General features: G+C 70.5%; 34 protein-coding genes (1 of these 34 only partly in view). 11 read left to right on the forward strand and 23 right to left on the reverse strand.

Translation table 11 applies throughout. The features are described from left to right. Both B0I32_RS14855 and B0I32_RS14860 read right to left on the reverse strand, forming a co-directional pair. Positions 1–4,147, reverse strand: the 5' portion of a protein-coding gene (locus B0I32_RS14855; protein WP_106239072.1) for a non-ribosomal peptide synthetase. It extends 2,201 nt beyond the left edge of the window; the window shows 4,147 of its 6,348 coding nt (coding positions 1–4,147); it begins with the start codon at positions 4,145–4,147; its stop codon lies beyond the left edge, outside the window. Positions 4,148–4,181: 34 nt separating this feature from the next. Beyond that, positions 4,182–5,672, reverse strand: a complete 1,491-nt coding sequence (locus tag B0I32_RS14860; protein WP_245955830.1) for a class I adenylate-forming enzyme family protein — start codon at positions 5,670–5,672, stop codon at positions 4,182–4,184. A gap of 321 nt (positions 5,673–5,993) precedes the next feature. Between B0I32_RS14860 and B0I32_RS14865 the strand changes: the two genes are divergently transcribed. Beyond that, the gene (locus B0I32_RS14865) at positions 5,994–6,572 is read left to right on the forward strand and encodes a hypothetical protein (RefSeq protein WP_106239076.1); all 579 of its coding nucleotides are present in this window, start codon (positions 5,994–5,996) and stop codon (positions 6,570–6,572) included. Positions 6,573–6,626: 54 nt separating this feature from the next. Here B0I32_RS14865 and B0I32_RS14870 read toward each other — a convergent pair whose 3' ends face one another. After that, positions 6,627–7,307 carry an NADPH-dependent F420 reductase gene (locus B0I32_RS14870; protein ID WP_106239078.1) on the reverse strand — a complete coding sequence of 227 codons (681 nt, stop codon included), beginning with the start codon at positions 7,305–7,307 and terminating at the stop codon, positions 6,627–6,629. Positions 7,308–7,418: 111 nt separating this feature from the next. Between B0I32_RS14870 and B0I32_RS14875 the strand changes: the two genes are divergently transcribed. Further along, entirely contained in the window at positions 7,419–8,384 is a 966-nt protein-coding gene (locus B0I32_RS14875) for an AraC family transcriptional regulator (protein ID WP_106239080.1), read from the forward strand. On the opposite strand, the gene B0I32_RS14880 is transcribed toward B0I32_RS14875, so the two are convergent. Beyond that, positions 8,385–8,855 (reverse strand): SDR family NAD(P)-dependent oxidoreductase, encoded by a 471-nt coding sequence (locus B0I32_RS14880; protein WP_245955831.1) that lies wholly within the window; start codon positions 8,853–8,855, stop codon positions 8,385–8,387. On the opposite strand from B0I32_RS14880, the gene B0I32_RS14885 reads away from it, so the two are divergent. The 6 genes from B0I32_RS14885 (at position 8,783) to B0I32_RS14910 (ending at position 13,385) form a co-directional block, all read left to right on the forward strand. Next, complete coding sequence (locus B0I32_RS14885) at positions 8,783–9,229, forward strand: MerR family transcriptional regulator (RefSeq protein ID WP_106239086.1); 447 nt, start codon at positions 8,783–8,785, stop codon at positions 9,227–9,229. The genes B0I32_RS14880 and B0I32_RS14885 overlap by 73 nt on opposite strands. 95 nt (positions 9,230–9,324) lie before the next feature. Then, positions 9,325–10,230, forward strand: a complete 906-nt coding sequence (locus B0I32_RS14890) for a helix-turn-helix domain-containing protein (RefSeq protein ID WP_106239088.1) — start codon at positions 9,325–9,327, stop codon at positions 10,228–10,230. 124 nt (positions 10,231–10,354) lie between these two features. Next, a complete protein-coding gene (locus tag B0I32_RS14895; protein ID WP_106239090.1) occupies positions 10,355–11,251 on the forward strand; it encodes an MBL fold metallo-hydrolase in 897 nt (298 codons plus the stop codon). 53 nt (positions 11,252–11,304) lie between these two features. After that, positions 11,305–11,535: a hypothetical protein gene (locus B0I32_RS14900; RefSeq protein WP_106239093.1), complete on the forward strand. Its 231-nt coding sequence runs from the start codon at positions 11,305–11,307 to the stop codon at positions 11,533–11,535. 501 nt (positions 11,536–12,036) lie between these two features. Continuing rightward, positions 12,037–12,684 carry a hypothetical protein gene (locus B0I32_RS14905; protein ID WP_106239095.1) on the forward strand — a complete coding sequence of 216 codons (648 nt, stop codon included), beginning with the start codon at positions 12,037–12,039 and terminating at the stop codon, positions 12,682–12,684. 38 nt (positions 12,685–12,722) lie between these two features. Continuing rightward, entirely contained in the window at positions 12,723–13,385 is a 663-nt protein-coding gene (locus B0I32_RS14910; RefSeq protein ID WP_181307388.1) for an RES family NAD+ phosphorylase, read from the forward strand. Here B0I32_RS14910 and B0I32_RS14915 read toward each other — a convergent pair. The 13 genes from B0I32_RS14915 to B0I32_RS14975 all read right to left on the reverse strand — a co-directional run bounded on the left by B0I32_RS14915 (position 13,366) and on the right by B0I32_RS14975 (position 37,089). After that, entirely contained in the window at positions 13,366–17,112 is a 3,747-nt protein-coding gene (locus B0I32_RS14915; protein WP_146178163.1) for a CHAT domain-containing protein, read from the reverse strand. The genes B0I32_RS14910 and B0I32_RS14915 overlap by 20 nt on opposite strands. A gap of 145 nt (positions 17,113–17,257) precedes the next feature. After that, positions 17,258–21,055, reverse strand: a complete 3,798-nt coding sequence (locus tag B0I32_RS14925; protein WP_106239104.1) for a CHAT domain-containing tetratricopeptide repeat protein — start codon at positions 21,053–21,055, stop codon at positions 17,258–17,260. 23 nt (positions 21,056–21,078) lie between these two features. Next, a complete protein-coding gene (locus tag B0I32_RS14930; RefSeq protein ID WP_106239106.1) occupies positions 21,079–21,975 on the reverse strand; it encodes a hypothetical protein in 897 nt (298 codons plus the stop codon). Continuing rightward, positions 21,972–23,072: a hypothetical protein gene (locus B0I32_RS14935; protein WP_106239108.1), complete on the reverse strand. Its 1,101-nt coding sequence runs from the start codon at positions 23,070–23,072 to the stop codon at positions 21,972–21,974. The genes B0I32_RS14930 and B0I32_RS14935 overlap by 4 nt, the downstream gene beginning before the upstream one ends. Continuing rightward, complete coding sequence (locus tag B0I32_RS14940) at positions 23,060–25,546, reverse strand: hypothetical protein (protein ID WP_106239110.1); 2,487 nt, start codon at positions 25,544–25,546, stop codon at positions 23,060–23,062. The genes B0I32_RS14935 and B0I32_RS14940 overlap by 13 nt, the downstream gene beginning before the upstream one ends. 1 nt (position 25,547) lies before the next feature. Further along, the gene (locus tag B0I32_RS14945) at positions 25,548–26,591 is read right to left on the reverse strand and encodes a hypothetical protein (protein WP_106239111.1); all 1,044 of its coding nucleotides are present in this window, start codon (positions 26,589–26,591) and stop codon (positions 25,548–25,550) included. Between the two features lie 2 nt (positions 26,592–26,593). After that, positions 26,594–28,336, reverse strand: a complete 1,743-nt coding sequence (locus tag B0I32_RS14950; RefSeq protein ID WP_106239114.1) for a hypothetical protein — start codon at positions 28,334–28,336, stop codon at positions 26,594–26,596. Then, the gene (locus B0I32_RS14955) at positions 28,323–30,728 is read right to left on the reverse strand and encodes an AAA family ATPase (protein ID WP_181307390.1); all 2,406 of its coding nucleotides are present in this window, start codon (positions 30,726–30,728) and stop codon (positions 28,323–28,325) included. The genes B0I32_RS14950 and B0I32_RS14955 overlap by 14 nt, the downstream gene beginning before the upstream one ends. Positions 30,729–30,801: 73 nt before the next feature. Continuing rightward, positions 30,802–32,103 (reverse strand): hypothetical protein, encoded by a 1,302-nt coding sequence (locus B0I32_RS59810; protein WP_181307392.1) that lies wholly within the window; start codon positions 32,101–32,103, stop codon positions 30,802–30,804. Next, a complete protein-coding gene (locus tag B0I32_RS14960) occupies positions 32,100–32,687 on the reverse strand; it encodes a 4Fe-4S single cluster domain-containing protein (RefSeq protein ID WP_106239118.1) in 588 nt (195 codons plus the stop codon). Before B0I32_RS14960 ends, B0I32_RS59810 begins: the two co-directional genes overlap by 4 nt. A gap of 4 nt (positions 32,688–32,691) precedes the next feature. Next, complete coding sequence (locus tag B0I32_RS14965) at positions 32,692–34,221, reverse strand: DUF4407 domain-containing protein (RefSeq protein ID WP_106239122.1); 1,530 nt, start codon at positions 34,219–34,221, stop codon at positions 32,692–32,694. Positions 34,222–35,287: 1,066 nt separating this feature from the next. Then, positions 35,288–36,388, reverse strand: coding sequence for a hypothetical protein (locus B0I32_RS14970; RefSeq protein ID WP_146178165.1), 1,101 nt, complete (start codon positions 36,386–36,388; stop codon positions 35,288–35,290). Further along, entirely contained in the window at positions 36,385–37,089 is a 705-nt protein-coding gene (locus B0I32_RS14975) for a TauD/TfdA family dioxygenase (RefSeq protein ID WP_106239236.1), read from the reverse strand. Before B0I32_RS14975 ends, B0I32_RS14970 begins: the two co-directional genes overlap by 4 nt. Positions 37,090–37,264: 175 nt before the next feature. Between B0I32_RS14975 and B0I32_RS14980 the strand changes: the two genes are divergently transcribed. Together B0I32_RS14980 and B0I32_RS14985 are read left to right on the forward strand one after the other, a co-directional pair. Beyond that, positions 37,265–39,406: a hypothetical protein gene (locus B0I32_RS14980; protein ID WP_106239127.1), complete on the forward strand. Its 2,142-nt coding sequence runs from the start codon at positions 37,265–37,267 to the stop codon at positions 39,404–39,406. A 117-nt stretch (positions 39,407–39,523) separates the two neighbouring features. Beyond that, complete coding sequence (locus B0I32_RS14985; RefSeq protein ID WP_146178166.1) at positions 39,524–40,603, forward strand: macro domain-containing protein; 1,080 nt, start codon at positions 39,524–39,526, stop codon at positions 40,601–40,603. A gap of 107 nt (positions 40,604–40,710) precedes the next feature. Here B0I32_RS14985 and B0I32_RS14990 read toward each other — a convergent pair whose 3' ends face one another. The 4 genes from B0I32_RS14990 to B0I32_RS58810 all read right to left on the reverse strand — a co-directional run bounded on the left by B0I32_RS14990 (position 40,711) and on the right by B0I32_RS58810 (position 43,233). Next, positions 40,711–41,514 carry a hypothetical protein gene (locus B0I32_RS14990; protein WP_106239133.1) on the reverse strand — a complete coding sequence of 268 codons (804 nt, stop codon included), beginning with the start codon at positions 41,512–41,514 and terminating at the stop codon, positions 40,711–40,713. A gap of 2 nt (positions 41,515–41,516) precedes the next feature. Continuing rightward, positions 41,517–42,416 (reverse strand): DNA-processing protein DprA, encoded by a 900-nt coding sequence (locus tag B0I32_RS14995; RefSeq protein ID WP_181307395.1) that lies wholly within the window; start codon positions 42,414–42,416, stop codon positions 41,517–41,519. Between the two features lie 157 nt (positions 42,417–42,573). Then, a complete protein-coding gene (locus B0I32_RS58805) occupies positions 42,574–42,774 on the reverse strand; it encodes a hypothetical protein (protein WP_219911797.1) in 201 nt (66 codons plus the stop codon). Positions 42,775–42,873: 99 nt separating this feature from the next. Next, on the reverse strand, positions 42,874–43,233 hold the full coding sequence (locus tag B0I32_RS58810; protein WP_219911798.1) for a hypothetical protein: 360 nt from the start codon (positions 43,231–43,233) through the stop codon (positions 42,874–42,876). A 190-nt stretch (positions 43,234–43,423) separates the two neighbouring features. On the opposite strand from B0I32_RS58810, the gene B0I32_RS58815 reads away from it, so the two are divergent. After that, on the forward strand, positions 43,424–43,801 hold the full coding sequence (locus B0I32_RS58815) for a hypothetical protein (RefSeq protein WP_219911799.1): 378 nt from the start codon (positions 43,424–43,426) through the stop codon (positions 43,799–43,801). A 266-nt stretch (positions 43,802–44,067) separates the two neighbouring features. On the opposite strand, the gene B0I32_RS57640 is transcribed toward B0I32_RS58815, so the two are convergent. Both B0I32_RS57640 and B0I32_RS15005 read right to left on the reverse strand, forming a co-directional pair. Further along, the gene (locus tag B0I32_RS57640; RefSeq protein ID WP_181307396.1) at positions 44,068–44,238 is read right to left on the reverse strand and encodes a hypothetical protein; all 171 of its coding nucleotides are present in this window, start codon (positions 44,236–44,238) and stop codon (positions 44,068–44,070) included. Between the two features lie 284 nt (positions 44,239–44,522). Further along, on the reverse strand, positions 44,523–49,408 hold a 4,886-nt coding region (locus tag B0I32_RS15005), incomplete at its 5' end, for an RHS repeat-associated core domain-containing protein (RefSeq protein WP_219911800.1).

A 49,408-nucleotide genomic window follows, 5' to 3' on the forward strand; every position in this document is an offset into this window, starting at 1 on the left:
CCAGCTCGCCGATGAGCCGTTCGAACGGCACGGTCCGGTGCGCGTGCGCGTCGAGCACGGTGCGGCGGGTCGCGTCGAGCAGGTCGGAGAAGACCGGATCCCCCGTGAGGTCGCCGCGCAGGACCAGCGTGTCGGTGAGGTACCCGATGACCGGCTCCAGCTCCGTCCGGTCCCTGGTCGCCCACGGCGTGCCGACCAGGATGTCGTCCTGCCCCGTGTGCCGGGCCAGCAGCACCTGGTAGGCGGCGACCAGCACCATGAACAGCGACGCGTTGTGCTCCTGCGCCAGCCGCTCCAGCCGGGACACCAGCTCGGCGGGCACCTGGAAGGAGTGGAACGCGCCCTCGGGCCGCTCACCGCCGGGCAGGTCGGCGGGCAGGTCGAGCACGGGCGGGCCGGCGAGCTGTTCGCGCCAGTAGGCCAGCGACTCCGCGGCGGCCTCGCCCGAGTCCCGTTCCCGCTGCCACAGCGCGATGTCGCCGTACTGGACCCGGAGCGGCACGAGATCCGCCTCCTCGCCCCGCGTCCGCGCCTGGTAGAGGGCGAACAGGTCGTCGAACAGGACCCCGAGCGAGGACCCGTCCGCGATGATGTGGTGCAGCACGAAGCACAGCACGTGGTCGAGCGGCCCGAGCCGGAGCAGGCTGATCCGCAGCGGCGGCGTCCCGGCCAGGTCGAACGGCTGGTTCGTCCGGTCGGCGACGAGCCGCAGCGCCCGCTCCTCCGGGTCGGGCGAGCCCGACAGGTCGAGGCGTTCGCAGGCCACGGGACCGGGCGGATGGACGACCGTGATCGGCTCGCCGTCCACGTCGGCGAACGACGTGCGCAGGCTCTCGTGCCTGGCCACCACCGCGTGCAGCGCCGCATCCAGCGCATCGGTGTCCAGCTCGCCGCGCAGCCGCAACACCAGGTACATGTTGTACGAGGCGTCGTCCGGGTCGAACCGCTGCAGGAACCACAGCCGTTCCTGGACGAACGACAGCGGCGGATCGACCCCGTCCGGGCGAGGCAGGATCTCCGCCGGCCGAGTGTCCCCTTCGTCGGTCGCGGCCCCGCGGAGCCGGACGATCTCCTCGACCACCCCCGTGATGGTCGGATCGTCGAAGAAGGCGTCCAGCGACACGTCCACGCCGATGCCGTCCCTGATCCTGGCCGAGATCTGCGTGATGGTGAGCGAGTGCCCGCCGAGGTCGAACAGGTCGTCGTCGGGGCCGACGTCGTCCAGCTCCAGCACCTCGCACCAGATCCGCCGCACCTCCTCGACCAGCGTCGCCCCACGGTCCAGGCCCGGGTCCTGGTCCGGGTCCGGGTCCTGGCTTCGGCCCGTGGCGGCGGAGGGGTCGGGGAGGGCGGCGCGGTCCAGCTTGCCGATCGGGTTCAGCGGCAGGGCGTCCAGCACCACGTAGGCGCTCGGCACCGTGGCGGCGGGCAGGGTCCTGGCCAGGTGGGCGGCCAGGGCGCCGGCGTCGGGGGCGGCCCGGCCCGGCGCGGGGACGACGTACGCGATCAGGCGGTGGTCGTCCGTGTCCCCACCACGGACGACCACCGCCGTCTCGCCGACCTGGGGGTGCTCCCGCAGCCGGGTCTCGATCTCGCCGAGCTCGACCCGATGGCCGAGCAGCTTGACCTGCCCGTCCTGGCGGCCGAGGAACTCGATCTCGCCGTCGGGCCGGTAGCGGGCCAGATCGCCGGTACGGTACAGCCGTCCCCCGGGAGGACCGAAGGGATCGGGGACGAATCGCTCGGCCGTCCGCGCGGGCCTGCCCAGGTAGCCCCGCGCCACTCCGGCCCCGCCGATGCACAGCTCGCCCGGCACCCCGATCGGCACCGGCCGCATGGCCTCGTCGAGCAGGTAGATCCGGGTGTTGGCGAGGGGCCGGCCGATGGTGATCGGCGCATCACCTTCGCCCGGCTCGCCGTACGTGCTCCAGATGGTGGTCTCGGTCGGGCCGTACACGTTGACGACGCGGTCGCAGCGGGCGCGTAACTCCCGCGCGAGCTGAGGCGGCAGCGCCTCTCCCCCGGCCAGCGCGGTCACCCCGGCCAGGCCGCCGGGCAGCAGCAGTCGCCACACCGACGGCGTGGCCTGCACGTGCGTGACGCCCTGCGCGGCGACCAGCCGGGCCAGCGCCTCCGGCCGCCGCACCGCGTCGTGGGGCGCGACGACGACCCGGCCGGCCACGATCAGCGGCAGGTACAGCTCAAGGGCGCTGATGTCGAACGCGGGCGAGGTGAGCGCGAGCCAGGTGTCACCGGGCGCGGACCCGAGCCGGTCACGCATGGCGAGCAGCAGGTTGGCCAGGTTGCCGTGATCGATTTCGACCCCCTTGGGCCGTCCCGTCGATCCCGAGGTGTAGATGACGTAAGCCGTCTCTTCTGGCGACGCCGGCCGTACCGGCTGCTCCGGCGCCAGACCCGCGACCGGCTCCTCCGGCGCCGGGCTCGCGGCCGGTGCCCCGTCCGCCGGGAGCGCGGGATCCACCAGCAGCACGGGCCCCGGCAGCCCGTCCGGCACGGCGGTCTCGGACAGCAGCAGCGCGGGCCGGGCATCGTCGACGATCATGGCCAGCCGTTCCGCGGGATGGTCGGGATCGAGCGGCAGATACGCGGCCCCCGCCTTGTGCGCGGCGAGCAGGCAGACCAGCAGCAGGTCGGACCGCCGCAGGTGCACGGCGACCAGGTCCCCGCGCCCGACCCCGGCGCGCCGGATCCTGGCGGCCAACCGTGCGGCCGCCGCGTCCAGCTCCGCGTAGGTGAGCGACCGCTCCCCGAACGTGACGGCGCACGCGTCAGGACGGGCCCGCACCTGCTCGGCGAACAGAGCCGGCAGGGTCGCCCCGGCGGGATGGGCGACCTCGGTGTCGTTCCACTCGACGAGCATCCGCCGCGACTCCGCCGCGGGCATGACGTCGAGCTCGCCCAGGCGGGCGTCGGGATCGTCGGCGGCGTGGCGCAGCAGGGCGCGCAGACCGTCGGCGAACCGGGCCGCGACGTCCCGGTCCACCGCCGCCGGGTCGTACCGGACGCACAGGGCCAGCCCGTCGGGACCGTCCAGGATCTGCAGGTGCAGCGGGTTGCGCGCGCCTCCGCCGAACATCATGCGGTCCACGGTGACGTTCACGCCGGGAAAGACGGGGTCGGCCTCCCGCCTGCGGTAACTGATCGACACGGGTACGGCGGCGCCCCGGGCCCCCTGGCCCAGCACCCGCGCGGGCGGCACCTCACGGAACCTGTACACCGCACGCAGCTCGTCGCGCATCTCCCGGACGAACGCGCGGAACGCCTGACCGGCCTCGGGCCGCGACAGCACGGGCAGCTCGCCGACGAACGGGCCGATGTGGTCACGGGTCACGGGGCCGCGCGTGGTCACGTCGATCGCGACCGCCACGTCCTCCGTGCCGTGCCTGAACAGCAGCGCGTGCACCCCGGCCAGCAGCACCTCGAAGACCGACGCGCCGGTCGCCGCCGCGGCCTTCGCGGCGGAGCGGCTCAGCTCGTGGTCGAGCCCGGCGTCGATCTGCGCACCGGGCCCGTACCGTCTGCCGGTACGCCGCTGCCCCGGCAGCACGATCTCGGCCGGCTCCGTCCAGCGCCCGGCCCAGAACTCCCGCGCCGCCTCCAGCACCTCCGGTTCCGGCTCCCGCCAGGCGAACGGCAACGGCTCCACCGCCCCGTCCGAGCCGGTCGCGTAGAACTGGGCGAGGTCACGTACCAGGATGTCCTTGGACATGCCGTCGAAGACCAGATGGTGGGCGACGAACAGCAGCAGGTGCCGCCCGGATCCGGCCGGCACGAGCGTGAACCTGGCCAGCGGCCCCTTCTCCAGGTCGAACTCCCGCGCGCTCTCCTGCCCGATCAACCGCTGGAGAGCGTCGGGCGCGGGATCGGGCAGGTGGGCGATCGTCACGGCCGGCTCGGCCGCGGGGACCAGCCGGAGCCCCTCGCCGCTCTCCGCGACGGCGGTGGCGAGCACCGGATGCCGGGCGACCACCCCGGCGCACGCGCCGAGCAGCGCGGACACGTCGAGAGCGCCGTCGAACCACAGGGCGAGCGGCATGTGGTACGTCAGCCCCGCCCCCATACGTTCGCCGACCCACATGTCCTGCTGAACGAACGAGGCCGGAATGCTCTCCTGGCAGTGCGTCATGTGCGTTCTTTCTGTGTTCACAAGCGTCGTGTGGTCACGTGGAGCCGTCCGCCGGCGGCCCGAGCAAATCCCGCAGCCGCGACTTCACCACCTTGCCGAGGTGGTTCTTCGGCAGCTCGGGCACGAACAGCAACCGGCTCGGCAACTCGTGCCTGGCGAGCCGGTCCATCAGGAACGTCCGCAGGTCGGCGGTGGTGACCGGGGACCGGGTCACGACGGCGGCCGCGGTGACCCGGCCGAGCACCGGATGCGGCACCCCGACCACGGCGGCCTCGGCGACCGATGGGTGCTCGTACAGCGCGGCCTCCACCTGCAGGGTGGACACCTTGTGCGCGCCGGACTTGATGACGTCGCTCTCGCGGTCGACGAGGTAGAGGTATCCGTCCTCGTCGAGGTAGCCGACGTCGCCCATGCGCACCCAGCCGTCACGGAAGATGTCGTCGCTCAACCGCCGGTCGCGGTAGTAGGAGCGGGTGCCGGCGGGCGAGCGCAGCCAGACCTCCCCCCGCTCCCCGGCTTTCGCGCGCCGCCCGTCCGCGGCGACGATCTTGAGGTCGCCGCCCGAGGAGGGCCGTCCGACCGACGCGGGCCGCGCGGGGTCCACGATCATCACGGTCTGCGCCGGAGCCGCCTCGGTCGAGGTGTAGTAGTTGACGATCGTCGCCTTCGGGAACGCCTTGGCCATCCCGGCCGCCACGGCGGGCGGCAGGCTGGCCGCGGTGGAGCCGAGCAGCCGTACGCTCCACAGGTCGTGGCGTTCCTGGACGCGGGCGTTGAGCAGCTCGATGGCCATGGCGGGCACCACGAAGACCGTCCCCGCCCCGTACGACTCGATCAGCCGGGCGAAGCGGGCGGGCGTGAAGCGCGGCAGGGTCAGCGCGGCCGGGCGGGCGCCCAGGGAGTTGACCAGCATGGTCTGTCCGGCGTTGCTGCCGATGGGGAAGGCGTGCAGGAAATGCCGGGAGTGCAGGAGCGTGCGGCGCCGAGGCTCGGCGGAGACGCCGTAGGCGAGGTTGGCATGGGTGGCGCCGACCCCCTTGGCCCGGCCCGTGGTGCCGGACGTGTAGATGATCTGCGCCAGCCCGCCGGGGAAGACGTCCCGCCGCACCGGGCCCTCGTCCCCCTGATCCAGTTCCGCCGGTGTCGCCCGCCAGGCGTTCACGTCCGGCGGATCGACGCCGGCCCCGTGCAGCACGGCGCTCACGGAGCAGTCGGTCAGCGCGTGGCGTACCTCGGCGGGGGCCAGCCGGCCGGACAGCGGCACGGCGACGCAACCGGCCCGCATGACCGCGCACCAGGCGACGGCGAGGTCGATCCAGTCCCGCTCGTCGAACAGCAGCCCGACCCGGTGGCCGGACGGCAGGCCGTGATCGATCAGCGCGCGGGCGACCGCGTTGGAGCGCCGGTCCCAGGCGTCGAACGAGAGCGTCCCGACCTCGGCCACCACGAGGGCCGGGCTGTCCGGTTGTTCCTGTGCGCGACGGGCGAGCAGGTCGGGAAGCGTCAGCCGATCGTCACCGTTCACCACGGCCGGATACCGAAATGTTTCGTGGGCATGACCTACTCCCAGACTCGCAGCAGCATCAGATGGGCCTAATACGGCCGCCCCGTAACGCGTCTGTTCGAAACAATAGGCAATCCGGGCCGTCTGCGACAGAGAAACATTTAAGTATTTTCCCGAAAGTTTCGGAGCCGAGGGCGCGCGGCATGGTCCGCAGCGGGCGGGCCATCGGGTGGTCCGATGGGGACCGCGTGCCGGTTACCGGAACTTTCGGGGTTCAGCCAGGAGTTGACAGGGTGATCGGTTCAGCACTGTGTCCGCGGCGGTTTCACAACAGGAGCCAGCATGGACTCACAGACGGTCATAGCCCTGAGCGCCGTCGTCATCGCCATCGCCTCGCTCGTGGTGTCCGTCTACCAGGTGCGAGCCACCCGCCTGCACAACCGGCACACGCTCCGCCCCCTCCTCCAGCTGCGGCTGAAGATCTCGGCGGGGCAGCGAGCGGGCATCTGGATGGTGAACACCGGCCTCGGCCCCGCCATCATCACCGGCACCCGCGTCTGGCTGGACGGCGAAGAACTGGGGTCGTGGAACAGGGAGACGTCGAAGCAGGTACGCAGGGACATCGCTCCTTATCCACGCGCGTCAGCCCTCTCCGACGGCATGGGAGTCCCGCCCGGATACACCGAGTACCTGCTGACCGTGGACGACTACAACCCGGCCGCGAACAACGCGTTCCTGGAACTCATCACGCGGCGGATGGACCTGGAGGTCCGCTACGAATCTCTGTACGGCGGAGAGGGCTACACGGTGAGCACCCGCAGGAACTCCTGGTGGCAGTCCGAGACTCCCCCCGCCTACGACCCCGCGTCGGCGCCTTCGCACGATGACCTCTCCGGTTCTGACGAAGCCAAGCTCAACTAGCGCCCGTCCGCCATCCAGCGCGTGCTTTCGCCGGCTCCGCTCCGTCGCGTGCTTCTATGCCTGCGCCAGCGCTTGTCTCACCTCGCCAGCCGTCCTGATCGCCGGGCCGTGGATCCCGTTCTCGTCCGGCTCGGTCGTGTCGTCGGTGAAGACCGCGTAGGCGGGGCGGCCGACCTCGAACCGCCATCCCTCCGCGAGCGGCCCGGCGTCGATGACGCCGTAGCCGATGCTGTCGACGAACGCGGCCGCCGCCGTCTTGGCCTCCGTGTCGTCCCCCGCGATCGTGAGGTGGGTACGGTCCGGGGCACCCGAAGGACGGGCCAGGAGCGGCATGTGGCGGTAGTACAGATTGTTGAAGCACTTGACAACCTTCGACTTCTCCAGATGTCTCTGGACGAGCCCGCTCACGGTCACCTCCCCGCTCTCCAGTTCGGGGGCCGCGCCGTCCCGCCCGGGAAAGTAGTTGCTCGTGTCGATGACCACCTTGCCCGCCAGTTCCGCGGCCGGGACATCGCGCAGGGCGTACAGGGGCACGCTCACCACGACCAGATCACCCGCCAGCGCGGCCGCCGCCGGGGTCGCCGCGCTCGCCCGCTCGCCCAGTCCGGCGACCAGCTCCGCCAAGGAATCGGGACCCCGCGAGTTGCTCAGGACCACACGGTGCCCGGCGGCGACCGCCGATCGCGCGAGAGCGGCGCCGATCTTGCCCGCGCCGATCAGGCCAATGGTCGACATGGTTCTCCTCAGTGTCGTGTCGTTTCACCGATCTCGATCCTGCCGGACCAGGCCGGTACGCTGCATCATGTGAAGTCCGGTTCTCTTTACGGATCGTCCAGGCAGAGATCGATGCTCGGCTCCAGCGATCCGATCGCCGACGCCGTCGGCCTGCTGCGACCACGGACCGTGGTCGAACCCCGTCTGCACGCCGCGGGACCGTGGGCGGTGCGGTTCGAGCCGTTCCCGCACGTGAAACTCGGCGTCGTGGTGCGTGGCGCATGCTGGCTGGCCCTCGACGGGCACGAACCTGTGCGTCTCAGCGAGGGTGACTTCTACCTCCTGGGCAACCCTCCGCCCTACGTGCTCGGCGGCGAGCTCACCGCGACACCGCGCCCCGCCAAGTCGTTGTGGGACGGCGCCGCGAACGGTGCGGTACGCATCGGAGCCGAGGCGGACGAAGACGCGTACCTCTGCGGTGGGCACTTCATGTTCGACGACTCGAACGCCCCGCTCCTGCTCGACGTCCTGCCGCCGCTCGTGCACGTCCGGGCCGCGGATCCGCGGGGCAGGCTGCTCGCATACCTGAGTGAACTGCTGGTCGCCGAGGTCGAGACCGCCGCCGCCGTCGGCGGTTCCCTGGTCCTGGACCATCTGGCCCAGATTCTCTTCGTCCACCTGCTGCGAGCCCACGCCGAGCAGGCGGGCCGGCCGGTCGGCTGGCTCGCGGCGCTCAACGACGACGGCATCGGCGCCGCGCTGCGCGCCATGCACGCGGACGTGGCGCACCGCTGGACGCTCAAGGAGCTCGCCGGTGTCAGCCGCATGTCGCGCTCGGCGTTCGCGGCCGCCTTCAAGGACCGGGTCGGAACCGCACCACTGGACTACCTGATCAAGTGGCGGATGAGCCTGGCCCGTGATGCCCTGATTCGTGACACTCGATCGATCTCCGAGCTCGCCTTCGCGACCGGCTACGAATCCGAGAGCGCCTTCAGCACCGCGTTCCGCCGCGTGGTCGGCTCCTCACCCAGGCAGTTCCGCGACGCGGCGACAGCTCGGACGCAGCGGGCCGGCACCCGGCCGGAGGAAGCGTCCTGATCAGACGAAGCCGGCGCGGATCTCGTCACTCAGCCGGGTGGGGTGGCCGGCCAGCGCCTGCTTGACGTGGGCTCTCCACGCGTCGGCGATCACCTCGACCTCGCCCGCCTCGATCCCGTCCAGGCCGGCCCGTACGGTGACGCCCGGGTCGCTCTTGGGCCCGTCGTAACCCGCGCTGAAGTCGGTGTCGACGGCTCCCAGGTGCAGCCCGGTCACGAGCGTGCCCTGCTCGGCGAGCTCCAGCCGCACGCCCTTCGTCAACGCCCAGTGGGCCGCCTTGGAGGCGTGGTAGCCGTTCGTCCCGGGATAGGCGTGCCAGGACTGCGCGGAGAGCACGTTGAGGATCGCCCCGCCCCCGTTGGCCGAGAGCACCGGGGCGAACGCCCGCACGACGGCCAGTGTGCCCCAGAAGTTGCGTTCCAGAAGCCGGCGGGCGAAATGGCGGCCCAGCCCCCGGTTGGCGCCGGTCACGAGCGCGACCGCGCCCTCGATCCGGAGACCGTACGCGGGGCGGGTGTCAGCGCTCCGGGGTGAGCGTCCGCGCCCTGCGCCACTACGAGGAACAGGGGCTCCTCACGCCCGGCCGCGGCCCCGGCGGCCAGCGCGAGTACACCGAGGACGCGGTCACCCGGGTGCACATCCTCCAGCAGCTCTACGCCGCGGGCCCGTCCAGCCGCCGCATCGCCGAACTGCTCCCCTGCATCGAGGCCGACACCACCACCGAGCACCAGCGGGCCATGCTGGCCGCCGAGCACGCCCGCATCAAGCGGCAGATCGACCATCTCACCACGGCGCTCGGCCGCATCGAGAAGATCGTCGAGGCCGCCGCAGACCGGCCAGCCTGAGCACGACTCGTCCACCACCTCTTCGACCCGCCCGCACCCTGCCTGACACTGGCAGGGTGCGGCCGGGGACGCGGTGAAGGCGAATACTGGAGGTCATGGACGGACGACGGCAGCTCGGCGAGTTCCTGCGGACCCGGCGCGCGCAGGTGAGTCCCGAGGAACTCGGTGTGCGGACGTACGGTGACCAGCGCCGGGTGCCGGGGCTGCGGCGCGAGGAGCTGGCCCTGCTGGCCGGGGTGAGCGCGTCGTACTACGCGCGGCTGGAGCAGGGCCTGTCGGTCAACGCCTCGCCGCAGGTCCTGGAGGCGATCGCGACGGCGCTGCGGCTGAACGAGGCCGAACGCCGTCACCTGCACCGGCTGGCCGCCGGCTCCCAAGGCCGGCCGGCCGGGCGGCGGGCCGCCCCGGAACGGGCGGGCGAGGCGGCACGGCAACTGATGCGGACCCTCGCGGACGTACCGGCCGTGATGCTGGGCCGAAGCAGCGACGTACTCGCGTGGAGCCCGGCCGGGCACGCGTTGTTCGCCGGGCACCTGGACCCGGACGGCCCCGATCGTCCGGGGCGGCGGCCGAACATGGCGCGCCTGGTGTTCCTGGACGAGCACACCCGCGAGCTGTACGAGGACTGGCCGGCCAAGGCCCGCACCGTGGTGGGCACGCTACGGGCCGCCTCCGGGCGGTTCCCGCACGATCCGGCGATCGCGGCGCTGGTCGGCGAGCTCTCGGTGCACAGTCCCGAGTTCGCCAGGCTGTGGGCCGGCCACCGGGTCAAGTCCGGCGACTCCGAGGTCTACCGCATGCGTCACCCGCTGGTGGGGGCGATGACCGTCACCCAGCAGGCGCTGCGCACCGGGAGCGGCCAGGTGGTCGTCATCGCGACCACGGAGGCAGGCTCGCCGTCGCAGGCCGCGATGACGCTGCTGGCGCACACCGCGGCCACCCAACGGCACGGCGCTCAGGCACCGGCTGAGCAACCGCGGCTGCCGGCGCTGCCCGAGTAGCCGTTCCGCGCTCCCGTCCCCGCCGTCCACCTCTTCTCTCTCCACCACACGACACACGCGCCTTCGGCATGCCCGAAAACAGGGCGTATCCGAAAAGGCTGCACACAACAAGAAGGAACCGCTCATGAACGAGCTCAAGCTCGGCGACGTCACCACCGTCCGGATCGAGGAGATGCACGGTCCGGTGATGTCCACCGACCAGTTCTTCCCCGACCTGCCCGCCGAGGCCTGGCAGGAGCACCGCGCGGACCTGGTGCCCGACCATCTGGACGCCGGGAGCGCCATGGTCAACAGCGCCTTCCAGACCTGGCTGCTGCGCAGCGAGGGCCGGGTCATCCTGATCGACACCGGCATCGGCAACGACAAGACCCTCCCGGGCGCCGCGTACTGGAGCAATCTGAAACTCGGCTACCTCGGCCACCTGGCCGGCGCCGGCGTCCGGCCCGAGGACGTCGACCTGGTGATCAACACCCACCTGCACGTCGACCATGTCGGCTGGAACACCCGCCTGGCCGACGGCGCATGGGTGCCCACCTTCCCCAACGCCACCTACCTGATGCCCAAGGCGGACTTCGAGTTCTTCGACCCCGCGAACAACCCGTCGATAGCCGGCGGCGTCAACGAGAACGTCTTCGAAGCCAGCATCGCCCCCGTGCACGCCGCCGGCCAGGTACGGCTGTGGGAGCACAGCCACACCATCGACGCGAATCTGCGCCTGGAGGCGGCCCCCGGCCACACTCCCGGGTCCAGCGTGGTCAAGCTGGCGTCCGGCGACGACCGGGCCCTGTTCGCCGGCGACATCCTGCACACCCCGCTGCAGCTGACGTACCCGGAGCACAACAGTTGCTTCTGCGAGGACCCTGCGCAGGCCCGCGCCACTCGCCGCAGGCTGCTCGGCTGGGCCGCGGACGAACGCGCCCTGCTGCTGCCCGCCCACTTCAGCGGCCACAGCGCCCTGGAGATCGAGCAGCGCGGCGCCGCCTTCGCGGTGAAGGGCTGGGCGCCGATCACCCGGTACTGAACCCCGGCGCGAAATGCCCCCGCCCGGGCGCGGCGAGGTGACCCTGACCACCGGTGACGGCCACCGGCACCGCCACGCTCCCCCGCCGGCCGGTGCTCGCCGAGACGGACCTCGCCACGTGCGAGGTGTTGCGCCCGGAGCGCTGCGAACTCCGCGCCGACGTGCCGACAGGCCACGTCTCAACCCCGGCTGGCCCCGGCTTCGTCTCCTTGCGCGCCGTCGCAACCGGCACCGAGGGCACCGGCGTGACGCAGACGATCACCCGGGCGTACGCCGTCGGCTGAGCGCCAGGCGCGCCGCTCGCGAGCGGCCACTCAAGCCTTGGTGCTCATGGGACGAGTACGGCCTACCTACGTGAGCACAGTTTCGCCAACGACGTTGACGGATAGGTCGGCCGCGACGGCGGTGCCGGCGAGAAGCAAACAGAGAGTGGCCCGTTCGCCGCCGTTCAATCTCCTCGGCTGCGTCCTTCCGAGCACTAAAATGCTGCTTGACCTGCACCGATGCAACCGGTGTGCCTATGGAAAACGCCGGCCCGTTCGCTGAGCCGGACCCCCGGCCTGTCCCTGGGCAGGTCGATCGCTCGGGTGGTATGCCGCACGGCGACGTCGTCATAGCGACGTGAGCGGAACAGACCGGCGGATGTCCAGCCGCCGACGCTGATCAACCACACTCCAGGCCCGTAACGTTCCATCCTGAAACGCCGATCCATCATCCGCGATCGCCCACGCCCGGCGACAATAGGGAGACGCGAGAACGCCGGGGAGCTCCCCAAAGGAGGGACCATGGACGGGCCGGCATTCATCACTGCGCTCATCAACGATCTCCAGGAGGTCCGGCGGTATCTGGGCGACGAGCTCTCGGCGGAACTCGACCGGCTGCTCGAACAGCTGAGACAGGCTGGCGACAACCGGGACGAGCTCGAAGAGCGCACCCTTGACATCGTCGAACTGGTGGAACCGGAACTCCCCCCGGGGCACCCGGTGCGCGAGGCGATAAGCAGCGCGATGCGCTTCGACAGCTCCAGGCCCCGGGAGTGGGAGGCAGCCCTCTCTCGGATCCGCACTGTCGACCTGGCCGCGCCGTACCCCAGTCCGGAGCATCTGCTCACGGAGATTCACACTTCCCTGCTGGCGGCGCCCGCCTACCGGCCGGACGACGTCCTCGACGGTTACGATCCTCATCTGGTCCGGCTCAGCGCCGGGGACGGGACGACTCGCGTCCCTGCCTTCCAGTTCGACGCGGACGGCCTGGCCCTACCTGTGGTGCTACTGATCAATCGGCTGCTGGACGTGGACGACGATCCGTGGGGGGTGGCCGGTTGGTGGTTGTACGGAAACGCCTGGCTCGGCACGGCCCCGGCCGAGCTGCTAGGCACCGATCGCGACGACGATCTCGTCGCTGCCGCCCAGGCCGAGCTGGAGGGGTTCTGACGATGACGGCGAGCCTTCCCCCCGACATGTGCCCCGGCGTGGCGACGACGGACACCCTGCCCCAGGGCACACGGCTGTGGCGGGTCCACTCAGCGGCTCGGGAGGCGCACGAGTTCAACCCTCTTCCGGCCAATCACAAGATTGGCGGAGGCCGGTTCGACAGCACCTCACTGCGCTACTACCCATACCTCTACGCGGCGGCGGAGAAGTCGACGGCGCTGATGGAGACGATCGTCCGCAGCCTCCTGTTCGACAGGACCGGCGCCCGTGCCGTCGTCCGGGCGGTGATCAAGAAACTACGCATGTCCGCCATTGAGCTGACCAGGGACGTGCGCGTCCTCATGCTCGCCGACCAGCGGAATTTGAGCGGCATCTGCGCCACGGAATGGCTCGTGCATGCCGAGGCCATCGACTACGACCTGACCCGGCGATGGGCGATGTGGGTGCACGGCCGTGACTGGCGCGAACAGGGAAGCGACTGGCCGGGGGCACCACAGGGCATGGTGTGGCAGGCCAAGAGGGATTCCCCAAGGCACGCCATGATGTTCTTCGGCGACCGATGCGCCGACGCGTTCAAGACCGTCCCCGGGGAGGGCTTCCTGCTCAGCGACGACGCTTGTCATGCCGAACTCTCGAGGCTGCTGCTGCCGTACGGGGTCGCTGTCAACCCGCCTAACGGGCTCACCGACCCTGTGCCGTGAACGCGGCCCAGATGGTGGGGTCGGCGAGGTTCTTCTGAGTCGCCAGCCGCCGCAGCCCGGGGGAAATCGTGTCCGGGATCTCCCGCAGCGGATCGAGCATCCACGCCTGGGTCCGCCGCAGCGCCTCACCAGGCGCACCGGGCGCCGCGCCGAGGAAGTGATGAAACATGATCATCATCAGGGCCGTCCGGGGATCGTCGTCGATCGCCCAGCGCGAGGCGACAACGCCCGCCGCTCCGGCCGCGAGCAGGGCGGAGGCCAGCGTCAGCGACTCGTCGTGGTCGTTCTCGGTCAGATCGCCGGTGCAAGCGGTGAGGACGATCAGCGGGCCGGTCCCGCCCGGCTCCTCGCGCGCGGCGCGCTCCAGGATCCGGTCGACGCTGAGCCGACCGCCTTCGCCGTGCAGCAGGATGGCCGAGTCCGCCGCGGACGGAGCGGACACCGCGTGGCAACCGAGATGCAGCAACGACGCGGGCGCGGCGCCGCCGGGAAGGCGGGCCAGCACGGCTTCCGCGGTGGCCTCGCCACTCGCGGTCAGGGAGCTGCGGCCTCGCCAACGTCCCAGCCGTTCGGCTGCCGGATAGTGCAGCCGGGCGATCTCATCGCATTCCGTGCGGCACCACCGCAGCCGGGTCTCCCCTGTGGGATCGCTGACCAGAAGCGGTGCGGCGGCGGGAACGGCCGGGGCGCGGGAGAGCACGGAGCAGAGCTGCCGGGCCGAAGCGGCGTAGGTGATGGCGACCTGCTGGCAGGCGTACCTGCCTGCGACGGGCAGTCCGGCCGCGTGCCAGGGCACAAGGCCGAGCTCGCCCCAGGGGATCAGCACGACACGCGGGATCCGGCCCGGCCGCCGCACCTGCTCCAGCACCCGCTCCATGCCCACCCGCCAGGCCCATTCGCACAGATCTAGCAGGGCGATCCGCCAGCGTCTCCTGAGTCTGCGCAGGTCAGTGCCGTTCCCGCGCAGGCAGTCGAGAATCGCCATCAGCGCCAGCCGGTAGGCATCGACCCGGCTTCGCGGCCCCGGGTCCAGGCCGGGCAGCTCAAAGCCGTCCACCCGGCCGTCCCCGCGGATCAGCACGGCCCGCCCCGGACCCTCGGCCGTGCCGGGCAACAAGTGGATCAGCGCGTCGAAGCCGCCGTCACGAAGGGCCGCCGCGATCGTGTCGACGCCGGGCGGGGCGAGCAGACCGTTCTCATCCGCCCTGGCCAGAGCCAGGACCACCCGGTGGCGGAGGTCGTCAGGGATGCCGATCACCGGCTGCGCGTCCCGCCGGCCGCCAGTTGTACGCTCGGCCCATTCGCGCGCGAGCGCCCGCTCTCCGGCCGCGTCGAGGAGCCGGCCCAGGCCGGATGCGGTGGCCGCGTGCAGGGCCGTCCCCCGGCCGAGCTCGAGTGCCTCCACGGTCTCGGCGGGCATGCCCGCTCGGATGGCGAGCTTCGCGTTCTTCAGCGCGTAGTCGCCCGCCTCCCGGGAGGCGACGAGCCCGCGCCCCACCGCGGACTGCACCATGACCTCCGTCAGGCGAGCACGCTGCGCCCGCAGCCCGGCCCGTACGGCCCCGGCCAGGTCGCCCCGGGCCGACAACTGCTCGGCGTGCACCTCGTGGCTGAACTTCTGGGCATAGTGCCCGGGAAACTCCTCCATTCTGTCGGTGACCGTTTCAGCGCTTTCGGGAACGCCACCGCGGGCGAGCCGGTGCAGGCTGTCCGCGAGCTTCATGATTACCTCCTTGCCCGGGATCAGTTCCGTACTCGTCTCGTTTGCGACTTCGATCATCCTGTCCAAAATGGCTAAGTCCACCGTCCCGGCGGCGAGGTGCCGGGCCGCCGCGATGGTCACCTCCATGGCGTCGCGGCCGGGGTAGTCGCCCGGCACGGTCGCGAGCGCGCTTTCCAGATCGGCGATCCCGCGTTCCAGCCGGTCTTTGCCGCGATCGTGCATCGCCCGGAGCAGGAGGGCCATCCCGCGGGCCAGGCGGAATGCCGGCCCGTCCATGACGGCGAGGGACTCCTTCTCGATCGTGGCGTACAGATCGAGGGCGGCGTCGAGATACTGCAGGTCACCGTCCAGGCTGAAGCGGTCGGTCAGCACCGACGCCGCGAGCAGCAGAAGCCAGCCGCGATGCCGGTGGCCTGGCGAGATGAGCTCGACGGCCCTGTTGAGGAGGCGGAGTGCATCCTCGAAATCGTCCCGGGAGGACGAGTAGACCGCGCGCATGCCGCGGGCGGCGCCCGATGCGGCGCAGAGCTCAGCGTCCTCCGCGAGGGAGTTCGCCGGATCGAGCGCGTCGGCGGCCGGCAGGCACTCGACGAGGCTATCGAGCTCGGCCCGGTTCGGGACCCGCCACCTGGTGTTCAGGACCGCGCGGGCGAGAGCGAGAGCCGTGGCGCCGCGGAGCGGATGCCCTCTGAGCATCCCGCGGAACGCCTCCGTCAGTACCTCGCACGACTCCATACAGGCGTCCGCGCCGTCGGGCAGCTCTCCCCGCTGCGTCAGCACCTCGCCGAGGCGGGCCAGCGCGGCGGGCCGGAGCGGGTGCCCACGGAGCAGCGCGGTTGCCTCCCGCAGTTTCCCGGCCCGCGCGTCGAGCTGCTCCGCGGTGGCCGGGAGCGCAGCGGTCTCGGCCTCGGCTTCGAGCAAGGCGGCCATGGGTGCCGCCGCTGCGCGGTCCTTCTCGGGCATGGCCTCGACCGCGATACGGAGCGCCTCCGCCGCCTCCTGGACCTCTTTGACCGAACGGGCCGAGAGCATGGTGGCGAGCGCCCCCAGGCCACGGATGCGCGGATCGCCGGTCAGCGCGGCAGCGCGGCCCAGATGCTGTCCGGCCTCGGCCAGTGTGCCCCCCGCGCCTTGATCCCGCGCCTTGGCCCCTAGCGCGGCGGCCTCAGCGAACCCCAGCTTCGTCAGATCCTCTGGGGTGTCTTCCGGCAGGCATTGCCGCAGCAGCAGAAGGCCCAGGTCGGCGTGGCACTGTGCGGCTCCCTCCGGCGGCTGTTCGGCCAGGGCCCGGCGCAGCCATCCGGCGGCGACGCCCCGGTCCGGCGCGGGACCGCATGGACGGCCCGCCCGGCGGTCGTAAAGGCCGGCGATGGTCCTGGCCGTGTTCCGCCGGGCAAGCGATTCCTCAAGGGTGTCGTAGCCGGCCTCCAGGAGGCCGATCGCCCGGTCCACGGCTGCGGCGTCCCCGCCGTGGTGGATGATGCGGTACGCCAGAACGTCGCCGAGCCGGCCCTCGACCTCGGCGCGCCCCGCGCCGTCCAGCGAGTCCAGACCGAGCGCCTCTTCCAGGTGGCCGATCGCCCGATCCAGGTCCGGATGATCCTGGGCCCGCTCCGCCACGAACACGGCCAGCCAGTGAAGGACCACGGCCCGGACGGGCTCCTTGGGTCCGCAAATTGCCTCGGCACGCTCCAGGCAACCGATCGCCTCCTCCCGATCGGCGATCCCGGGCGGCCGCGCGTCGGCGCGGATGGCGAGGGCCAGGGCCAGGTCGAGCAGTTGTTGGAGCTGTTCCTCGCCACAACGCGCGAGCACGCTACGGAGCCGTTCCACAGCCTGGTCGAGATCGTCCGGATCGGCGCGGCCGGTCCCGTGCCGACGCAGCAGCAGGTCGGCGAGCGCCGACTCTTCCTCCCACGTCGGCTCGGAGGCTTCGGCCAGCAACTGGATCGCCTCGTCGGCGCCATCCGGATCGTCCGGATCGCCGATGAGCAGGGCGACCATCTCGGCCCGCCAATCGTCCTCCCAGCCCTCGGCGCGGGCGTCCTCCCGCCGGCGCCGCCAGGCGATGATCTGCCCGGCCTGGTCATCGCTCATCGAAACCGCCTCTCAGCGCGCGGAGTCGCCGGGCACGGCCCGGACAGCCAGGTCACTTGCCCTGATGGGTGAACGCCGCCCAGATGCGGATGTCGGTGAAATCGAGCTCCGCCGACAGCCTGCGCAGCGGCTCACCGATCCCGGCGGGCAGCTCACGGGCGGGATCGAGCATCCACAGCCGCGCCTCGTGCAGGGCGAGGGCGGGGTCCTCGGGAGTCCGGAGGAGATGATGGTGGAACACCGCCATCATCACCGCGGTCCGCGGGTCGTCCGCCACCAGCCAGCGCGAGCCGACGACGCCTGCCGCGACCGTCGCGAGCAGGGCGGTCGACAGTGTGAGCGCCTCGTCGAAGCTCTCGCGGGCGATGTCCGACAGGCAGGCGGTCAGGACCACTACCGCGCCCGGCCGTGCCGTCGTGCCGGTGGAACGGAGGATGTCGTTGATCGTCAGCTTCTCTTCGGCGCCCGAGCCGTCCCTCCCCGCGAGATACAGGTGGGAGTCCGCGGCCCAGGTAGCGGAGGACGCGTGCCCGCTGTAATGGAGCATGGACACCTCGGGCAACACTGCCATCAGCTCGGGAACCGTCGCGGGGCGCGCCTCCTCGTGCCGCCACCTTCCTAACCGCGCCGCGTCCGGATACCACAGGCGGCCGATCTCCGCGCACTCCCGCCGGCTGTTATGCATGAGTTCCCCGACCGGATCGGCCACGATGACGGGGCGCGAGAGAAGCGGCCGATACGTCCGGCCGATGGCCTCGATCAGCTGGCGCCCGGAGGCGGCGTACGAGATGATCGCCCGCTGACACGCGTGCCCGTCTCCGAGCCGCGCCGCGTGCCACGGGACGAGGCTCCCGAGCTCCCAGGGCACCAGGACAAGCCGTGGCGAGCCGGGCCCGGTGCCGAGCCCGGCCAGCACCGGCCCCATGGCGGCGGGTCCCGCCCAATCGCACACCTCCGTGAGCGCCAGGGTCCAGGCCTGCTTCGCCTCCTTCTCCGCGGGCGTGCCATGTGCGGCGATGAACTCGTCGTGCGCCGTCGCATAGCGCTTGATCGGACCGTCGGCGCGGAGCTCCGGCAACGGGATCACGGCGACCGTCTCGTCGGAGCGTACGAGCACCGCCGCGCCCCCGGCGTCCTTGCCGCCCGGCAGCAGATGGACGAGCGCGTCCGCGCGAACGGACCGGAGCCCGGCGGCGATCTCGCCCACCGTCGCAGGGTGCTGCAGCGGAGAGTCGCTCAACACCGCGAACGCCCGGGCCCGTACCTCGGGCCTGAGCTCGTCCGCCGACTCCCAGGCGGTGGCGAGGTCGTGCCGGCCCGCGTCACGCAGCAGCTCGGGCACGCTCCGGACCGAGATCGCGGCCTGCAGGACCAGCCCGCGGCCCAGCTCCAGCGCTTCGATCAGAGCGTCCGTACGGCCGTCCGCGATGCACCATCCGGCCGCCCGCATGGCCTCGCCTCTGCCCGCCTTCGACATCGCGAGCATACGCTCGGTGCCGCTCTGCAGTTGCACCTCACGCAGCCGGGCCCGCAGCGATTCTAGTGCGCGATCGACGGCGGGACCGTCGCCGCCGCTCTTGTGCCGGTGCGCCTCGGACAGATCCGCGAAGATCTGCGCCGCCAGGGCCGCGCCCGGGTTCGAGCGCCGCTCGGTGGCGGCCTCCTCCAGCTTGGCGATCGCCTCGTCCAGATCCTCCGCAGCACCGCCCAGCCCGTGCCGGAACGTCAGCGCCTTGCCCAGGATCGCCGCGGTGGAGGTGAGGCCGCCGATGTGGGACTCGGGACCGGCCAGGACGCGGCGCACCAGGTCGATGCCGCGGGACAGCTCGCCGTCGTCGCGGCTCCAGATGCCCTTCATGATGGCCGTCGCGGCGCGCTGCCCGTCGTCCAGCTGCTCCCGCGGAGGCCCGGGCTCACGGTCCGCACCGGCAGCGACCGCCAGGGCCGCGTCCACCCCGGCGGCGTCCTCGGCGACCGCGGTCGCGAGCGCTGCGAAGAAGCCGGCCTCACGCGAGTAGCCCTCCGCGGCCAGCACCTTCAGCCGCTCCGCCGCCTCGACCGCGGCCACCCCGTCGCGTCGGGCCACCGCCTGCATGATGTCCACGAGGGCCGACATGCCTTCCACCGGATCGTCGCCCGATCGGGCCCATCCGGGCAGGGATCGCAACTCCTGGACGCAGCGCTGTGCCAGGTCCAGGTATTCGAGATTCTGCGTGGCGAGGTACCGCTCGACGAGTAGCGGCAGCGCGGTCATCAGGAGCAGGATCTGAGCGGGGTCCTCCGTCACGGTGGCCATCGCGTCGGTGACGCGCTCCACGGTCCTGCTCAGAACGGCGTGCGTGCTGTCCCGCCATCCGAGAGCGAGCTCCAGGGCGACCAGTTCGAGAGGGTCTGAGTGGTCCTTCATGAGCGCGGCGACCCGGTCGAGGTCCACCGCCCCCTGATCGAAGATCCGCATGGCGATCATGGCGTTGATCAACCGGACGACGGTCCGCCTCCAGAGAGGGTGCCCTGGCTCCAGCCTCTCCAAGGCGTCGTGGAAGGCGGCGACGCCCCTGCGGCACATGTCCTCGTCACCGACGTCCACGCCCCGCGAGATCAGGGTGGCGCCGAGGAAGGTCTGGCCGGCCGAACGCATCGGATGCCGCGTCGTCGGCGAACTCAGAAAAGCCTCCAGGCGCAGGATGAACCGGTCCTCGCCCGGCTGCGTGTCGGGAGCCGGTTCGGCGCGTAGCAGCTCGACGAGCCCGGTCAGCCGCGACCTGAGCGGGTGATCCGGCGGCAGCACGGCCAGGCGCCGCTCCAGCGCATCGATCGCCGGATGATTCGGGCCTGCCGCGGTCGCGAGCAACAAGACACCAAGCACGATCGCCGACTCGACGTCACCCTGGTCCAGGGAGACAGCGAGGACGAGTTGCCGGACAGCCTCGTCGATATCCGCGTTCCGGATACCAGTCCGCCCCGTTTCGAGCGCGAGGACGATGTCGTGTTCGTCGGGGGCTTCCGGCAGCCCGATTCCGCTGCGCCACATCAGCAGCACACCGAGCACGGCATGGCATTCCGCCTCGGTAGGCGACGACTGCCGGCCCGTGAGCCGGGACTCGGCGATCAGGCGGTAGGCCGTCTCGATGGCGGCGTCGAGGTCCGCCGGTGATCCGTCCGGCCCCTGGTAGCGGTTGCCCAGAGCGAGCACCAGCTCCCAACCGGCCTCAGCGGCGACCGTGCCCTCCGACGCCGACCACACTTCGGCGAGGATCTTCATGCCCTTCATCTCCTCGCCGAGCCGGAGATGAACGTGACCCGCCTGGACGGCGACCTCCGGCGCGGTGGTGACCTGCTCAGCCAACGTGCCGAGCAGGCCGACCACTTCGTCGTGATCGTCGTTTCGGCCGAGCACGGCGAAACGGGTCGCCAGCACGTCGGCGAGCCGGAGCCGCATCCACCGCAGGTTGTCGGCGAGGATGCCCTCTGCCATGCGCAGCCGCTCCACGGCCGGGTCGAGATCGCCGGTGGTCTGCCGGTGCTCGAACCGCGCCATCAGCAACTCGGCGAGCGAGAAGTGCTCGTTCCAGCCGAATCCGGTCCCTTCATGAGCGGGGTCGTCCGCCTGGGAGAGCAGCGCGATCGCACCGTCCAGGTCTTCCGCGTCGCGCAACAGCTCCCAGCGGGCCTGTCGGACCTGGCCGAGCAGCAGCCACGTATCGGCCCCTGGCGCCCGGTCCACCAGCCACCGTGCGTCGTCGAGCGCCTCATCGAGCCGGGTTCGGGCCTCATCGTCCGGCTCGCCGGCGGCGTACTGCCGGAGCGCCTCGTCCAGGCGCCGCTCGCGCCGTCGCTGCTCGTCGCTCATAACATCCTCGTGTTCTCTGCACGTCATTGCACGGGGAGCAGGGCCCGCGCCTGCTCATAGGTCTCGTCATGAGCGACGAGGGCGATCTTCAGGGCGGCCTTGACGTCGGCCAGCCGCTGGTCGAGCTCGTCAAGCGCGGTGTTCGCGTGGTCCACTCCCGATCCGTTGTGCGACGGGTCGCTCCCGATGCCCTCCAGCAGCCGCCGCTGGGCCAGCCGGTAGGCCTCGATAGAGGGCAGCCGCCGCTCGCTCTGCTCCCGGAGAGTGGCGAATCCCTCGACGGCCTCGCTGAGTTCCGCACCGAGCCGATCGAGCCGGGTTCGTTCGGCCGCAAGGACCTTCTTGGCCTCAGTGAGGCTACGGCCGGTCCGCTCCGCCTCCGCGAGCGTCTCCGCGATCCCTTCACCGACCTTCGTGAGCTGTGCCTTGGTCAGAGTGACCACGGCCGCGGCTGATGTGGCGAGTTCCCGCTCGGTGGTGCCCACCGCGGTCAGCTCCTCGTACTGGTCGGTCATCCGCGCTCGCTGGGCCTTCAGGTCGTGCAGCTCCCCAGCGAGTTCCCGCAGCCTCAGCAGATCGGTCAGCTCGGCGGTCAGTCGCCCGTGTTCCGTCTCGGCGGCCCGCAACTCCTCGAGGATGGGCCGGAGTCGTTCCAGCTCCTCGCGGTCGGCCTCGATGCGCTGTCGCAACCGGCGCAGGTCGTCGAGGCGGGAGAGCACGCGCTCGCGGGTGGGCGGTCCTGGCGCCGCGATCTCGACCAGGTCGAGGACCCGGTTCAGTAGAGCGGGCACGCCGTCCAGCGAGGCCGCCAGGTCCGTGACGAAGGCGAAGGCGACGGCGTCGTCCGCCGGGCCGATCTCCACAGCCTGCCGGGAGATGTTCGCCACTGTCGCCTTCAGCTCGGCAAGGGGATCGTTCACGTCTGTCTCTCCACCGGGATCAGGATCGGGTCGGCCGCTTCGCGGTCGAGCAGCAGGCCGATCGGCGCACCTCGTACGCCGACTCTGTAGTCGCCTGGCGGGAGCCCGGCAAGGCCGGCTCGGCACCGCTCGTCTCCTACGAGGAGCGGCAGGCGCTCCGGCAGCGTCGGCCCCGCTACAAGCGTCCCTCGGTTACTCAGGACGAGGGGACGATCGTCCAGCTGGGCGAACTGCCCCAGGCCGGCGGGCACAGGCACCGCGACCTCCTCCAGCAACCCGGCTCTCGTCCGGTGCAGCGGAAGCGCGACCTGCTCATGCGTCGCCGCCACGCTGATGCGGCCCTCCGCAACGTCGCAGGCGCCGCGTGCGATCGCCGCCACGTCCAGCGTTCGGGGTTCGCGGCAGGCACCGTCCGCGATGGCCTGCCGGACCGGCGGAAAGTCCGCGAACCCGCCGATGAGGATGATCTCGGCACCGGGGCAGGAGGGCAGCAGCGCCTTGATCCGCTCGGCGAAGGCCGTGAACGTGTCGAGCACCAGACCCGCGGTGGCCCCTGCCACCACCGCCTCGTCACGCACATAGTCGTGCCGCATCGCCTGCCGGATCACGGCTGCGAGCCGGACGCCGCCCTCTCGCAGCGCTCTGCCCATCTCGGCACCCGTTTCCGCGCCCGTGGCGGCGGTCACCGCCTCGACGAAAGCCCACCGGCCCAGCCTCGGCTCGGTCACGACGCTGACGGGCCGGATCAGCCCGTCGTGGGCGTCGGCGAGCGCGACGGTGAAGGCGTTCTCCCCCGCGTCGCAGACCAGCCATGTACTCTCCGCCCCGCCCGGCCGGATGACCGCCGCGATCGCGGCCGCCATCCTGGGCACCGCGTGCACGGGCCCCAGCGGCACCAGTGCTCGATGGAGCAGTTCCTCCTCGATCACTCCCATCCCGCCCGTAAGCAGGACGATCCGTTCGTGCGCGGGCGACCCTGGCGCGTCAGGCAGGGCGCGGGCGCCGGTCGCCTCCGAGGCGGGCCGCACCGTGATCGACTCCCCGTCCGCCTCGGTGCGGCCGCCGTCAGTGTCGAGCACCATGGTCATCGGCGCCACAGCCGCCATCCTCCCTCTGCAGCCAGGTTCTTGATGCGTTGCGCGGCCTCCTTCAGTCCTTCCCTGGCCTCCTCGCCGAGCGAATGGCCGCCCGGCACCACGCAGTCGAGGAGACCGAGATGGAAGTCCATCTCACGGAGCAGCAGAAGGGTGACCTCCGCACGCGGTCCTGCCTTTGAGACGTCATCGGCTATGTACACCCTCAGCAGGTCACGGAGCCACTCGTCCATCCGTTCGGAATGGACGGGCGCGGACGGGTGCAGCATGCGGGTCTGCCTGAGCAGCCACAGCAGCTCCTCGCCGGTCGGATGCCACTCGGATACGCGGAGCGCTTCGCAGATCTGGCCGGCCGTGGTGCCGGCGAGATATCCCTCGGCGCACAACATCGCCACCTGCTTCGGGTCGGCACTCCGGCGCAGCGCCCGGAGTGCGATCAGCGGTGCTTCGGATCGCAGCGGCGGGTCCTCTCGAAGGGCGGTCGCCCACCAGCCCGCATATTCCGGGTTCGCGCTGAGGCGGGGATCCAGGGCGCGCCCAGCGGCGACGACGCGCGCGAGAGTTACGCCGCCGGCCTCTCCGTCCCCGCCGACAGCCGCGGAAAGGCTCAGGACCAGCGCGGCCGAGTCCGGCTCGGCGGGCCAGGTCCAGGTCTCCAAGTGCCGGGCCAGACCATCGAGGACACGGGCACGCAAGGGCGACGACGACAGCCGCAGGACCTCCAGGAATCCGGCTCGGTAGGCTGCCTGCTCCGCCTGCCCGACGAAGCGGAGATGCCGCGGCCCGCTCCTCAGCCCGAGCAGCAGCGCGTCGATCACGCCCTGCTCGGTGGCTCCCGCCCGCTCAAGGCCCGCCAGCCGGCTGCCCCAGAACGCGGCGTCGATCCGAGCCTGGCCGACCAGCCAGCCGACGAAAGCGGGCAGCACCAGGCCGAGCCGCTCGTACGCGGCGGCGACGCGCAGGTAGTCATACAGACAGTTCGCCCCGTAGGCCGCCAGCTGCTCGATCTCGCACTCGCTGATCCGCACGCCGGGACCGGTGAGGACCGCATCGAAGGAGCCCATGGGGACGGGCAGACGCGTCTTCAGCTGCTCCACGAGCGCGGACAGGTCCTCCGGCCGGTCCAGCAACTCCGTGATCAGCGCGAACGCCAGGGGGATGTCGCGCACGACCGCCTCGAAGGTCTCGGCGTGATCGGTGTCGAGCCTCCGCTTGACCTGCGCCGCGGCGACGGCCAGGCTGCGCGCGTGCACCGTGGTGCCACCGCCTTCGAGCACCGCTGCCAGGTACCGGTCGCCGATACCCAAGGTCTCGGCCGCAGCCACGTATGCCGACGTGTCGCGGTCGGGATCCGGTCCACAGAGCGCGGCCGCGCCCGCGTGCACCAGACGGTCGAACGGCGTGCGGTGATCGGCGGCCACCTCGTTCCAGACACGCGTGATCAAGGGGATGTCCTCGCGGTCGGCGGCGTCGATCAGCTCGCCGAACACGAGCACCCGGTCCTCCTGTGACTCCAGCAGCCGCCACTCCTCGGAGTTGAACATGCGCCGCAGGTCCGCGCGGGTCGCGTGCCCCTGCCGGGCCGCCTTCAGCACCCGGAGGTGCCAGTCGAACTCGTTCAGAGATCGGATCGCGTCCTCGGGCCCGTTGACCGGGCCGGTCATCAGGCGCAGGTGGCCGATGACCCGGGCAACCGCTTCCTCGCCCGAGCCCCCGCCGGTCAGCTCGCGCAGCCGCTGCAGATAGGTCCCGGCGATGTCGGCGCGTGCGGGAGGCCCTGCCGGGGCGAGCCAGTCGAGCTCAAAGGAGTTCGCCCGGTTGTGCCGGGCGAAGGCGAGCCTGACATGCTTGCTCCCGCCCTCATGCCAGGTGCCGGCGCTGTACTCGGTCCGCCACCCGTACGGCAGCAACGCGGCGACCGCGTCCAGGAATGTCAGCCGCTCCTCCAGCCGCAGCTCCGGGCAGCGCGTGACGGTGACCGGCCCCTCCAGTGACATCGCGGCGGCCGTCGCCACCCGGGCGAAACCGAGTGCCGCGATCGACCGGGCCTGCTCGGTCGCCTTCGTAGCGGACAGCTCGATCCGCATCGGCGCCCCGGCCGACGGTAGTGGCGCCCGGCGGAGGGTGTGGTAAAGGTCCTGGTAGGAGATCGCCTCCGCGCACAGCGCCTGGTACGGCACGGCGAAGTACCGGCTGTGCGCGATGGGGCGCCCCGCGCCGTCGGGGTCGTTCGACCACTCCTGCACGGTCAGACCCACGTAGGTGATTTCGCCGTCTCTCGCCTCGTTGATCGCCACCCACGGCAACGATCCGGGGGAATCGCGGTCCGCCGGCGGATTGCCCAGCGAGTACCGCGAGAGGATCAGCATGAGGTCGCCGTCGGTGAATCCGAATCCGCCCGACGCCATGATGGTGTAGTCCTCGTGGCTGTCGCGGGGCTTTCCGTGCAATGCCCAGCCGGCCCGTACCTCTGTCATGTCAGCTCCTCGGGAGCGTGGCCGTGGCGAGCCAGACCAGCGGCTCGATGACGTTGATCGGGTGGACGCCGCCGAGGATGCGTGTGGTGTCCCCTTCAGGGCCGGTCTCCTCGACGACGTTCCAGGGCTGGGCGGGCTGGAACCGCCGCACTTTGGGGTCGAGGTAGAAGCCGACGGCCGAGGTCATGAAATAGCGCGTGCGGTCCGGGCTGAAGGACGTTCTGATGCCCTTGTCCAGCAGAACGGCACTGTTCTGCACGTCGGACGCGCACAGGACGGAGAACAGCTCCGCGGCCAGCGCATCCGGCACCGTCGGGAACCCCTCGTCCTTGGTGGTGTTGTCGGCGTAGCCGAGCCGGTGCGCGGGCTCGTAGACGTAGGGGTGGTCGAACTTGGTGATGCAGACGGCGAGGTGGTGCGGCAGGAACCGGTCGCGGCTGCGGCCCGCGGCCCGCTGGGCCAGCTGCATCACGGTCCGTTGGAAGTAGTCGTAGGAGTCCCGCCGGCTTCGCTCACGGGTCGGGTCGAAGAGGTAGATGAGCCCGTCACAGGACACGAGGTGATCGATCAGGCGCTCCTCTTCGGACAGGTCCTTCCGGCCGTCACCCGCGTCGGCTCCGTCGTCGTCGTGGAACTGGACCCGGCCCGACGGCGCCGCGTTCGACCTGCGGCTGTCGCCCCGGTACATGCCTCCTGGAGCGTCGAGAAGGTCGAGCATGATGGCCGTGACCTCTCGTTCGGTCCGGGTCAGCCCGAACCTGGTCCTGCGGCGTACCTCCCGCTCACCGCGGAACACCCACTGGAGGTTCGGCGGCAGATTCAGCGTCGCGGCCGGGAACTGCCGCAGCGTGATCAACTGATGGGTCATGTCGGTAAGGAAGTCCGTCGAGGCGTCGTTGCTGCCGTGCAGCCACCAGTCGGATTCCCCTTGGTCGACGGCCACGCGCAGCGCGGCGAGAAAGGTCGTCTTGCCGCTCTGCGGAGCGCCCCAGAGGCCGATGCGTCCCTGGAACGGGGCCCGCGGTTCCGGGCCGGGAAAGGTCATGATCACTCCTGTGATGAGTCGGCCAGCGGGAAGGGAAGGCGGACGGGGTTCGGCGAAACCAGTGCCATGGCCTCGCCGAGCTTGCTGGCGGTCGCCGCGCCGAGCGGTGCCACCACCCGCAGGCCAAGCGTCCGCCACGGGTTTTCCTGCGGTCCTGGTGGCTCGTCCAGCACCGCCAGCCGGACCCCGATGCCGACGGTGTCGAGCCGGCGCGCGTACATCGTCCAGTCCCAGCCAAGTGGGCACCGCTGTGCCGGCCGCGGCACGTCGGCTACCGCGGCGGGATGCGGTGGCCGACCGGCTACCACCACCAGGATGCGGGACCCCCTCGCCGGACGTTGGGTGCAGCGCCGGGCCACCTCCTGCAGGGCGTCCTCCAGCGGCGCGGCGTTCCGATTCCAGCGCGACGCGGCGTCCGGCAGGGCGTCGAGCGCCTCCTGCGCCTCCGCGGGCGAGCCGAGCCAGCGTCCATGCACGACGTGCTCGTCCGCCGCTCCGGCCGCGTAGTGGTCGGCGTAGCCGAGAAGCGCGATGCCGGCCGGCACGGTGAGCTCTGCCGCGAGCAGGTCGAACAGCTCCGCGAGCAGCTTCCTGCGCCGCCGCGCCGCGTCCTGCGGCCCGTTCAGCTCGACCAGACAGATGATCTCCACCGGACTGCTCCGGACATCGATTCGTTCGGGCGCGAGCGCCTCCAGCTGAGCGAGGCTCCGCCGGTCGGGCCGGGCGCCTGCGGGCGAGATCAGCCGCACCAGCCCCGGTGCCGCCAGCTCGGCCTGCACCGGAACGGGCACGCCTGGGCGCAACCTCACGGACCAGGCCCCAACGAGGCGGCGGGTGCCCGTCACTACGGCCAGCACGGAGTCATTGTGGGTCCCGCCCGGCGGGCAGCGGACCGTGACCGTGGCGGTCTTCCGCGCGCGGTCCCCTTGAGCGAATAGGGGCCGAGGGGCCAGCCGGATCGTTCCATCCCTTCCGACTTCGGCGGTGAGCAGGCCGTACGAGGTGTGCAGCGGCTGCTCGGCCAGGACGCGGGTCAACACGGGCGCGACCTCTCCGGCGTCGGCGGCGGCCCGCAACCGCGGATGACACCGCCGGAGATGGTCGATCAGCTCGACGGGCAACGTCCAGCCGGGGCGGCGGTTGACGGCGACCAGCACGGAGTCGCCCGGCAACTCGAACGCGGCGAGCAGGCCTTCGGCCCAGCCGGCCAGCCGCACGCTGATCTCAGCCCGATCCACTCCGACCAGGCCGCCCGCGAGCTGGTAGCGCAGATGTTCCGCGTCAGCCGCCAGCATGGGCAGCACCTCGCGCCACGGCTGGGACCGCCGCTCGGCCGGCGGGCCGCCGGGGTCGGGGTCCGCGGCAGCGGCCCGGGTGATCGTGATGTCCTGCGGCCCGATCTCCACCAGGGCGAGGACCTGCCCGGCGGCCAGGGACGCGAAGGCAGTTGTCAGCACGGGCTGGAGTGGCTCCGTCCGCGCGGCGACGTGCTCCTCCGCCTGATCCCAGTCCGCCCGGGTGGGCTCGCCGCGCAGCAGCGGAGCGATCGTGTCCCGGTCGCAGCCGGCCCGTACCGCGGCCCGCACGTCATGGGAAAGTTGCGCCGAGGCCAGTTCCGCCGCGAAGGCGGAGCGGTTCCCCTCCCCCACGGTCCAGCTCGTACGCAGCGTCCAGCCGCACGCGCAGCGCTCGTGCCGCCCGATCGGCAGCCGGCAGACCGGGCAGGCGGGACTACCGGTGCGCATCGGGAACGTCCTCCCCGTGGAACGCGTTCGGGTCGGCGCCGGGTTCTTCGGCGCATCGTGCGGCCAATCGCGCGACCATCTCCTCGAGCAGGCCGCGCACGGTCCTGGCGTTGCCGAAGCCGGGTGCGTGCCGGGCGACCTCCAGCCAGGCGGAACTCTTCGTCCGGGCCTGCGGCGACAGCGTGTAACCCTCCGCGGCGGCCATCGAGGCGAGGATCTCTACAAGTTCCGCCACCTCATACCCGGAGAACTCGATGCGTTCGCCGAACCTGGAGGCGAGACCGCTGTTGGCGGCCAGGAATCTGGCCATCTCCGCCGGATAACCGGCGGCGATGACGCTGAACTGGCCGCGTCTGTTCTCCATCTCCCGGGTCAGCGTGTCGATCGCCTCCCGCCCGAAGTCGTGTCCGACCGCCTCCCCGCCGGGCGACAGGCTGTAAGCCTCGTCGATGAAGAGCACCCCGTCCCGGGCCTCCTCGATGCGCTTCCTCACCTGCGGTGCCGTCTGGCCGACGAAGCCGGCGACCAGGTCCGCCCGGTCGACCTCGATCACGTGCCCACGAGAGAGCAGCCCCAGCTCCCGGAAGATCCGTCCGATCTGCCTGGCCACCGTGGTCTTGCCGGTGCCCGGCGGGCCGACGAACAGCAGATGTGGCGCCGGCACCTCGCCGCGCCCGCGTCGCTGGTTGTGCTGGATGCGCAGGACGGTCCTGCGTACGCTCTCCTTGAGCGTCCGCATCCCGATCAGCGAGTCCAGCGGCCCGAGCAGCTCAGCGACCGGCGGCGGCACGGGATCGGCAGTCCAGCGCTCGGGCAGATCGCGCGGGTCGAGCGGCGAGCGGCGGTCGTCACGGACCCGCAGGGCCCAGCGCTGTGCTGTCTCATCGGCCAGTTCCCGCATCGCCCTGGCGTTGCCGAACCGCTCGGTCCGCTGCCGGTACAGCCGATCGACCACCTTGTCCAGCGCGGCGTCGAACGCGTCTGTCCGTACCAGCTTGCGGTCGTCCAGGAACGTGCGGCAGATGCTTGCCAGCATCGGCGGTTCGTAGTCGGGAAAGTCCAGGCAATTCGCCTTCGGGAACCGGCTCTCTAATCCGGGGTTGCTCGCCAGGAACTCGCGGATGGGGTCGCCGTAGCCGGCTACGATCACCACCAGCCGCTGCCGGTCGTTCTCCATCCTGGCCAGCAGGACGTCGATCGCCTCCTGACCGAATCCACCGGCTCCCTCGCCGTCCTTGAGCGTGTATGCCTCGTCGATGAACAACACGCCATCCAGCGCCCGGTCGATCACCGCCTCGGTCTTGATCGCGGTCTCGCCCACGTACTGGCCGACCAGGTCGGCCCGACTCGCCTCGACGAGATGGCCCCGCCGCAGCAGGCCGAGCTCCAGGAAGATCTCTCCGACCAGCCGCGCCACCGTGGTCTTCCCGGTCCCCGGGTTCCCCGTGAACACCATGTGCCGGGCCACCGGCTCCGAGCCCTCGGGCGGCTGCCAGCGCAGATTCTCCAGGTGACGGCGAACGGGCTCGAGTCCCTTGAGGTCGGCGAGCCGCGCCCACACATCGCCCTGTGCGGACATGGAGCCGTCCACCCATTTGCGCTCCCGGAGGGTTTCCGCCTCGAAAGGCTGCCCCCGGTCACACAGTCCGCGTAGTCTTCCCTCCCAGTCCCTGAGCGTTCGCCCCGCGGCCGCCATCTGCCTGACGATCAAGGGCAGCGCGGCCCAGTCCGCGATGGCGAGACCTTGTTTCACGTGCAGCCGGTGCACCAGCCTGGTCAGCTCGGCCTCCTGCGGCGGCTCGATCCGCCCGGGGGTGCCGCGGCGGCGCCGCTCCGCGCGGACGGCCGCCCGCAGACCCGGCAGATTACGGCTGTCCTGGGCGTACCGCTCGATCTGGGAGAGCTCTTCGTTGTCGAAAAGCAACAGGCAGAGGTTGCCGGCTCCCATGCGCCCGTCCAGCCAGCTCTCGAGGGCGGTGGCCAGGTCGCGGTGGCCGTCCAGCCAGGCGTCGATCACCTCGATCCGTTCCAGGATCATCGCGGTACGGGCGTCGCCCTTGTTCATCAGCGACCGCATGAGCCGGATGGCGGAGACGTCTGTCATGACGCTGCGAACTTCCGCTCGCTCGGGCCGGGGCGGCTCCCGCAGGAGCGTGGTGCCCAGGGGTCCTGCCACGGCGTGCCGCCGCCGGCGTACGGCCTGCGCCTCCTCCCCATGTCCCAGCCGGGACCCCGCATCGCGGACGGTCAGCATGTTCTCGATCGAGAAGAACACGATGCGCTGGAAACCGGTCGCGTGCAGCATGTCGTGTAACGCCTGGCTCAGATCGACGCGGTGGTAGTCCTCGGTCACGAAGGCGTCGCGGGCGCCTTCTCTGTACAGGAGCAGCATCGGGACACCTTCACCGGCGGCCTCGTACAGGGGCCGCAACCGCTCAGGGACGGCCAGGCTTCGCTCCTTCACTTCAGCGCGCCCCCTGGCTCCGCGCGCGAATCCGCTCGAAGTCGCGCTGCTCGGGAGCCGGCTCGATCCCCGCGTCGGTGGCCTCCCCGACCGGGACGCCGTTTCGCCGCAGCACCTGCGACAGGTCCTGTGCGCGCTGGGAGCGGCGGTTCTGGGAACGCTCGTCGTCGTACGAAAGGACTCGGATGGCCATCCCCGTGTCCCCGTGCGGTGCCACCTCAACCACGACCTCGCTACTGTCGTGATGCCGCAGCTTGCTGTAGTGCGCCGCCCGGAAGTCCCCTTCCTCATAGGTCTCCTCCACGAAGGCGAACCCCTGATCAGCCAGCGCGTCGATGACCTGTTCCGCGGTGTTGGCCCGGAACTGGGCTGCGACGACTCGGCGGCCCGCCCGTTCGACCAAGGAATCCAGCCGTGCCTCGTAGCCGGGCGCGACCTGGGTGATGATCGCCCGGAGCTCCTCCACGGTCAGCGGGCTCTGCTCCCCGGTCGCGACACGCGTCCGCTCCTGGATCTCGGCCAGCAGTTCGCTCAGGCCTCCATCGGTCCAGTGGTCCACGTCCACCGTGGCGCCGGGCAGGTCGGGGACCGGCACTTCGGCGTTGAGGCGTCCCGTCTCGGCCACCCGGTGCAGCGCGGTCAGCGCCTCCGCCTGCGTCCGTAACCAGTCGGTCTCGAGCAGTTGGACGTCGGCGCGCAGCTCGCTGAGATCGTGATAGAGCTGCCGGACGGTGCCGAGCGAGTACGCGGCTTCCTGCTCCTGGAGCATCCGCCCGGCGTCGGCGAGCCGCTGGTGAAGCCGGTCGAGCCGCCCGGGGGCGAAGCGCTCGTGCGGCAGGCAGTCGACGACGTCGTGCATGACCCGGGCGTCCTGGTAGAAGGCGCGCGCCATCTCGGACGCCCGCTCGCGGCCCGCCTTGAGGTCGTCCACGCGATCGGACAGCTTCTGAAACTGCGCCTGCCGCTCGGAACGTTCCCGGCTGAGGTCCCTGCGCAGTTGCTCGGCCGTCTTCCTCGTCTCGTTGCGCAGGTCCGTGAGGCCGGCCGCCTGCTCGCGCAGTTCGACATCGACCCACGCCTCCAGTTGCCGGGTGTTCGCGCTCAGCGCGGACAGGCCCTTCTCCACCTGGTCCTGCCGGCGGGAGAGCGTCGTCTGGACCCGGTTGAGGTCGGCCAGATTCTGCCGCCGGATGTTCTCCAGCATCCCGGGCAGCTCGCGCTGGACCTGTGCCAGCCTCCCGGCTGCTTGCTGCGCCGAGTTCCAGGCGCTCTCGTCGACCATGATGTGCTTGGTGCCGCTCACATCCCACCCCTTCCGATCGTGCTCCAAGCAGCGGTGAGGCCGCTGGGCGGGACTCCCACCAGCAGGACGTCCCGGTCGTTGACATGAAGCTCGGCGCGGCGCGGCGCGCCGGTGAAATCGAAGCCGCGCAGCCGGTCCGTCAGGTGATGCACCCGCTGGTTGGCACTGCCGCGCAGCCCGCGGTCATCGTTGCGGGCAGCGACGTAGCGCCCGTCGATGAGAACGTCGACCTCCGCGAGCAGTTCGGCGGCGGCCGGCCGATCGGTCAGTTCCTCCAGGCGGAAGCCGGTGAAGCAGATGAGTGTGACCTCCTTGACCGCGCGCACGACCCGGGCGGTCGCCGCCAGCTCGGCCGCCTGTGCCATCGGCTCCCCTCCCGAGAACGTCAACCCGGTCACCCGGGAGTCGCTGAGGAGGGCGGCGGCCAGCTCGTGCGGGGACATCTGCTGGGCCGGGCGGTCGGGGATCCAGTCCGGCGCCAGACATCCACGGCAGTGGAAGGGGCAGCCCTGCACCCAGACCACGGCACGAATACCCGAGCCCAGCGCTTCGGTCGCCGTGCAGATCTCGGCCACGTTCAGCATGAGATCACCTGCCCCTGCGGAACAGGGCGGTGAGCGTTCCCCAGCGCGGGATCCTGCGGCGGCCGTTGCCCGCCGCGCCTGCTGCGGCCAGCATCGGGTTCACCGGTGGTTGGATGCCGCCCGGCTCCGCCTCTTGAATCGGCATCGGCAACGTCCCGCGCACTTCGACGTACCCGTCCACATCGTGCGGCAGGAGGCGGAGTTCTCGGTCGCGCCACAGGTCGAGTGATCGCTGCGCCACCTCCAGTTCTGCCTCGGCCGCGCGCTGCGCCATGGCCTCCAGCACTTTGGAACGTTCCCGTGCCACGTAGTCGGCATAGAGGATCTCGTCGTTGTTGGCGAGGAATCCCGCCTGGCGTTCCTTGCGAGCGGTCTGCTTGCCGAGCTCGAGCCGCTCCCTCTCGTACGCTTCGAGCAGCTCGTCATATCTGGTCGGCCGGCCCAGCAGGAAGAGGATCTTCACGAAGATGGGCAGGCACTCCAGCGTGGTGATCAGCAGGAACACCAGAGCGCGCCACATCCCGAGCGTGAAGTCGTTGCCCGAGGCCCGGTCCAGCGCCTTCAGCCGGATCAGGAACCCCTTGTTCGCCGCGTTCTTCTCTTCGAATGCCTTCTGTTGGTCGCTCTGCGCGCCTTGCAGCAGCTTCAGCCTGGCCTGAACGACGGGCAGCCGTGTCCGCGCTTCCTTGAGCGTGTCGCCGGCCGTCGCCTCGGCGCGCTGCCGAACGCTTTCCGTTCGCTCATCGAGCTGTTGCTGGTAGACGGCGATCCGTTTTGCGGCATCGGCCTCCCTGCGCTTGTACTTCTTCCAGTAGGGCCCGGGGCCGGCGTCGTGCCTGACGCGCCCCTTGCATTTGTCGCCCGTCAGCTCGCAGGCCGCCGCGTCCTCGTTGGCGTCACGCCGTTTCCTCTGGATTTCGAGGAGCGCAGTGAGGCGGTCGGCCTCCCGGTCGTTTCCCACGGCGTCGACCGCCGTGCCACCGCCCGCGATCGTGACCAAAAGGCTCTCTCGCTCGCCCTGGAGCCTCTTGATCTCCTGAGCCATGGGACCGCTGTCCAACATGCGTTGGTTCGCCGAGGACTGTTCGATTCTGATTTTGGTGATCTCGGCCTCGATCTCCGGGCCGAAGATCTGCAGGACCAGCGGCGTGGAGATGATCACGCCGAACAGTAGGGCCAGCGCGGCGCGCGGTATCGCGATCTTGAGAATGTCCCGCCTGCGGGCACTTCGCTGCAGCGAGGAGACCAGCCAGCGGTCCAGGTTCAGAATGGCCAGGAACCACACCATGGAGACGAATCCGGCGGTGGCGGGCGCCGCGTTCAAGGCCATGCTCAGGGCGAAGAACATCGAAACACCGGCAAGCGTGGCCGTCGTGAGAACGGCGCCACCCATCCCCTGATATTTGGGACGATCACTCGGCGTTTGATCAAGAATGTACGGGTCGGCACCGGACAGCCAGATCAGGAATGACTGACGATTATGGGGCCGTAAAGGCCGAGGAACGACCGGCCTGACCACGGGCGGCTGGGTCATCTACCCTCACTTTCCCCTACATCGTGCCCACCAGAGGGATAAGAGGCCGGGCCATGAAGGGCGGGGCGCCCCGGCGGTGTCACCGGGAACGCGGGAGCCCGCGAGATCGAGACCCGTACCTGGATCGGCCGCCGTGGCCAGCGGCGCATAAAGGACCGCCAGAGGCGGTCGGCTCGAACTTTCGTCGCCTGACGTCGTCCGGCGAGTGCGTTGATCTCGCGGAAACGCAACTCCGCTGAAGGGATGGCCGATCGAAGTCGTCCGTTGACGACGACGACAAAGCCCTCCTTACGCCCCCCACTCACTTACGCTCCCCGTAATGCCGATGAAGAAGCCGAGCATGTCCCCCGAGGCGGCAGTTTATATCAAAGACCACTTTGGACGACATCCCTCAGCACCTGGTCTTTTTTGCCACTTAACCCGAGCTGTGGCAAAATTCTTCACCCCGTTAAGCCATCCCTCACGGGCACCTTCAGGGCGATTTATTCGCATACCGCTGAGATATGATACTTTGTCTTACTTAAACGATATGTGGCAAATGTCGCAATCGCGACGATTGTGTGATTTTTAGCCGAGCAACAAAGCACCGCGTCGACCGGAGTTCTTCGAAGGGGGCGTTCCGCTCGCCGCCTTGGCGCGGCCGACGAGCGGGGCACGGAGCCCGATGAGCGGTCACGGCCGTCAGACGCAGGCTAGTCCGGTCCGCCGGGCAGGGCCGCCCGGCAGACCGGAGCCTGCCAGCCCCCTGAGCATCTTGCCGGTTTCGGCGAGCCCCTCGTCGCCGCCGATGGCCGCTGCCGGAGGCCGCTTCGGGCGGGAGCCGACAGCGGCACCTAGGAGCGGGCGAGCCAGGGCATATAGGGCTTCCATGGGCGGGACGTCGCGGCCCAGCAGGACGATTGAACCCGACAGACGATCCAAGACGGCCCCGGCCGTGCTGACTGGATCGTTTTCCGCGGTCCGTCCTTCGGGCGGCATCGCGACGTGACGCGTGGATTGTGCCTACCATGGCGCTCGACTATTCTGGAGCTGGCTGTAGTTTCTCACCGCGCTAGATTGAAGGTCACTATACTACGAGGGTTGTCGAAATGACCGATACTTCCTCAGCATGGATGTCCCGCACCTCCGTCATCAGCCGCCGGGCCACTGGCCAGCGCCGGGTGAGCCCTTCCCACCGGCCGAGAAGATCGGCGCGCAGCCGCGCGGGCAGGGCGACGTCGTCACCGGCCAGCAGACGAAGGGGCCCGGTCACGTATGTGGCGGCCAGCCGCGGCAGCGCCGCGAACTCGGGTCCCCGGTGGTCGGTGGCCCGCCGCAGCGTGCGGCCTACAGGACGGAGGCAGCCCGGGAACCCCGGGAGGCGGCCGATCCGCTCGGCCAGCCCGTCCCGCAGACAGCCGGCGACCTTGCCCTCGCCGCGTTCCAAGCTCTCCAGCAGCGCGACCAGTTCGACCGCCATGGCGTAGGACTCGGCGGCGAGCAGCCCATACCCGAACTCGGCGGCAGGCGGAGTCGGCGGTTCACCGCCCGTGGCCGGCGGCCAGGTTCCAGGGACCTCCTCTACCATCGCGAGGTGGTCGAGGTGCGCCCCCTCGTGGATGCCCCGCCAGACACGGCGCCGCAGCTCAGGCGCGCGACGAGGTACGTCGACCAGCACGGCAGGATGACCTGGCAGCCGCATCCAGAGCCGCCGGGCAAGCCCCGTGTAGCCCCGTCCCGGCACCACGAGGTGCCCGCGCCGGGCGGAGGGGCGGAATCTCTCGCCCCACCAGAGGTGGCTCGCGGCCCGGTCGGGCACGCGCACGTGCCCGCGGCGCGTGGGCAGCGCGTCACAGAACTCGGCGAGCGCCGCGCACATGTGCCACGTGCTCCCAGCCACGGGTGGGACCGGACCGGGCGGCTCGGCCACCGGATAGTAGCGGGGCACTGGCCCGGCGATGGCGCGCAGCGCGCGGAGCCGTGCCGCGGCGACGCCCCCGCGCCGCACGCCACTCGCCGCGATCACCTGATCCAGCCCGGCGAACGCGCTCGGCCGGGCGAGCACCGCGCAGCCGAGCGCCACTTCGGCCCAGCCGTATACCGTCCAAGCGGCGGCCTCCGCTCCTTCCGCGGGGACGCAGGCCGCCGCGCTCGCCGCGGCGGCCGCCCATGCGCGTGCCCCGGTCATGACGCCCACAGCCGGACGCGCAGCAGCAGGCGGGCCGCATCCTGGAAGGACGTGCGACCGTGCATGACGCGGTGATTGTCGATGACGATCACGTCCCCGGGCCGGTGCTCCAGGCGCACTGCCCCTGGCACCACCTTCAGCAGCGAGCCGAACCAGGTCGCCACCTTGCGCTGCTCCGGGGTCAAGCCCACTAGGTTGTCGCCGCGCCAGCGCACCGTACCGTCACCTGGCATGACCGCCGCTCGGGGGGAGACGTCCGCCGGCCCGCCACTGAACGCCTCAGGCACCCTCCACCCCCACCTCGGTTCTCCCAGCGCCGCGAGGACGCGCTCGCCGAGAGCGTGCCGCCGCAGTTCGGCGTCCACGGTGGCGGCGTCGAGCAGCAGCGTCAGCCCGCCGTCCGCCGCGGGCCGCACGACGAACAAGCAGACGAGATCCTCGGGACGGGAGCGATAGGCGGCGTCGGTGTGGAAGTCCACCGCGCCCGCCCGTTCCGACAGGGTGGCCGCGGCATCCGTTCTCGACGGCCGTACCGGCCAGATCTCCCGGCCCGCGTCTCTGCGCGACGGCGCTCCGAACCGCCGTGCCAGAGACAGTATCTTCGTGTGGTCCACCGCCCCGCCGTCGGCGAAACACAGACCGGTGCGCAACACCGCCCATCCTTGCTCGACCAGGTGGCGCCTGGCGGCAGTGAAGTTCATCTCGTTCACCGAATCGCCCCTCCCTGCATCTGTGGGTGCGATATCCAGGCAACCAGCGGGGGCGTCCGCGATCCGGGCGCATTCTGGGCGTGATCCGGCCATTCGCGTCAGCTCGGCAACGATAGTCGAGTAGAGATTGTGAGCCGAGACAACGATAGCCAGATATAGTTTATTCATGATCCATTCTGCGACCTCCGGTGAGGCTCAGGAACGCAGGCTCGCCGCGATCGCAGCCGCCTCGGCGACGGCGTTCCGGCACCACGCCTATCAGCAGGTGCGAGCCGAGGACGTGGCCGAACTGGTGCGCCTGTCCAGAAAGGGGGAAAAGGGCAAGGCCCGTAGCGCGGTGTGGCTCTACAACGAAGTCCGCAGCCGCCGGGTACTGGTTGCCCTGGCGCTCAAGCACGCGTTCGAGGAGTTCGCCGACGACGACCCGGGGCCGGCGGAGTCACCTGAAACCGTCGCCGACGCCCAGTCCTTGATCGCCGCCACTCTCGTCCGGATCGCCGCTTTCAGCAAGGCGGAGCGGTTTCTTGTCGGTCAGGTCAGGCTCGGCATCGGCGACATCTCCACCTCGGAGAAACGGTCGACCTCGCCGCAGAACAGCCCCGAGTGGCCGGACGGACCCTACGGGGAGGTCGCGGCGTCTGGCTGGGAGGGCCGTGTGACCGCGTACGCGCAGTATCTCGCCCCTCGCATCGAGACTGCGGTGTCGACGGTCGCCGTGCCCCCGGCGGGCTGGGCGCGCGGAAGCGCGGAGCGGCTGTCCGAGCTCGCCTTCCGCGCCCTGTCCGACGACGCCGAAGGGGCCACCGAGCGGCAGGCGGACGCGCTCGCCGCGTACTGGTTCGAGCGCGACGTCGTAACGCTGGCCGGGGGGTGGGCGAACGCGTTGCGCACCACCGAGCGCGCCGCCGCGCTCGCACTCCACGACGGAGCGGGGCCCAGGATCAGAATGGCCGCCCTGGAGCAGGTCCTGCGGATCCTCATCGACGGCACACCGCTCACCGCACGGGCGATCCAGGTAGCGGCGGAGCTGGCCCAGCTGCTGGAAGCGCTGGCAGGAGACGGCAGGTCGGTGGACGATCTGCGCCTGCTCTGCGACATCGAGAGCCGGCGCGGGCTGCTCCTGTTGCGGCTCGGCGACCCGGCGGGTGCCGTCGCACGGCTGGAGCGCTCGCGCGAGGTGGCCGCCCAGTTGCCCGACGAGCAGGAGGCCGAGTCCTACATGGCACGGGTCGACCACAACATCGCCGACGCCCTGATCGCCATGGACCGCCCGGCGGAGGCCGCCCTCCTGCTGGGAAAAGTGGCGGCGACGCGGGCAAAGGGCGTGTCCAGAGAAGGGGTGAGCCCGCGATGGCGCCGGCTCACGCTCACCCGCCAAGCCGCGGTCAGGGCGGCGACCAGGTCGGGACGAGTGATCCGCGGTGTGCTGCTGGCGGAGGAAGTGCTGCGCGACCGCGTTCAGCGACTCGGCGCCGGCAATGTGAACACCGCGTCGGCGCGGATTACCCTCGCCGAGGCGCTGCTCGCGGCGGGCGACCCCATTCACGCGCGTCGGCACCTGCTTGAAGCCATGAGCTGCCGGGCGCAGTACCTTCCGTCCGACGGCTACTGGCGTCAGTACGACAACGTGCGGCTGGCCGAGATCGAACTGGCCGCCGGCTTCCCCGCGCTGGCTATCAGCACGCTCACCGGCTCGGCGGTCAGCACGCCGTGGTTCAAGCAGCGGGTCTCGGAGCGGCTGGCCCAGGAGGCCGCGATCCTGCACGCCGAGGCATTGACAGCCGACGGCGCTGCCGGGGCGGCGCTCGATCTGCTCGGCCGCTTCTCTCCAGGCGATCGGGGAGCCTCCCGGGCCAGGGCCGAGGCGCTGCTGTCGCTCGGCCGCGCGGACGAGGCCGCCGCCGTCCTGGAGTCCCTGACCGAGATCGAGCGCGGCCTCGGCGACGACTCACCCGGTCTGGCCCGTACCTTGCTGCTGGCGACTCGCGCCGCTGATGCCCGCGGCCGGGCCGACGAGAGCGAGGCCTTCTCCGCCGCGCTGGAAGCGATGGCCGGCCCCGCACTGGACGCTCAGCACCCGGCCGTGCTGGCGGGACGGATGGCCACCGCGACGCGGCGAGCCCAGGCCGGCCTGGCCGATGAGGTCCCGGCGCTGCTTGCGCCGCTGCTCTCACGCACGCCGCTCGAGCACGCGCGCCCCGCACTGGCCGAGGGCCACCCGTTGCTGGCCGAGGCCAGAGCGCTCGCCGCCCGCCTCGGCACCTCGGTCCCCGCAGGCGCCCCCGAGCAGCTCTGGGAAGACCTCTGAGGACGATCGCGTCAGCGCCGATCAGACCGGCCGCGACCGGAGCGCGGATGGCAGGACAGGCGGTGGTAGGCGATGCCGCGCCTGGGCAGGCTCGTCGATCGGTGCGACGATGGTCGGATGGCAGCTGCGATCCGGCACGCTGATCTGGTCGCGGAGCTGAGAACAGTACGCGAGCGAGGGTTGCTCAGGCTCCGCCGCACGCCGCTCCCCGCCTTGACCGCCGCGGTCGAGGCACTCGGCCCACCGATCGACGCCGAGCTGGTCCCGTCCTCGATCGCGTCCCTGCTCGACCAGGTCGTCAACGGCATGGAGGACGGCACGCTGGCGACGGCGTGCGCGTACACGTTCGGGGTCATCGCCGGCACCCGCGACTGGCCGGCGCAGAGCCGCAGGCGGCGGGCGGCGGAGGTGTACGCCGTGTCGCCAGAGCGCTTCCGAAAGCACCACGAGCGGATGATCATCGAGTATGTCGCTGAGGAGATCTTGCGCCTGGGCGACGCACGGACCCACCTGTCGCCGGCCGAGGGCCTGCCCTTAGGGGCCCACCGCCGGTTGCTCCTGGGTCAGCCCGGACACGAACGGCACGTGACCGTCTGCCGCATGCCGGTGCAGGCGCTGCGCGACATGGACATCCTGGTCTCCTCCGAGAACGTGTACCTGGAGATGTCGAAGATCTTCAAATCGTCCCTGTCGGCCAGCCTGCGCGCCGCCGCCGCGCGCAGGAACGACGCCGGCGAGCTGATCGACGACGTCTTACAGCGAGAGTTGCGCCTCTGGTCACGCGAGCACGGCCGGGAAGGACTGGCCGTCGCGCCGGGCACCGTGGTCCCCACTTCTCCGGGAGAGCTCGCACGCATCGGTGTCAGGCGCATCTACCACGCGGCGACGGCGATCCCGCGTACGCAAACGAACGACTACGACGTCGAGCCCACCGGCGTGGTACGGGCGGTCGGCAACGCGTTTCAGCTGGCCGGGCAGGAACGCGACAGGTACGCACCGTCCCTCCGATCGATCTGCTTCCCGCTGTTCGGCGCTGGCCGCGGCGGCCTGGACCCCGAGACGAGCTTCGCCTACCTGTGGGCGGGACTCGAACCTCAGTTGTCGGACACCTGGGAGGTGTACCTGCTGACGCGCAGCACAAGGGGTTGCGTGGCGGTATTGCGCTCGCTGTCGGATCTCGGCGCGCGGCCGACCTGATCGCGCACCGTATGAGCCGCCGACGCACTCGACTCGGGCGAGCGAACGGTCGCCCGGCTCCATGATGAAGCGCCGGCCCCAGACCTGTCTCCGGTGAGCGACGCCTGTCAGGCCCCTCCGCGCGCTGGATCGCAGACGCAGCAGCGGTCAAAGGTGAAAGGTCGCTCGCAGGACTCCTTCCAGATGCCGGCGCTGTAAGGATCCTTGGACGCGGGGTTGATCAGCCGGGCGATCACCAGCGCCACCACCGCGGCCGCGCCGTTCTCGATCAGGGCGGACGCTGCGCTCTGCACGTGTGCACCGGACACGAACAAGTCGTCCACCAGCAAGACTCGTGCCCTGTCCAGCCTGCCGGCCCGGGGCACCTGGAAGGCGTCGCGGTGGGAGTGGCGCGCGGCCAGCACGCGCGCGAACGTGGTGTCGGGCTCCAGCAGAAGGGGCTGCCACAGTCGTTTCAGTGCCGCTACCTTTCCCACGACCTGCCACATGATGTGGAAGGCCTTTCCTGGTGCCTCGGGATTGTTACTCGGGATTGTGGCAACGAGTGTGAACGGCCCGCCTGCCAGCCCTTCGAGGCACTGGATATGCCGGTGGTAGAAGTGACTCAAGGCCGCAGCCAAGACGTCGGCCCGATTCCGCCGTCCTCCGGCACCGCGGGGATCCGTCCTCCGGACGAGCAGGTCGTACAGCTGCGAGTTCTTGGTCATCAGCGAGATCGGCACCACCTGCTGGGTGTGGCCATACAGGTTCTTCGTGGTGCACTTGCAGCTCACGCAGATGCCCCAGGGGCCGCCGGTGTCACCGACGTTGTTCGGACCGGAGTGGCAGATCCGGCACACGCCCGGCCGTGTCGGAGGAACCGGGCGGAACCATGGCAGAAATTCACGGATGAACGCCTCGGCGTCAGCCATGATCAGCTGATGTTCGTTCCAGGGGTCATATCTACGAGATTGACCGCCTGCTTGGTCAGCTCGTCAATGTCCTGGACGACAGTCATGCCTCCCCGGAATCCCGCGCGAGCTGCCCACGGCTGTTCCTGGTGAAGCCGCTGAGACACGAACACGTATTTCCCCGTCTGCAGTCCCTGCTCGACATGGGCGGCGGACGTCCCACCGTCAACCCCGTCCACCACATACAGGCAGTCCGCCAACCCGCAGGTCACAATGCGGGCGAGCGCGACGGTCCGGCCTGTCGGGGCAGCATCAGGCCAGAACGCGGAGACGACCGCACCACGGTCGGCTATCTTTTCAGCCACACTGGCGTACGCGCCGACGGCCTCCGGCGCAGCGATCCCGCCTGCGAGGACTGCGAGGGTGCGGCCGCCGACGTCAAGCGCGGCCTGATGAACGGCTACATCGAAAGGCGAGCACAGCGGCGCGACGATGGTGATGCCGGCCTGAGCCAAGGCATGGGCCGCGGCCGCCGCGTGGTCGGAGTCTTCCTCGCCTACCACGGCGACGGCCCGCCGGTCGCTGTGGTGAAGTTCACCGCGGAGCCACAGGAACGGCTGCCGATCGTAGGCCCACATCAGATTGCCGGGGTAGGTATCGTCCAGCACGGTGACGAGTTGAACGCCACCGCTACGCATGGTGCCAATGAGGGCACGAGCCCAGACCAGGTCGTCGGACTTTACGCGGGCTGCGACGGCGGCGGCGTGCGCCCGGTCGTCGGCGTCCCCGCTTAGGCAGCCGCCGTTCAGCAACTCCAGGGCACTGCCGGCATCGATGATCACGCGGGCGGTATAGAACCAGGGATTGTCTCCAGTGGTTTTGGTGAGGGCGAGAACAGCGGCTTGCTCGTCGATCGTGGTCATGATCATCACCGTCTCGAACGTGGATTCGGTTGCGAACGTACGCTCCGACACCGACAGAAGGCGGCGACGGGATGCGTGGTTCCCAGAGCCTCATCGTGCCGGGACGAACAGGCCGACACGCCGTGGGCAGCCAGACCTGACTATGCAGTGATTCGTCTCACCGCTGTTCGTCGGCGCCGCCCCCGGCCCTCCATTTACTCCAGGGCGTCGAGGTGGGCCAGGCGCTCGTGCAGCCGTGCTGCCGCGCGTACGCGCGCAACTCCGTCATCGTGAGCGACCTGGTCTCCAACTGGACGGCCAGCGCGTCGGTCTTCTCCGCGAACTGTGCCTGCGTGCGCACCTCACGCTGCCGGGCCATGCCGAGGGCCCGCTCGCAGGCTGCCCGTCGCGCAGCTTCTCGTCCTCGCACCACAGCTGCAAAAGTGGTTGCTGTGCAGTTGGAACGCCCCAACCCGGCTCAGCCGCAGCTTCCACCCCGCGCCGAACGCCGCAGCCGGCAGCACCACCCTCCGTACGAAGCCCGCCGCAGGGACCCGTGGCCGAGCCCGTTGCCCGCCAGCCACTCTTCCCACAGCCGACGCTCATCGAGCCGGGTCTCCGACTCCACCCGCGCCTCGGGTACCTCGGCGAGTATCGCCTCCAGGAAGGCGTCCCGCCCCGGGCCCGCCGCCATATACCCCAGCAGCCGCCCGTCGTCGATCTCGATCACGTAAGACGGCAAGTATGCCTCCTGCGAGCGCAGGTCCTGGAGTGCCCGCAATTGCGCGGGCAGGGTGTAGGCCGCCCGGTCCGGCCGAGCCGCCAGCTCCGCCACCATCCCGCTCCTGAAAGGAGGCGCCGGCGAACAGCGGCCGGAACACCGTCCCGTCCTCCTTGCCGACGACGGGCACTTCGAGCACGCTGATCGAGCCGTCGTAGTGGGAGCGCGGCAGCGGGCGGCCCGTGAACCGCTCGAACAGCAGCCTCCTGCGGCTCTCCTTGTGCAACGCGTACCGGATGCCTTCGCGGTGCGAGCGCAGACCAAGGTCGGTCAGGACGACCTTCTCACCGTCAACCCGCACGTGACCCATGACGGACAGGAAGTGCAGACAACGTTCAACGAGCAAGCGGTCCAGGCCGAAGAACGCGCTCAGCTCGGCCACCGTGCCGACCCCGCCGTCAGCCACGGCCTCGACGAGGTAACAGTCGATCACCTCGTACGCCTGCTCCTCGTACAAATCGGCGGTCACCTCGACCTGCCACAGAGGCCACAGCACGGCGAACAGCCGCACAGGGCGGGTGCCGGGCCGAGCGACGGCGTGCTCGACCGCGCGCCGCGTGGCAGTACTCCGGGAACCTTGGCCAGCACCAGAAGCCCCCGCGACTCCAGGCAAGGTGGCGGGTGAGGGACCTTTCCACGCCGCTCCTGGTAGATGTCAGCGACCGTAAACAGGAGAATCCCAGCGTGCGGGTACCTGCTCAACATGTCGGACCTGGCGAGACCGCCGTCCACAATGACGATAGCCCCGACCTCTCGCCAGGGCACGTTGAGCCCGGCACGGTGATCATGGCGACGATGGACAGGTGTCGCCACGATGGCGGCCACGAGGATCCCAGCACGTCCCTACACAGGCTGCCGTTGACGGTTCCGGGTTCGCCGAAGGTGGAGGGGTCAGCGCTTGGTGCGGGCGTCGAAGTACGGGTAGATGTTCTCGTTCTTGCCTACCTTGATCAGGGTCTCGACGGTCCGGCCCGTGAGGTCGACGACGCCGAAGCCGTCGCGGACGGGGGCGAGCAGGTGCTTCTCGTCGTACCAGCCGAGCACCGGGAGCCGGTCAGCCACCTTGATCCGGGTGACGGCCTTGCCGGTGGCGGAGTCCCAGACGCAGGCGGCCCGCTCCAGCGCGGTGCACGCGGTGACGAAGCGGCGCCAGATCCCAGGCCCGCTGCACCCCGCGGGGGTCGAGGGGGATGGATCAGCGGATCGTACAAGATCGGCTTCCGGGGATGGCGGAGAATGCCGGCGGTGGGGCCCCGCTCAGGAAGCGCCGGAGGTCGACACCCGCTCATAACGCGCCACCGGCGCGGGACCGTGAGGGTCCCGCGCCGGTCGCTACGAGATCGGGGTCAGCCGAGGCCGCCCAGGAAGATGTCGAAGAAGTCGGCGATGTCATCGCCCAGCTTCCCGCCACGCATCCCCAGGTGAGCCACGGCCCCTCGCCTGGTGTTGACCTCCATCTCGAAGTCGTCGGCCTGGGTGATCTGCCGGTTGGCCTGGCCGCTGCCGCCGCCGTTCGGCAGGTTCGACGGCGGCCTGCCCTGCGGGTACATCCGGCCGTTGCCGTACACGGTGTACGACTGGGTCGGCTGCACGCTGCCGTCGTTGCGGTAGACCTGGCTCGGCCGCGGCCGGGCCGTCTGCCTGGTCGCCTTGGGTGGCGACTGCCGCTGGGTGGAGCGGTGGCTCGTGGGCCGCCTGGCGGGACGCGAGCGCGCCTCCCGGATGCCGGCCGGGAGCCGGCCGGCCCGGTGGTTGCGCCGCTGGGCTGCCTTGGCCTCGCGGCGCTTGGCCGCCGCCTCGCGTTCGGCCCTCCGCGCCTCCCGGCGGGCCTTGGCCGCCGCCCGGCGCCGCTGCACCGCCTCGCGGGCCCGCCTCTTCGCCTCTGCCGCGCGTTTCTTGGCCGCCTCTTTGAGCTTGCGCTTGGCCGCCTCCCTGGCCTTCCTCTTGGCCTCCTCCTTGGCCTTCCTCTTGGCCTCCTCTCTGGCCTTCCTCTTGGCCTCCTCCAGCGCCTTCTTCCTGGCCAGCTCCCTGGCCTTCCTGAGCGCGAGTTCGCGTGCCTTCTTCTTGGCCTGCTTCTTCAGCCACCACTTGACGCCGACGCGGACGCCGATCCCGACCACGACCCACACCCACTGCCCGTCGGGGTCGCTCATGCTGACGGGGCTGTTGCTGGCGTAGGCGTAGGCGTTGAGCTGCTGCGGGTCGGTGTCGTCGATGATCGGGTCGACCGACAGGAAGCGGCCGTTCTTGGGGTCGTACTCGCGGGCGCCCAGGTGGACGAGCCCGGTCGAGGCGTCCTTGGTGCCGCCGACGAACCCGCGCTGGCCCGGCCACCACGGCGGTGGCGCGCCGCGGTCCTCACCGAACGGGGTCTGCCTGCGCACGGCCAGGTCGCCGGTGCCGGCGTTCACCGCGGCCTGCGCGGTGCCCTGGTGGTCGCTCGCCAGGAAGTAGACCTGGTCGTCCGGCGTGCGGACCGCGATGGGCTCGCCGCCGATGGTGTAGTAGCGGGTCTGCTCGACGACGTCCTTGGCGTGGTCGAGACGCAGCTCCATGTCGTCGATGTAGAGGGTGGCGTCGGTGGGCGTCTTGCGGATCAGCCGGTCGCCCTCCGCGTCGTAGACGAACGACGTGGTCTTGCCGGCCTCGGTCACCGACTCCAGGTTGCCCTCGGCGTCCCACACCAGGTTCTGGTCGGAGGTGCCGACCTTGCGCCGGGTGGTGTTGCCGGCCGCGTCGTAGGCGAACACGTCCGCCCCGACGGCCTGCAGCGCGTGCGGCTGCTTGCCGCCCGCCGCGGGATAGGTGTAGGTGCGCACCTGCTCGCCCGCCCCGCCGAAGGCGTGCTTGGTCTCCTTGGTCCGGTTGCCGGTGACGTCGTAGGCGTAGCTGACCGCGTACGGGGCCACGCCGCCGATCTTGCCGGACTGGGGTGAACCGCTCGCGCAGTCGTCCGTGGCCGCCCACGCCGAGGTCAGGCGGCGCAGGTGGTCATAGGTGAAGCACTGCGTGTCCTGGTTCGCCCGATCATTGATCTTGGTGATGTTGCCGACGGCGTCGTAGCCGTAGTTGACGTCCAGATCGGTCTTGGTCGTGTTCTGGCGGTCCAGCCGCATGCTGGTCAGCCTGCGGGTGGACTCGTCGTGGGTGTAGGTGAGCCAGGTCTTCTTGCCATCGCCGCCGAGCTCGTACTGCAGGGTCTCGCCGAGCTTGGAGTAGCGGGTCGCGTTCACGTACGCCGACAGGCCGGTGACCTTGACCGGCTGGCTGAGCGCGTCGTAGCTGTAGACGACCTGCTCCTCGGCCAGCCCGCCGGCGGCCGGGAAGCTGACCGACTGCACCTGGCCGTCGAGCGTGTAGCGGGTGTTGAGCTGGTAGGAGCCCGCCAGCTTGCCCTCCCGCGCCGGGATGGTGACGGTTTCGCGCAGCGGGCGGTAGTCGGCGTCGATGGCGTTGATCTCCGCCGTGTACGCCTGCCCGCCCACGTACCGGATGCTGGCGTTCAGATGTCCCTTGGCCAGCGCGTCGTACTTCCACTCGGCCAGCAGGGTGCCGGTCGCCGAACCCTCACGCATCTCGGTCTTACGACCCAGGGCGTCGTAGGTGTACCAGAGCGTCCTGCCGCGCGCGTCGGTCGTCGAGACCAGCTCGTCGGCGTCGTTGTACGTCATCGTCGTGACGCCCTTGTCCGGGTCCTCGGTCTTGATCTCCCGGCCGCGGAAATCGTAGTGGTGCTTCCAGACGTTGCCCGCCGGGTCGGTCACCGTGGACAGGCGTCCCGCGTGGTCGTAGGTGTACTTGGTGGCCTCGTACTCGCCGGTCGGGGTCGCGCCCTTGTACTGGCGCAGCTCGATCAGCCGGTCCTCGGCGTCACCGATCCGGGTGGTGGCCGTGCCGCCCGGCGGCGGCGTCGTGTGCACCCGGTCGCCGTCGTTCTGGGCGGTGACCCGGTACTTCTCCACGCCCTTGGCCTTGAGCAACTGGGCCTTGGCGTCGCCCACGCCGTCGAACAGCGTCTCGACCTGGTTCGGCACGTCCGCGTCTGCCACCGCGAGCAGGGCGGTGGACGGCGCGCCGGTGGCGAAGTAGCCGGTGTTCTTCTTGTAGTCCTCGCCCTGGGAGTTGTAGAAGGTGTCGGTGATCGTGCGGCCGTCCCGCAGTGCCGGGTCCTGCGTCTGGTCGTCCGTGGGCGCCGGCTCCTGGGTCTGGCGCTCGCGCATCAGGCCGTCGTAGAGCTCGTGGCTCTCGGTGTAACCGCCGTCGGCGCGCAGCGTCCTGGTGGTGACGACGCTGGGGCCGTCGGCCCGCATCGTGTAGGAGTACTCGGTGTTGGGCGACTGCCCGCCCGCCTTGCTGCGGTCGGACTGCCAGACCTTGATCAGGCGGCCCAGCGCGTCGTGCTCCATGTCGACGCGGCGGTTGTTGGTGTCGATCTCGGTGACGGGCTCGCCCCAGGCCGGCTCGATGATCGTCCGGTCGACGTGGCCGAGGTCGTTGGTCTCCTTGATCTCGGTCGGCAGGGCGCCCGTGGCCGGGGTGTAGCTGGTCACGGTCTTGGTGCCGACCGTGTCGGTCTCGCTGGTCTCGCGGCCGTAGACGTCGTACGTGTGCGCGGTGTCGGTGAGCGTGCTGCCGTCGGCGTTGACGACCTGCTGCACCGCGGTCACGTCGCCCTTGCTCGGTGCCTGCCCGAACGCCTTGCCGTCGTACTGGACCTTCTCGTCCGAGATCAGCTCTCCGGCGGCGAGCGTGGACATGGAGGCGGAGCAGGGAGCGGCCACCTTCTGGACGCGGCTGGTGTAGTCGAGCATCCAGCTCGTGTCGTTGCGGGCGTAGGTGTAGCGGGTGCACCGGTCGTCGTCGGTGCCGGCCAGGTCGCCCTTCTCCTCGACCGTGGTGAGCAGACCCTTGGCGTCGTACGTACGCGCCTCGCCGGTACGCCGCCACTTGCCACCGGGCAGCGCGGTACGGGTGACCATGGACTCGGCCTCGACCACGTACGCGGCCTTGGTGACGCCGTCCTGGGTGGACTCGGCGGTCTTGACCGACCACGGCGCCTCGACGGTGGCCTTCAGCAGGGAGCCGCCGTCGCCGTCGTACAGCATCTCCTCGCGCTCGAAGCCGGAGTACTGGTCGAGGTCGTCCAGTTTGACGCCCTCGGAGTCGACCACCTGCACGTTGCGCTTGGAGCCGTCGGCCTGCTTGTCGCCGTGCATGCCGCGGAAGTAGCGGAACTCCGTCAGCGTGCGCTTGGTGTCCTGCCCGTCGCCCGAACGGACCCGGACCCGGCCGAAGCCGCGGAAGTCCGACCAGGTACGGTGCGCGGGCTTGACCAGGATGTTGTCGGCGTACCGCCAGGCGGCGCCGTCCAGGTACTCGTAGCTGGTGACCACGTTCGGGGAGGCGGCCACCCGGTCGACCTCGACCGTCTGCGCCACCACGTACTTGTGGAACCAGTCGGTGACCTCCGCCTCGTTCGGCGGGGACCAGCGCTGCGGGAAGCAGAGCTTGGTGTTCTTGTCGGCGGCGGGCAGCGCGCCGGCCTGGCAGTCGGCGGCCTTGTAGTTGACCCTCAGCTCGCCGCCCGTGCCGTTGTCGACGGACTGGACGCGCCACTTGACCAGCGGCGCGCGGCCCTCGGTGGCGTCCACCCGGTTGGGCAGCTGCACGCCCTTGAACGTGGTCTTCGGCAGCGTGATCGTGCCGCCCACGTGACCGGTCTGCTGGATGGAGGCCAGCCACAGCGCCGGGCTCAGCCCGTCACCGGTGGCGGGGAACTGGTGCGTCAGCGCCCAGGAGTCCACCGGGTAGTACTGACCGGCGGCGTTGAGCACCTGGGTGGTGACCTTGGTCAGCCGCTTGCGGGTGAAGAACGTCGGCGTGAGGCGGTCGGTGCACTTCACCCCCGAGTTGCAGATCTGGTCGAACGGGACGTCCGGCCAGTGGCTCGCGGTCTCCTTCTTCAGCTCTCCGGCCGCGCAGGTGACGGTGCCGCTGGGCAGGCAGCGCTCGGCCGTCTCGAACAGCACCCGGGACGCCGGGTTCCTGGTGAACAGCTCGTTGCTCAGGTAGCCGTAGTCGATGCGGGTCAGGTAGGCGTGCCGGTCGTACACGGTGCCCAGCTCGGGCTTCGAGTTCCGGCCGTAGTAGTTCTTCTCCTGGGTGTACCAGTACGTGGTGGCGTTGCCGTGCGTGTCCACCTCGTAGTCGAGGTTCCACCGGTAACCCTGCT

The organism is Nonomuraea fuscirosea, from assembly GCF_003001935.1.
GTDB lineage: Bacteria > Actinomycetota > Actinomycetes > Streptosporangiales > Streptosporangiaceae > Nonomuraea > Nonomuraea fuscirosea.

Coding starts and splice junctions, on each gene's coding strand:
- B0I32_RS14865 (WP_106239076.1), top strand. CDS start 5,994: ATGGACTCACAGACGGTCATAGCCCTGAGCGCCGTCGTCATCGCCATC.
- B0I32_RS14870 (WP_106239078.1), bottom strand. CDS start 7,307: ATGTCGACCATTGGCCTGATCGGCGCGGGCAAGATCGGCGCCGCTCTC.
- B0I32_RS14875 (WP_106239080.1), top strand. CDS start 7,419: ATGCTCGGCTCCAGCGATCCGATCGCCGACGCCGTCGGCCTGCTGCGA.
- B0I32_RS14890 (WP_106239088.1), top strand. CDS start 9,325: ATGGACGGACGACGGCAGCTCGGCGAGTTCCTGCGGACCCGGCGCGCG.
- B0I32_RS14895 (WP_106239090.1), top strand. CDS start 10,355: ATGAACGAGCTCAAGCTCGGCGACGTCACCACCGTCCGGATCGAGGAG.
- B0I32_RS14905 (WP_106239095.1), top strand. CDS start 12,037: ATGGACGGGCCGGCATTCATCACTGCGCTCATCAACGATCTCCAGGAG.
- B0I32_RS14915 (WP_146178163.1), bottom strand. CDS start 17,112: ATGGTCGCCCTGCTCATCGGCGATCCGGACGATCCGGATGGCGCCGAC.
- B0I32_RS14925 (WP_106239104.1), bottom strand. CDS start 21,055: ATGAGCGACGAGCAGCGACGGCGCGAGCGGCGCCTGGACGAGGCGCTC.
- B0I32_RS14940 (WP_106239110.1), bottom strand. CDS start 25,546: ATGACAGAGGTACGGGCCGGCTGGGCATTGCACGGAAAGCCCCGCGAC.
- B0I32_RS14945 (WP_106239111.1), bottom strand. CDS start 26,591: ATGACCTTTCCCGGCCCGGAACCGCGGGCCCCGTTCCAGGGACGCATC.
- B0I32_RS14950 (WP_106239114.1), bottom strand. CDS start 28,336: ATGCGCACCGGTAGTCCCGCCTGCCCGGTCTGCCGGCTGCCGATCGGG.
- B0I32_RS14955 (WP_181307390.1), bottom strand. CDS start 30,728: ATGCTGCTCCTGTACAGAGAAGGCGCCCGCGACGCCTTCGTGACCGAG.
- B0I32_RS14960 (WP_106239118.1), bottom strand. CDS start 32,687: ATGCTGAACGTGGCCGAGATCTGCACGGCGACCGAAGCGCTGGGCTCG.
- B0I32_RS14965 (WP_106239122.1), bottom strand. CDS start 34,221: ATGACCCAGCCGCCCGTGGTCAGGCCGGTCGTTCCTCGGCCTTTACGG.
- B0I32_RS14970 (WP_146178165.1), bottom strand. CDS start 36,388: ATGACCGGGGCACGCGCATGGGCGGCCGCCGCGGCGAGCGCGGCGGCC.
- B0I32_RS14975 (WP_106239236.1), bottom strand. CDS start 37,089: ATGAACTTCACTGCCGCCAGGCGCCACCTGGTCGAGCAAGGATGGGCG.
- B0I32_RS14980 (WP_106239127.1), top strand. CDS start 37,265: ATGATCCATTCTGCGACCTCCGGTGAGGCTCAGGAACGCAGGCTCGCC.
- B0I32_RS14985 (WP_146178166.1), top strand. CDS start 39,524: ATGGCAGCTGCGATCCGGCACGCTGATCTGGTCGCGGAGCTGAGAACA.
- B0I32_RS14990 (WP_106239133.1), bottom strand. CDS start 41,514: ATGGCTGACGCCGAGGCGTTCATCCGTGAATTTCTGCCATGGTTCCGC.
- B0I32_RS14995 (WP_181307395.1), bottom strand. CDS start 42,416: ATGACCACGATCGACGAGCAAGCCGCTGTTCTCGCCCTCACCAAAACC.
- B0I32_RS58805 (WP_219911797.1), bottom strand. CDS start 42,774: ATGGCCCGGCAGCGTGAGGTGCGCACGCAGGCACAGTTCGCGGAGAAG.
- B0I32_RS58810 (WP_219911798.1), bottom strand. CDS start 43,233: ATGGTGGCGGAGCTGGCGGCTCGGCCGGACCGGGCGGCCTACACCCTG.